The following is a 57,671-nucleotide window of genomic DNA, read 5'->3' on the forward strand; positions in this document are numbered from 1 at the left end:
CGATATTTACAAATTATTAATGAAATGTCAAAAATTAATATTAGTAGGATCAAAAAAACAGAGAAATAAATATGTTTATAAGGATAATTCATTAAATTAATTATATGAAAATAAATTAATAAAAACGTTATCTCTTTTCGCTTTGCGAAAACGAAAATGTTAGGAGGTGTAAAAGTTGAGTATAGATTTATCTTCTATAGATAAAAGGGAATATGCGGTAATTATGAAAGATATAGTAAAGCGTTTCCCGAAAGTTCTGGCAAATGATCATGTTAATTTTCTTGTTAAAAAGGGAGAAGTTCACTCAATTATCGGAGAAAATGGTGCTGGTAAATCAACTTTAATGAATCAATTGTATGGATTATACACACCAACATCCGGAGATATTTACATTCTTGGTGAAAAGAAAGTTTTTAAAGGTCCAGGTGATGCTATAAGGTCAGGTATTGGTATGGTGCATCAGCATTTTATGTTAGTCGATACCTTGACAGTTGCTGAAAATATTGTTTTAGGTTCTGAACCTAAAAGTGGAATGATTTTTGATTTAAAAAAGGCAAGAAAAGAAGTTAAAGAGCTTTCTGAAAAATATGGTTTGTTTGTAGATGTTGATGCAAAAATAGAGGATATACCGGTTGGTATGCAGCAAAGGGTAGAAATATTAAAAACAATATATAGAGGTGCTGAAATACTTATTTTAGATGAACCTACAGCTGTATTAACTCCACAGGAAACAGAGGAATTATTTGGAATAATAAGAAAATTAAAAGAAGATGGAAAAACCATTATATTTATATCACATAAATTACACGAAGTTATGGAAATAAGTGACAATATAACCGTTATGCGATTAGGTAAAGTAACAGGTAACGTTGCTGCAAAAGATACAAATGCCAGAGAGCTTGCCAATATGATGGTTGGTAGAGAAGTTGTGTTGAGAATAGAAAAGCAAGAAAAAGAACCTGGTGAAGTTGCTGTTGAAGTTGAAAACTTATGGGTAAAAGATAACAGAAATTTAGAAGCAGTTAGAGGTATAAGTTTTAAAATAAGAAAAGGTGAAGTGTTAGGAGTTGCAGGTGTTGCTGGTAATGGGCAAACAGAATTAGTTGAGGCATTAACAGGTTTAAGAAAAATAGAAAAAGGAAAATATTTGTATAAAGGTGAAGATGTTTCTAAAAAAACTGTTAGAGAATTAAGAGAAAGAAACATAGGTCATATTCCTGAAGATAGATACAAATATGCTATGGTAAAAGAATTTCCAAACTATTATAATTTAATTTTAGGAAAGCATTATGAAGAACCTTTCGCAAAAAATGGCTTTTTGAATCACGATATAATAAATAAAAATGCGGAAATTTTAATAAAAAGGTTTGATGTTAGACCACCTGATGGAACAATACCAACGGGGAATTTATCAGGAGGTAATCAACAAAAGGTTGTTATTGCAAGGGAAGTTAGTTTTAATCCGGAATTTATTGTTATTGCTCAGCCTACAAGAGGTCTTGATGTTGGTGCCATTGAATATGTTCATAAAGAAATATTAAATTTAAGAGAAAAAGATGTAGCTATACTATTAGTTTCTATGGAACTTGAAGAAGTATTATCTTTATCAGATAGAATAATAGTAATGTATGAAGGAGAAATAATGGGAGAAGTTAAACCAAATGAAGTAACAATAGAAGAACTCGGTTTAATGATGGCAGGACATAAAATTGAAGATATAAAAATTGAAGAAAAGCTGGCACATGGAGGGGATTCAATTGAAAATTAAACTCTCAAAGAAAACAATGAGTATTTTAGTTCCAATAACATCTGTAATAATAGCCTTATTTATAGCAGCAATCGTAATTTTATTAATAGGTAAAAATCCTTTAAGCGCTTATTGGGTTATGTTGCAGGGAGCTTTTGGAGGAAAGGCTGCATGGGCTGCAAATATTTCTAAAATGATGTCGCTTGTATTAACAGGATTAGCGGTTGGCTTTGGTTTCAGGGCCGGTATATTTAATATTGGTGCAGAAGGACAATTGATGATGGGGGCAATATTTGCCACATTTGTGGGTATAAATCTTGGTAATGTTTCTCCAGTTTTTGCAATTCCGATTACTATGTTAGCTGGTATATTGGGGGGAGCATTTTGGGCTTCAATTGCTGGTTATTTGAAAGCAGCTACAGGAGCACATGAAGTTATTACAACTATAATGCTCAACTGGATAGCTGTTTATTTAACAAATTATTTTGTTGTAGGACCATTGGCAGTTGGTCAAGGAGTTCCAAAATCACCAGAAATTGCTCAAAGTGCACAACTTCCACCATTAATGACAGTTCAGGCAAATACTTTACCTTCAGGAATTATTGTTTCTATTATAGCGGCAATATTAGTTTATATCTTATTAGAAAAAACAACAACAGGTTATGAGGTAAAAGCTGTTGGTTTTAATCCTTATGCAGCTGAAGCTGGAGCTATATCTTTAAGTAAAAATATAGTTTTGACTATGGCTATTAGTGGAGCTTTAGCAGGTTTAGCAGGTTCTCTTGAAGTTATGGCAATACATCATAGAATTTTTGGAGATTTTAGTGGAGGTAAAGGGTTTGACGGAATTTCAATTGCATTAATAGGACAAAACAATCCTATTGGAATTATATTCGCAGCATTCTTAATTTCTTCATTAAGGACAGGTTCTAACGCAATGCAATTTGCAAAAGTTCCAGATGATATAGTTACTATAATTCAGGGTATAATTATATTCCTTGTTGCTGCTGATAGAATTGTTAGAACTCTGATAATGAAATTTGCATCTCCTAAAGGTGGTGAATCAAAGTGAATGTTTTTCAAGCTATAATCTATAGTTTATCAACACCTATTTTTTATAAATTGATGTTAATGAGTGCGACTCCTTTAATATTTGCAGGATTGGGTGGAGTTTACAGTGAAATTACTGGTGTTACAAATATTGCATTGGAAGGTATAATGAAAATAGGAGCTTTTACAGCAGTTGTTTTTACATTTTATACTGGTGATCCATGGCTAGGATTGTTGGGAGCTATAATTTCTGGTGTAATGTTAGCCTGGATGCATGCTTACGTTTCAATTAGATGGAGTGCGGATCAAATAGTTAGTGCAACTGCTTTGATACTTATTGCAGGAGGATTATCAGCATTTTTAATGGAACCAATATTTGGCCATTCAGGGCAAACTGATTTTGTTGCAAAAATTCCTAAAATAAAAATACCAGCTATTCAGGATGTTCCTTTTTTCGGACAAATTTTCGATGAAATGAGCATATTTGTATATTTAGCTTTTATAGCAGTTGCTTTGAGCTGGTTTTTAATATATAAGACACCTTTAGGATTAAGAATGCGTGCAGTTGGGGAAAATCCAAAATCTGCAGATACACTTGGTGTAAATGTTTTTGCTATTAGATATTTTGGTGTATTGATGAGTGGTGTTTTAGCAGCATTTGCAGGTGCATATTTGAGTATAGGAGAATTAGGACAATTCCAGGAAAATATGCCAAGTGGTAAAGGATTTATAGCTTTGGCTGCTATGATTCTTGGTAACTGGAATCCAGTTGGAACAATGTGGGCTGCATTGCTGTTTGGTGCATCAGATGCTTTAAATATCCAATTACAATCGATACTTGACATACCACCTGAAATGAAAGCATTGTTAAACTTATTACCATTTGTGATTACTATAATTGTTGTTAGTGGATTTGTTGGTAAAACAAGACCTCCAGCAGCAGATGGTATTCCATATGAAAAAGAATAGTTTTTTAATGTTATTTTTAATGTTAAAGGCCAATCGAATTTGATTGGCCTTTTTTTACATTTATCTTAATAAAACTGTAAATATCAAAAATAGATATTATGAAATTTTTATGATATAATTTGTTCGGAATACTAACAATAAGGAGGAGGAATATGACTTTTACAATCTCTCTTGCTCATTTTTTTGCTGATTTTTTTAATTCTTTTTTTAAACCTTTAGGGCCTTATTTTATTAATAAATTTAATATTGATAGTAGGACTTTTACAACATTAATTACACTAATTGGTGCATTTTCTTCAATTTTACAAATTTTTTTTGGTTTATATTTTGATAGAAGAAAAAGAGATGGAGTTTTTGTTGTACTCCTATTATTTATAGAAATTTTGTTAATTTCTTTAATTGGGTTTGTAAATAGCTTTTATGTATTATTGATTTTAATTTTCTTTATTAGATTATTTAATTCTGCTTTTCATCCGGTTGGTGCAAGTTTTGCTGGGAGGCAAAATAAAGGAACACATGTAGCTTGGTTTTCTGTTTTTGGAACATTTGGAGCAGCTTTAGGACCTGTTTTTATTACTACTTATGTTAAAATATTTGGAATAGACAAATTATATTATGTTGGTATTATTAGTGGAATATTATTGATATTCTTTTATAAAAAATTATGGAAATATGAAAAATTAGAAATTGCAGAAAAAAGGTTCCCTGCTTTGAAAGACGCATTAGTATTAATACCTGTATTTTTGATGGTTGCTTTAAGGGGATTTATTATGAATATTTTTCATACTTTTGTTCCGATTTATCTTAATCAAAAAGGGTCAGGATTAATAATTGGTGGTGCAACATTAACTATTGGTATGATTATTGGTATGTTTACAAATTATTATGGGACTTATTTAAGAGATAAATTTGGAATAAAATTTATTAATCTTATTGGTTTTTTAGGTATGGGAATTTCGGGGATACTTATGGTTCTTATGAACACTGAAATATTAAGAATTGTTTATTTTTCTGCTTTTGATGCTTTTGGTTTTTTGACAATGTCTGCTAATTTGGTTGAAGCACAAATTTTAATGCCTAAAAATAAAAGTTTTGCTTCATCTGTCTCAATGGGATTTGCCTGGTCAATAGGTAATTTTATTTCAAGCGGATATTCTGCAATTTTTGGAAACAATGTTGGTTTTGTACTTTTAAGTATAAGTATATTTTCAATAATTCTTGGTATATCCTATCCAATATTTTATAAAAGAAAAACTAATATATAATAGTTGAAAAATTAAAAAAACTTTGATATAATCATTTTAAGTTGTGTTATTCTCTTGGAAGAGGAGGTTATTATCTTGACAAAAACTAAGAGGCTTGTTTTAAGTTCTTTGTTTATAGTTTTAAGTATTATTTTAACAAGACTATTATCTTTTAGATTTAGTTTATTTGGCGTAGAAAGTATAAGAATTGGTTTTGGAACTTTGCCAATTATGATCTCAGCCTTTACGCTTGGACCGGGGTACGGTTTTTTAGTTGGAGCTCTTGCGGACTTTTTTGGCTATTGGATAAATCCAATGGGTCCATATGTTCCTTATTTTACTATAACTTCAGGATTATATGGGCTTTTACCTGGTTTAGTTTTCTATTATTTGTTTAAAAAAGAAGTGAAATTCTGGAATTTTGCTATATCATATTTAGCTGGAGGAATAGTTGGAATTTCAATAACACCATACCTTATTCATTCCCTTTGGGGAGTTCCGTATGCTGTATTAATACCTCCAAGAATTGCATCTTTAGCTATAAAATTCTTTTTATATCCAATGATTATATCAATGTTATATAAAAGAGTTCCACAACTCGATCAAATAACCCATTCAACCATATAATTTGGAGGTTTTTATGTTTTTTGATGATTTTGATGATTTAGATGGAATAGAAGAGTTTGATGAATTATTTGAAAAAATGAATAAAATAGAACAGCAATGTCCTGTATGTGTTCAATGTGGATACTGCTGTAAGCATACACCATGTTATTATGGAAAATGGAATGAAGAAAAAAACCAATGTGAATATTTAACAGAAGATAATAAGTGTAGTAAATATGAAGAAATTATTGAATATGAAAATAGCATAAATTTGAAAGTTAAAATGTTTGGAAGCGGCTGTTGCTTAAATTATTTAAATCCTGTTAGATTGAATAAGCTTAAAACTCTTAATGAAAACAATGAGTCAATTTAATTGACTCATTGTTTTTTATTTTAATTTTCTTATTAATTTTATTGCGTCCTGAGGACACACCTCATGACAAACATAGCATCTGATACACTTTGAATAATCAATAAATTTATCATTGTCAATATCAATTGCTTCTGCAGGACATCTAGTTTCACATAATTTACATTCTACACATTTATTTTTATTTATTTTAGGAACTCTTTCGAAAATTCTTACTAAATTGGTTACAGTTTCAAAAATTGGTGCTGTCAAAGGTAATTTTATTCGTTCTCCTTCCCAATTTGATTCTATCTCGTAATGAGGGATCAAACCTCTCTTCATGGCTTCTTTTATAATATATACATACTTTTCTTTTATATTTAAAGATTTAATAATAGCATGATCAAGAGCATAAGCATTCTCCGAAACACCTAAAACATTAAAATATTTTTGAACACCATTTGCTGGGCCATTACCTTCCATTCCTAATATACCATCCAGAATATTCAATGTGGGTTTTACTATATTATGTATATCTATTATAACATTAGCAAAATTAGTATTTGTTTTAGCTCTAAAATGCCATGCGGATTTTTCTTTTCCAACAACACAACCAAATGTATTTTTCACTGCTAAAGTCATAATCATTTGTACATGCGTTTTTAATTTTGCTATATTTACAATCTTATCTGCTTCCAAAACTTTTTTAGATATCATAATTCCTTTAAAATTTTCGCCATCAATTTCTACTGGACTATCCAATTCCACAATAGGAACATCTAATTTTTTACAAACGTCATATATTCCATTTGCTTTAACAGCTTCCAGAGCAGTTCCAGTTGCAGGGCTATCTCCCAAATAAGGTTTTGTTCCAATATCAATTAAAAATTTTAATATAACCTCGACTATTTTGGGATGAGTTGTTATACCACTTTCAACACTTTTGGGAGATAACAAATTTGGTTTAACTAAAACTTTATCACCCTCACTAAATCTATCTTCATACTTTTTTAAAATAGGAATTAATACATCTTCTGCATTATCATAACTAACACATTTTTTTAAATATACTTTCATATAATCACCTCTTGAAAAAGTCTAAAGTTTTTCTCAATATATACCTTTTAAATAAATAAGAAGTCAAATGACCACTTGGAATAGAATATAATTTCTTTCTAACATTAATTGCATTATATAAATCCATTGTGGAATTTTTAGGAATAAATATATCAAACAAAGCTTTGAACATGATTGTTGGTGCCTTAACAAATTTTGCAAAAGTTAAAGGATCATATTCAAAACATGCAATTGGTGCCTTATCTAAATCCACTTCAGGATTATCCAATTTTTTTAAATAAATTGGATAATCATTTTGATGATATAACCTACACTTCTCGGGATTACATTCTTTATTTTCTTCATATTGAACTCTCAATACACCAGTTACAAAACTTTTCCATGTAATATGATAAAAATTTCCTCCTGTAACTGCCAGAGATAATCCTTTTATATCTTGTCTTAATGATGAGGCTATTGTTGAGACCATCCCTCCAAAACTAAATCCCATTAAATATAATTCGCTATTAAACTTTTCTTTTAAATAATTTAGTGTTGTAAGTATATCTACTACAGAATGTTCAAATCGAGCTCTTAAAACATAATTATTCGTTGTTGATAAAAACATTTCTCCACTTTTATAACCTGATGGGGTTCTGTCAAAATGATAAGGTAAAATCATTAGTGCACTATTATAACCATTTTTTGCAAAGTTTTCTGGAAACCATTTTAAATATTTTAAATTTTTTGTACCCAAACCATGAATAAAAAGAAGTGTTCTATCAGATTGTGCATTGTAAGTATACACAAATATTTTAGAAGATTCTGAATATTTGCAAGGATAATTTGATTTTAATAACGTTAAATCATTAGTTTCTTTTAATATTATTGGATTATTACTATAGTTTTTTGCAAATATCATATTACACCTCACTATTAATAGTGTTTGTGATTTAAATAACTACTATATGTGGTAATTTTAAAGAAAAATATAAAAAGATTAAATAATTTTCATATATAATGGTACTACTAATATCATATCACAAATAGGGGGAAAAAATGAAAAAAATAGCAGAATATTTTAAAGGAAAATCTGTAAGAATAAATATTGAAGGAAATATTGGAAGTGGAAAAACTACTCTAGCTAATGCTTTATTTTACAAACTCAATGCTGATGAATTAATTTTAGAAGAATTTGAAAATAATCCTTATTTACCGCTATTATATAAAAACGAGGATGTTGGTTTTCAAACAGAAATGTTTTTTTTAGTATCAAGATACAAACAATATCAAAAAAATAATTATTCTAATCTTGTGATCTCTGATTATGATATGTTGAAAAATAAGATATTTGCTGATATCACTATAACGAATAAAAAAGAAAAGGAAAAATTTTTTAAAATTTATGAGATTCTTACTCAAGATATCAGAAAACCAGAAGTTTTAATATATATTGATACTGATGTCGATACTATTGTGGAACGTATAAAAAGAAGAAATAGGGATATGGAAAAAGTCATTGCAAGAGAATATCTTGAATTAGTGGATAATGGCTACAAAAATTATTTTTCAAATGAGAAAGATTTTTTATATATTAATGGAAATACATTTAATGTATTTGATGAAAAACAATTAAAACATTTATTAGAAAGAATAATTGAATATCTGGAGGGGAAATTATGGGTAAAATGATAGTTTTAGCAGGAAATGTAGGAGCGGGCAAATCAACTTTTACCAGAGTATTATCAGAAAGATTAGGATTCACACCCTATTATGAATCTGTAAATGATAATCCTTTTTTGGAAGATTTTTATCAGGATCAAAAAAAATGGTCTTATCACCTACAAACATTTTTTTTATTTCACAGGTTTAATAGTATAAAACAAATAATAGATTCTAAAGATAATGCTATATTAGATAGATCCATATATGAAGATGCTGAGATTTTTGCAAAAAATTTATATAACAATGGAAAAATGAGCGAAAGAGAATATCAAACATATAGACAGATTTTTTATACAATGCTTGAATTTTTAAAAAAGCCTGATTTATTAATATATATAAAAACAAGCGTAGATACTGTTGTTAAAAGAATAAAAAAAAGAGGGCGCGAAATGGAAATGCAAGTACCTATAGAATACTGGAAACAGCTTGATGACCTTTATATGGAATGGATAAATAATTATAATCAGTCAAAAATATATGTTGTTGATGGTGATACGATTGATATCGTCGAAAATCCGGAATATATAGATAAAATCGTTGAAGATATTTCAGAAATATTAGAATTAGAAAATGTAAAATAGCCAAACGGCTATTTTACATTTTAAGTGAAATTGCTTTTATTTATAATTTAAAATTTATCCAAACTTCTCTCTTATAATGGCAGTAAGGTTGTTTTCCGGTTTTATCATAATAATCCTGATGATAATCTTCCGCTAAATAAAATTCTTTTGCTGGTTCAATTGACGTTGCAACAGTAAATTTTTCCGACAAAGTTTTTTTTAATTCTTCTGCTATTTTTTTCTGCTTTTCATTTGTATAAAATATAACACTTCTATATTGAGTTCCAATATCAGGACCTTGCCTATTATATTCTGTGAAATCATGAATTTCAAAAAAATACTTAATTAAATCCTTTTCTGAGATTAAATCTTTATCAAAGATTATTTCGACTGTTTCAGCATGTCCAGTTCTGCCTGTACAAACATCTTCATATGTTGGATTTTCATAATTTCCACCCATATATCCAACATTGGTTTCTAAAACTCCATTTAATTTTTTGAATAAATGTTCAACTCCCCAAAAACATCCAGCTGCAAAATATATTTTATCTACTTTACTCACAAAATCATCTCCTTCTGAAAAAGTATCTAATACTTTTATTATATCATAATAAAAACAAAAATATTAGAATAAATGTCATTCCATAATTGGAACGACATTTATATTTTTAATTTTATATAACTTTTTCAACAATATAATCATCAATATTTCTCTTTTCAGAATTGATATTTACTCCTATTAAATATATTTCATTTTCAAATCCTATCTTTTCTATTCCCTTAAATGTTAAATACCCAGCCTGTGCAAAAAATATATTCGCATTGGCATCTTCTATTTCTCTTGTTGAGAAATCCATTGCATTTACTGTCGTTTTTACGAGTTCCTCATATTCTATTTTTTTTCCTTTTATGTAATTGTATAAGAATGATGGAGATCCGCTTTCAAACCAATAATTTTTAAATCTTTTCTCATCAAAAAATTTCAATACTGAAAAGGGATTATATACGTAATGTTCTCCATCATTTGTAATTCTGTATTCCTATTGGTAATTTTTTCATCTAATCGCCTCCGTATACATATATACATCCATTCTAATTATACTTCTACTTTTTTTCGTATTCATACACCAGTAATACATTAACACACTTCTTTAGGAACTGATGCAATACTGCTCTTTTCCAAAATTTCTTTTTTGTATATTGTAAAACAACATTCTTTTTATTTAACAATTTTCATTAAGGCATCGTAATTATCTACTACATCATACTTGATTTTCTTATCCTCAAAAATACTATTTAAAACTTCAAAATGCTTTTTTGCATATTCTATTTTTAACCTTTCTTTTTCTCTAATCTCCATACTATCCAAACTACCCTTAGTTTCAGCAATAAAATATATATTTTTTTCATCACCGTTTTGTATAACTATTGCCCAGTCAGGATTATAATTTCCAACAGGTGTTTCTATTTTAAAATCACTTGGTAATTTTGCATATACTTTTATTTCCGTTCCAATTTCAAGGCCACTTTCAGCAAATTTTCTCTCTATTCTTGAATCAAATTTCAAATAATTATATATATGCTTTTCCACTTTTATTACATTTTCATCCAATTTCCCCTCAAATTTTTTTATAGTAAAAATACTATTATCATAAGTTTCTTCTGTCAAATTGTATTTTATATTTTCAATTAATGTTGTACCTATTTCATTATTTATCAAATTAGAAACTTTTAATATAAACTCTTCAGGATTTAACTTAAACATATCAAATTTTTCTCTGCTTATTCCTTGTAAAATTTTTATTATGGTTTTCCTGAGTAATTTTGTATTTTTTGAAATTTCACCAATTAAATCATACTTAATTTCACCATAATCAACTGCTAAATTTTCATATTTAACTTTTTCTGTTTTTAAAGTTTCACCTTTTTCTAAGTCATACTTTTCAAATTTATCAATTTGTTCCCCTTCAACAATTTTTACTTTTATAGGAGTTATTTTTAAATTTTTATTTATTGATTCAATGCTCTTTTGTATTAATTCATCAGTGTTAAAGTCAACTTCATAAATAGTCTTTTTATTTATTAAATTCCATAACTCTTTAAATTTTTCAAATTTTTCTTTGTCTGGTTCAAAATTTTCTATTTTAATATTTTTTTCTTTTTCATTTTCAGTAATTTTGAATGTTCTATCTTCATAAACTTTCTTCATAAATTTAGCGATATCTTTTTTTATATCCTTAAATTTCTCAGAAAGATTAAATTTCCCATTTTCAAAATCCTCGATAAATTTATCAGTTATTTCATCTTTGTCATTTAGATAACCATTGTTTACTAAGTCTGCATATAATAATGATGCATCTTGTTTTTTGAGTTTTACTTTTCTCCCATCTTCATTTATAAATTCTCTCTTTTCAAAAACTTCTAATGGTAAAGAGGTTATCCTATCTTTTAGTGATTCCAAAATTTCGTTTTGTAATTGCTTAGCAAAATTTTCATATGACTCATTTGCAATTATAGTTAAATGATTTATATCAAAAAATTCTTCTTCTAACTTTTTACTATCCATTCTTTCCCCATTTTGATTAACACAAATTCTCAAACCTCTACCTATTTCCTGCCTTTTGCTTATTTCTGAATGGGTATGCCTTAAAGTACATATTTGAAATACATTAGGATTATCCCAACCTTCTCTTAATGCAGAATGTGAAAATATAAACCTTGTTGGTTCTTCAAAAGACAGTAATCTTTCTTTATCTTTCATTATTAAATCATAAGCGGATATATCATCACTTTCTTTTTCTTTTCCTTTAGCTTTCGAATCAACAAATCTTCCTTTTTTATCAATTGAAAAATATCCATTATGAACATTTTTTGCATCATGAGTTTCTAAATATTGCCTATATTCTGCATCTAAAAATACATCTTTTAAAATTTCATTTTTTATTTTTTCATACTCTTCTTCAAAAAAAGAAGCATATTCTCCTTTTAATTCATTACCTGTATCACCATATTTCCTGTATTTTGAAACTTCATCTATAAAAAATAAGCTTAAAACTTTTATTCCTTTTTTAAATAATTCTTTTTCTTTTTCAAAATGTCTTTTTATAGTTTCTCTTATTTGCACTCTTCTAATAGCATTTTCATTTGCTTCAGAACCATAGACATCTCCTGTTTTTAGTTCTATTCCATTTAAAAATCTTATTTTATTTTCCAATCCATCTATTGTTTCTACAACAAAACCTTCTTTATACTGTGTTAATTCTCCGCTGAGTTCATATAAATTATCCCCATTTTTTACCTTTATTTCTTTTCTTTTTATTCCACTTTTTCCTTTTGTTTCAATTTCAATATAAGCTTCCGGATAATGTTTTTTACTTATATTTATTCTGTCTAAATATATATAGCTATCAGTTCCTGTAGTTCCAACCTGTTCTATACCGATAACTCCTATTTTTTTTACAAGCTTTTCATTATAAGCATCAATAGCATCGAGTTTATAAATTTTATTGTATTCTTTTTTGTGAGTTGCAGAGTATCTTAATATAAAAAGCGGAGTAAATTCCTTAAATTTCTTCTCGGCATTTCCAAATTTTTGAGGCTCATCTATAATCAAAATAGGATTTGCTCTTTTTATTAAATCTATTGGTTTTTGAGAATTAATACTATCCAATTCTTGATATATTATTCTTGCATTTAAACTATTTTTATTTATGTTAAATGCCTGATGATTCATTATAATAACTTCAATATCTGGAGTGTCTGCAAAATGCTTTATATTGATTAAATTACTTTTATTTTTAGTATCGTATATAAAAAATCTTATTTTCTTTTTATAATCTTCAAAAAAATGATCTTTTGTTATTTCTAATGATTTATATACACCTTCTCTTATGGCAATTGAGGGAACCATAATAATAAACTTATTCCAACCATAATGTTTATTTAGCTCAAACATAGTTTTTGTGTAAACATAAGTTTTACCTGTACCTGTTTCCATTTCTATACTAAAATTTAAAATGTCATCTAATTTTTTAAGTGTTTTATCAACTCTTAATCCATTTTCTTTTTGAATTTCCTGTAAATTTTTTAATATTTCTTCTTCGGTTATCACTAATTTATTATTTGAAAAAATTGATATATCTTCCCATTCTTTTACTTGATTTATTAATTCATTGCTTTTTAAAATTCTATCCACTAATGATTTATTTAATTTATTTGGCTGTCCCTTAAATAAATTAACAACAGACATAGCTGCTTTTTCTTGATAATCAAGATGAGTAAATTTTAATTTCATTATCTATACCTCCGCTATAAGACAATATAATGACTATGATTTTTCATTTTCTTCGTTGTTTTTAATTTTTAAAATATAAAAACTACCTTTTGTCTTTCCTATTTTTTCCAAAACACCTTTTTTAGTTAAATTTTTAAGAATTTCTCTTGCTCTTGCAGATTTTACATTTAATATGTTTTCTACAATTTTCAAGTTAATTTTCTTATTTTTAATCACAAAATTATAAATTTTTTCTTCCTGGTTTGTTAAATCTATTTTTTCGCTGGTTTTTCGCTGGTTTTTCGCTGGTTTTTCGCTGGTTTTTCGCTGGTTTTTCGCTGGTTTTTCGACACTACTTAATATTTTTTTGTTTCCTTCAAATTTTGGCCTATGAAAAACAACATTCACAAAATTACCGCTCTCTTTTATTTCAAATTTAATATTCTTTTCTTTACATAACTTTTTAATTTTCTCAATGCCACTACCCCATGTTTCTACATACTTTAATTCTCTAAAGAGATTTGCCAAAATTTTATTTCTTATTTCACTTCTACCATTCATAACTTCTTCTATTGTTAATCCATTTGGGAACCCACCAGGTGAAGCAATTTCAACAATATCATCATAAACCGCAATTTTAATATCACTATTTCTTAAATAATTTCTATGAATTACTGCATTTATTAAAACCTCTCTAAGAGCTAAAATTGGAATTTCAAGATCTTCTTTTAATTGCAAGCCCTTAACTTCTGCATTTAAATTAAGATGATTCTGTAAAAATTTAATTGAATTTTCTAGATTATAAAATAAACTTTTATCAAACTCTTTTTTATCTATAAAAATTTCTTTTGTAACGCCTTTAAATCTTGCACATTTTATCATTGTATTATCAAATTTACCAAGTGCAATTAAAAGGGCATTTGTTGGCAAATCCTTACCATTTACTTTTTTTATAAGTTTTAAATTTCTTAATTTATCGTAATCACATTTTTTACCTATCTTTTTAAATTCATCATAAATTATATTTAAATCAATATCTTTAATATCAGTTTCAAAATTTATTTCTTCATCAAAACTTTTATTAAATCTCTGTCTTTGAAGTTCGACTATCATTTCTTCATCTGCAACCCTATTTGTTGAACCTATTCTTACATAGGTTCCTTTTAATTTCCCTTTACTCTTAAGATAATAAGGAAGTAATGAACCACGAAAAATTTCTATAACCAAAACAACTTTTCCTTCAATATTTTGAGCATAAATTTCTGGTAAAATTGTCGGATAACATAAATCATTTATAATTGAAGAAATTTTTTCTTCATATTCAAATATTTTATCTTCTTCAATTCCAATTATTTCTTTATTATCCTTAACTCCAATTATTAATTTACCCCCACTCGTATTACTAAAAGCTACAACCGTTTTAGCAATAGTTTCACTTGATGGAATTTTTTCCTTTAATTCAAGTTTTTTGTTTTCACCTTTTCTTATTTCATCTAAAATCATTTTTATCACCATCTATAGAACAACGATATCATTATCATTTATATTTGGCAATGCTTTTTTTAATTGTTCTTCAATATTAAAACGATTAGCATCTTTTTTAAATGCTGTTTCTCTGAATACAATCCTTAATGGATTGCGTTTAATTATTTCATTTATTATTTCTTCATTGATACTTTCACCAAAATATGCTGCTAATAAATTATCTTCTACAAAAAATATTTTCTTTTCCTTTATTTCTTTTTCTTCTATTTTTAAATTTAATTCTAATCCCAAATCAAGTATTACTTGAGTTAATAAATCCTCATCATTTCTATCCTCTTTTATATTTGTTTCGAATAATGTTAATTGCTGTTGTGTTAATTCAGAAGGATTATAATATATTTCTTTCATATTTGAAGTATCTACTTTATATACTCTAAAACCTATATCTAAGTTTTTTATGTGCTCTATTTTTTCTTCTAATTCTTTGATTTTAATTTCAATTTCTTCAACCTTTGTTTGAGTTTCATCACTAAAAAGTTTGTTTTTTAATTTTTCAATTTCCTTTTTTTGCTTTTCAAGTTCTTTTTCATATTTTTCTAAATAGTCTTTTTTTATTTTCTTTCCAGCTCTTCTAATTCTTTCTTTTCCTATTTCAGCAATAGTTGGAGTTTCAATCCCAAGTTCATCTTTTACAAAGTCATAGGCTGTTTTATTTTTTTCTGGATCAATTGGTTCTGGTAATTGAACCATTATAAATTGTCTGTTTCCTCCATCTTCAGCATTTAATTCCATTACTGCATGTGCTGTTGTGGCAGAGCCGGAGAAGAAATCGAGGATTAAATCATTTGTGGAAACAATTGATTTTATATATTTTTTTAGTATAGCAGTATTTTTGGGGTTTTCAAATATTTTCTTATTAAACAATTGATTTAATTCTTTTATTCCAGATGAACTGGCAATATTATCTATAAAACTTTTAAAAGGCTTCTTTTTCATTATTTTTATATAGAATTTATCATCTTTACTATAAATTAATTTTTCGTTTACGAATTCTTTTTTTAAAATAGAATAACCATTTTTTGTTTTTTTTATTAAAATCTTATTTTTTTCAAAATTAAATTTATCCAACGCCCAAGTCCAACACCCAAGTCCAACACCCTTTTTGGGAGGTCTAATTACAATATACCCTTTTTCTATTAGGTCTTGTCTTGTTTTATAAACTTTCTTTTCATCATTACTTACTTTTGCCAATTTTTTATCATAATCATCAATAGCAAAAAAATCTCCATTTTTCTCATTAAAATAAATTGAATATCCTAAATTAGGTCTTGCATTTAATAATCCTCCAGCACCGCCAGTAGTAATTCCAGCACCAATATAATAAAATAGTTCATTTTCATCTTTAAAAACTTCCTTAATTTCATATTCCGTTTTATAAATTAGAACATCATTTGTTTTCTTATATACTAATATGTATTCATGATTTTTTTCTATATTGTCAGCATCGTTTTGTGCATTTTTCTTTAACCAGACTATCTCTCCTACAAAATTCTCTTCCCCAAAAATTTCATCACAAACATGTCTTAAATTATGCACTTCATTATCATCAATACTTATAAATATAACTCCATCATCACGTAATAAATTTCTTGCAATTTTTAATCTTGGATACATCATACTTAACCAATCTGAATGATATCGCCCGTTGCTTTCTGTATTTTTAAATAATTTATTTCCCTCTTCATCTACAGCTCCAATTTCTTCTTCATATTCTTTCCTGCTTTTTTTGAAGTTGTCTTTATAAATAAAATCCTTTCCAGTATTATACGGAGGATCAATATATATCATTTTAATTTTCCCCAGATAACTTTCCTGTATTATTTTTAATGCTTCTAAATTATCCCCTTCTATGTAAATATTTTTTGTATTTTCAAAATTTACACTTTCTTCTTTTTTTGGTCTTAAAGTTTTTGTTATTGGCAGACTTGCATTTAATATAGCTTCTTTTTTGCCAACCCAATTTAAGCCATATCTTTCTCTTGAACCTTCAACTAAAAAATCCGATAATACCTGTTTTAATTTATCAAAATCTATTCCTTTTCTTATATTTCCATTTTCATCCATTATTTCTGTTATAACGTCTGGAAAAATTTCTTGCAATTTTTTTATATTTTCCTGTTGTAAATCTTTTGTTTTCATATCAAGTTTTTTCATTTTAAAACCTCCTGATGATTTTTTCTATTATTTATTATAATATTTTGCTTTTATTTCTTCAATTTTATTTTTTATCTCTTTTATTTTTTTATGTATTTCAGCTTTTCTTTTAAATTGCTTTTCATTAATCATTTTCTTTTCTAATATCGATATTTCTTTTTCAAGTTTTTCCAGTTCATTATCAATTTTAATTATCTTCTCAAAATCTAAAGATGGATTTATATTTCTTTTTATAAATTTTTTTATTATATTTTGATAGCAATTTTTTAAATCAATTCCATAAAATTCAAAATTTATATCTTCATTCCAATTTGAAAAATAGTATTTTTCAATGTTTTTTTTATTTTTTAGTGCAATGGCATAACAGTAATTATTTTCATATATAAAGTTATATAATATCACGTAGGGTATTGATTTATCTATTATTTGTAATGCTTTTTTGGGAATTTCTGCTATTTTTAGTTCAATTTCAAATATTTGAATTTCTTCTACTTCCTTAGTTTTTTTTATCCCCACAGTTTCTTCTGATAATTTATATTTCCAGGTTATTTTTTTTATTTTATCTATAAACTCTGCTTTTATTTTATTATTTATATTTGATTTTTCATAAAATTTATTTTTGGGTATAAATCTGTCAACTTTACAATTTTCTGGTAAGGATATCATTTTTTCACATCCCTTTATTTTATGACAACAAATGCAATTAACTCAAAATCTTCTAATCCCTTTATATTATTTAAAAGAGCTGTTGTTCCTCCTTCTGAAAATAAGCTATCTACTTCCTTTTCTTCTTTTACATTTAATATTGATTCTATACATTTATTAAGTAAATTTGTGTATTTTTCCATGTTCTTTCCATCATTAGTTTCTTCGTTAAATATTTGATAAACTTCTTTTATTGGCTCATCATATCCTTTTGATATAGCTCTTATAATATCAAGCGTTTTTTTCACGTTCAAATGATTTGACAATACTTCTCCATTTTCTTTTATGTATACTAAATAAAATGGGTGTAATTGATTGATTTTATCTATATTTATTTCTGTATTTATATTTTTTAATATAAAAATTACACCTTCTTCTATTCCTTTCGAAATATCTTTTTTACATACTGCATGAATACCTTTTGGTAAATCTTCCAATTTGTTATTTTTTATATAATTGATTAAATCCATCCTGAAATCATTTAATCCAAGATCGGTTATGGATATCCCAGAATTCATTTCTTCTAAATCTATAATTTCATTTTGTAATCTTTCAAGTTGTTTTTTTCTAAAAGATAGATCCACTGATTCATTTGTAAGAATGTTTTCTTCTCCTGTGGCTGACATATCTACAATATACATTCTTGCCTCAACCCTGCTTTTCAATTTGATATATTCATCAAGAGATATTTGTGGCCAGAAGTTTATAAGCTGAATATATTCATTTTTAGATCCAATTCTATCTATACGTCCAAATCTTTGAATTATGCGAGTTGGATTCCAATGTATATCATAATTAATTAAAGTATCACAATCCTGAAGATTTTGTCCTTCACTTATACAATCTGTTGCAATTAAAATATCTATTTCGGGTTTAGTATTATCTCTTCTTCCCTTTGATTTTGGAGAAAAATTTATCAGGATATTGTTGAATTCATTTCTTATAGGTAAAGTACTTCTGTTTTTATTATCTCCACTTATTTTTGCAGTTTCAAGATTATGTTTTTCTTTTACATATTTTGATATATGTTCATACAAATATTCAGCTGTATCTGAAAATGCTGTAAAAATTAATATCTTTTTATTATCTGGATTAATTGGATTTTCAATTTTATTATCTATTATTCTCTTCAGTTCATTTAATTTTGAATCATATTCAGGAGTTATCTTCTCTAACTCTTTTAAAATTTCAGTTGCTATTTTATAATCGTTTAATAAATCTTCTTCCCACTTTTCAAAATCTATATCAATTAAATTAATTTTTATTTTTCCACCAACATTAAATTCTTCATTTAAATATTCTTCATCTTCTTCAAAATCAGTATCTTTTATTTCTTTAATTTCTATTTCTCCATTGTTTTTCCCAGTTTTAAATTCTTCAATTAAATCAAGTTTGCTTTTTATATTTTCACTAAAACGTTTTAATGTAATTCTAAATGAATCTATAGAACTTTCTAAACGTTTTAAAAAAATAATTCTTACAAGTTTTTTTAAACTAATTTCACGCTCTTCTTGCCTGAACTTTAAGTTTTTCGAGATTATTGTATCGTATTTTTTTTCATAATAAGCCTTTTTAGTAGGTAATATATACATAGATGGTGCATATATTGCCAAATTAAAATAACTCAATCTTTTGTAAAGTTCTTTCATTCCCATAAAATCTGGAAGATTTGTAATTTCACTTCTTACATTTACTGGTTTCAATCTTTTTGGGAATTTTCCAAGTTTTTTTACATCATAATATCTTTCTATGTGTTTTCTGCTCCTCGCAATTGTTACTTCATCTAATAATTTGAAAAAATCAAAATGAGAATTTAACATTTTTAGAAGATTATTTCCTGTTCTTTTTTCAATTGGTAATTTACTCCATTCGTTAAATATCTGTTGAGCTCTTCTAAGGATTGTATCAATAGATTTTTCAACACCTAACTTTTCATTTATTTTATTTGTTTCTCCTTCATAAGCTAAAGCTAATTGATTTTTCAAGTCGTTAAATTTATTATTTACGGGTGTCGCTGAAAGCATTAAAACTTTTGTTTTTACTCCTTTTTTTATAACATCTTCAAGTAATTTTGTATATCGAGTTTTCTTCTCTTTTCTCGCATTATTATTTCTAAAATTATGCGATTCATCAATTACAATTAAATCATAATTACTCCAATTTATTCTTGACAAATCTTTTCCATTCGAATATCCACTTTCTCTTAAAAGGTCTGTGTGATAAAGAACATCATAATTAAATCTATCTTTTATCAATGGGTTATCTTCATAATTTCCAGTAAAGGTAAGCCAATTATTACCAAGTTTTTTTGGACATAAAACCAGGATATTTTTATTTCTTTCCTGATAATATTTAATAACTCCAAGTGCAGTAAACGTTTTACCAAGACCTACACTATCTGCCAATATACAACCATTATGTCTTTCTAATTTGTTTATAATACCAAGAACCGCATCTTTTTGAAAATCGTATAGCATATTCCATATAATAGAATCTTTAAATCCCGTTTTTTCATTAGCTAATTCATCTTCTGATACTTCCAATAAGAATTCGTTAAAAATATTATATAAAATAAAATGATATATTTTTTCTGGTGAATTTTCTTTGTATAAATTTGACAAATATTCTAACACATCATTAGTTATATCTTTTAAAATTTTTTCATCATTCCATATTTCTTCAAATTTTTTCAGATATTCTTTTGTTATTTCTTTATTGGTTATTTTATTTATAAATCCAAAAATCGTATTATCATTTTTATATCCAAAACCCGCACTGCTAAATTCATTTATTCCAATATAAAGAATATTTTTATTTTGATTATATATATTGAAATTTGGTTGTATAACTTCTTTTTTTCTATTGCTTTTAAATTTAACTTTTTTCTTTATCCAATTCTTACATTCTTTAGCTAAAGCTTTTCCTTTCATTTCATTTTTTAAATTTATTTCAAAATAAGAACCACCAATTGCTAATTTTCTTTCAATAGCATTTAATTTAAATTGTCTATGTTCTTTTTTATTGTTCTCTTCTTCAACAAAAGTTGGATCTATAAATATAAATCTCATTCTATCTATTTTGTTTAGTTGCTTTTTTAATGTTTCATAACCATAAATTGAAAAAATAGATGCAGCTATATCTATTTTATCTCCTTTTTCTATATTCTTTTTCAAATCCTCTCCAACTTTATTGACTTTATTATCAAATATCATTTGCTCATTCAAAAGAAACACCTCTTTTTTTAATTAGTGTTTTTTGTATTTCAATTTTAAACTTAGACTATATTTTTTAATATCTAACCGATACTATTTTACATAAAATTTTAACATTTACTACATTTAAATTATATCATTTTATTTTAAAAAGTCAAAAAAATTTTATCAATATAAAAACAAAAATATTATAATAAATGTCATTCCATAATTGGAACGACATTTATATTTTTAATTTTATATAACTTTTTCAACAATATAATCATCAATATTTCTCTTTTCAGAATTGATGTTAATTCCTATTAAATATATTTCATTTGCATTATCTATGTATTTTTCATAATACTTCTTTTCTTTTATTTGAGATATTGCATCAGTTGCACTTTTGTCCAGTTTTATTTCAAATATATATATTTTGTCTTCATATTCTAATACTAAATCTATTCTTCCTAAATTTGTTAATTCTTCTGCTTTTACATCTATTCCTGCTGATGCTATTATTGTGAATATTAATGAGTGATAATACTTTTCTTCTTTTTTGTGTAAGTTATACGGTATTGCACTTATTATTTTTTTTATTTCTTCTATTAATCCTTTTATGTCATTTTCTGCTATTTTTATGTATATTTCATTTACTATTTCTAATTCGTCTTCTTTTAGTCCATAGTTCGCTTCTAATATTAGTTTTGAGAATGAGTTTTTTACTTCCAGATTTGGATAGTCAAGTATATATTTTTTCACTAATCCATATCTTTTTATTCCTTTAAATGTTAAATACCCAGCCTGTGTAAAAAAGATGTTTGCATTGGCATCTTCTATTTCTCTTGTTGAGAAATCCATTGCACTTACTGTGTTTTTTACTAAGTCATCATATTCTATTTTTTTCCCTTTTATATATTCATACAAAAAGCTTGGCGATCCGCTTTCAAACCAGTAATTTTGAAATTCTTTTTTTTGAAAGAATTTTAATATTGAAAATGGATTATATACATAATGTTCTCCGTCAAATGAGAATCCATTATAATATTTTTTCATTTCTTTTAGCAATTGTTCCTTTGTGATATTAAACTTTTTTGCTGTTTGTTCTATATATTCAACAAAGTAATATTCTATTTCTTCTTGGGTATATCCAAGCATTTGCGAATAATCTGTATCAAGAGATATATCATTTAAATTATTTAATGCAGAAAATACTCCTGTTTTTGTGAATTTCGTAATCCCGGTTATAAATACAAATTTTATGTATTCATCTTTTGATTTTATTGTTACATAAAAATCTCTTAATATTTCTCTATATCTTTCTGCTTTTTCTTTATTATTTATATTATCCAATATTGGCTTTTCATATTCATCTACTAGTATTACTACTTTTTCTTTTTGGCCTAATTTTATTATTAATTCATTAAATGCAAATTTATAATCTTCTTCTGTTATTTCTATATTATTTCTCATACCTTCTTCTTTTATTATTTTCGTTAAACTTTTTTTGAATCTTTCTTCATTATCTGTTGCAACATCTAATATGTTTATCCTGATTATAGGATATTCTTTAAATTCCCATTTGTCATATATGTATGTATCTTTAAATAATTCTTTTTCTCCTTTGAATAGATAATATAATGTTGATATTGTTAAGCTCTTTCCAAATCTTCTTGGTCGGGATAAAAAATAAAACTTTCCTTCGTTTAGCATTTTATATATATACTTTGTTTTATCTACATATGTATAATTTTCTGTAATTATTTCTTTATAATCTTGTATTCCTATTGGTAATTTTTTCATCTAATCGCCTCCAGACATAAAAAAATAGCTTTTTCTTTTTTTATCATTATTTATATAAATTTTATGTTCTAAAAACAGCCACAATTAACAGTTATTTTACATGCCCTCTTATAATTCTTTAATTTATTCTTCATCTCTTAGTTTTAAAATATAATAACTGCCTTTTGTTTTTCCTCTTTTTTCCAAAATATCTTTTTTAGTTAAATTCTTAAGAATTTCTCTTGCTCTTGCTGATTTTACATTTAATATATATTCTATATTTATTATAACATATATTTATATACGGTTTTTATTTCAATATAATCGCAAAAAATAATTTCACCTTCAATTTAAATATGTTATAATCAAAATGTGGAGGTGAAAGAATGAAGAAATGTGGAAGAGATGTTTTAAAGTCAAATTGGAAAGATTTAGAGGTTGAGATTCCTGATAGAAAAAAAGGGATTCCTATTCCGCCATATATTAAACCTTTTGACGAAAATGGGGAATTTATTGATTTAACCCCTATTGAAAAAATTAATTTAGGTAATGTTGATTTAAAAGAAGTTCTTAATAATAGGATGAGTAGAAGAAATTTTTCTGATATACCATTGTCTTTAGAAGAATTATCATACTTATTATATTATACTCAAGGGATACGAAATATAGTAAAAAATAAGGTTATTTTCAGAACAGTTCCATCCGCTGGTGCTACTCATCCTTTAGAAACATATTTGTTGATTTTTAATGTTGAAGGTATTGAAAAAGGATTATATAGATATATACCAACTATCGATAAATTACAATTATTAAAAAAAGGAGATTTTTCAAAAGAAGTTATTGAAGCAACATTAGGACAAATATTTGTTGGAAATAGTGCTGTAGTTTTTGTTTGGACAGCTATTCCCTACAGAACAGAGTGGAAATACTCATTTGAAGCTCATAAGACTATTGCTATTGATGCTGGGCATGTTTGTCAAAACCTTTATTTAACGGCAGAATCCATAAATTGTGGGACTTGTGCAGTTGCAGCTTATGATCAGGAAAAGATGGATAATTTAATTGGTGTTGATGGTGAAGAAGAATTTGTAGTTTATTTAGCACCAATTGGAAAAGTAAAATAATTTTACTTAAAAAGCTCCAGTAAAACTGGAGCTTTATCTTTTTAAATTAATTCTACTATTTTGTTTATTCTTTCAATGAAAAAATCTCTATCTGGCGGAGTGAATATTTCCTGAGGATATAAATATATGTATGCAAATATTTTATCTATTGGGTCAATAACTAGTTTTATATTTGTTCCGTTTATGTAATCCACAATTTCTTTTAATAATTTAATTGATGTTTTATTATCGGTATTTATCTTAAATTTCCATGTTTCTATTTTTTCGCCTTTTATTTCAAGTGTTTCCATTTCAAATTTTTCCACAAAATCACTCCTTTAATATTTTATATACAGAGTCTATATTATTTTTAAATGTTGCTATTATTTCTCCTTTTGAAAGGTCAAAATCTTTTTGGGATATTCCATATATCTCTAATCCAGCTTCTTCTGCAATTAATACGCCTGCTGCTAAATCCCATGGTCCTAATCCATATTCCCAGTAACCGTCTATTTTTCCTTCAGCTAATAAACATAATTCTCCAGCTGCACTTCCTAAAATTCTTACTTCGTGAATATATTTATGAACTTTTTCTATAGCCTCATATGCATTTTTGAATAACTCAGGTTCATATGGCCATCCAGTAACAAAAATTGATTCTGATAAATCTTTTTCTTCATTTCTATATAACTTCAAACCATTTAGATAAGCCCCTTTTCTTGTTTCAGCATAATATAATTTATCATTTTCAGGCAAATACACTACCCCATAATTTATTTTTCCTTCATCTATCATAGCGATTGATATTGAATAAAAATCCATTCCATGAACATAATTTAATGTTCCATCTAAAGGGTCTATTACAAATACTTTTTTTCCATGTTTAAGTATTCTTTTATCGCCATTCCAATTTTCTTCTGCAAGTATTATGGCTTCTGGTATTTCATTCATTATTGTATCTATTATAAGTTTTTGAGATTCTAAATCAGCTTCGCTTACTAAGTCAGATGATGATTTTTTTGTTCGAATATTTTTTAAATTCTTTTTTTTCATTAATAATATATCCCCAGCATTTTTTGCAGCTTTTATCATTACCTGCAAAATGTCCATTTTTATCACCCCGATATGAATATTTTAGTTTTTATTTTTTGTGAATATATATGAGCTAATCTTGTTGGTTCTGGTATTTTGTATTTTGTTGTATATTGTAAAGTTATATTTTTAGTTTCTTCCAGTGTTATATAATTACCTGGAGAAACAAAAACAGGTTTTACATTATCTCTTGTTCGCAGTACAATTCCTATTTTGCTTTTTTCTTTGTCAAATAAATATGATGAACATCCTTTTTCAAAACATGGTTCAATATAATTTCCAAATAATCTTGATTTTGCTATTCCTATTGTTGGAATATTTATGAAAAACGATGCATGTGTTGCTATTCCCATTTTTCTTGGATGAGCTATTCCCTGACCGTCAAAAAATACTAAATCAGGTTTTGTTTTTAATTTTTTCCATGTTTCTATAAAAATTGGCAATTCTCTAAAAGCTAATAAACCTGGAATATAAGGAAATTCAACTTTCTGATAATGATAAACCAATTCTATTTCTTTAAAATCTCTATTTATTTCTATTATTATAGCTATTCCGTAATCTTTAAAAAAAGACAGATCTACTCCTGCTACAATTTCTGGAGTTTTAGTCAACTTTTTTAAATTTATTTTTTTTGATAGATTTTTTTGAATTTCAATACATTTTTTTATTTCAATGTTTTTAAATCCATGTATATTATTTATTTTCATTTTTCTATTAATGCAACAGCATATGCCTCAATTCCCTCATTTTTTCCGCCAATTCCCAGACCGTTACCAGATTTTCCTTTTATATTAATTTGTGTTTCATCAATATTCATTATTTTTGAAAGTGTTTTCTTTATTATATTTTTATATGGATTTAATTTGATGTGTGATGTAACAATTGTGGTATCGATATTTATAATTTTAATCTTATGTAATTTTTTCATAACTTTTTCCAGTAGTATTTTACTATCGATATTTTTATATTCTTCAATTTCAGGAAATAATTCACCTATGTTTTCCATACCACAAGCTCCTAATAAAGCATCGATAATTGCATGGATAAGGACATCTCCATCAGAATGCCCTTTTAATCCTTTTTCTGATGGAAGTTCAATGCCACCTATATATAATTTTTTATTTTCTTCAAACGGGTGTGCATCATATCCAAATCCAATCCTCATTATTTTAACCTCACAGGCATAACAATATACATATATGAATCGTCGCCAACAGGTTTTATCATTGTTTGAGAACTCTCACTTGTTATATTAAATTCAACTTCGGAAGTACCTATATGGTCAATAGCTTCTCTTAAATATTTAGGTGAATATGCAATTAATATATCTTCTCCTTCTTTATCTATTTCAAGTTCTTCTACTGCCAATCCAACTTCAGGAGATTTGGCTGTTAATTCCATTATGTCATCTTTTATTTCCATTTTTACCTGATCATTTTTTGCAGCTATTGAAACTCTTTTCAAAACCTTTAAAAATAAATCAGTTGAAGTTATTACTTTTGTTTTAAATGCCTGAGGAATTATTCTTACATAATCAGGAAATGTTGCATCTACAACATTTAATATGATTTCTATTTTGTCATCATCTAAGAAGAATAATACACGGGCACCGTCAAAAAACAAATCTACATTTTCTGTTTTAGAACCTCTTAAAACGTTTAATAATTCTTCCATACTTTTTAATGATAATAAAAATGATGGTGGAGTATTAACTATATCCATAGATAATTCTGCTAAAGCCAGTCTATAACCATCTGCTGCAACTAAGGTTAAATAACCGCCTTCTCTGAAATCCCAATATATTCCATTTAAATTTCTCGAAACATTTTCAGAATCTCGTAGAGCACAGAATATTACTTTTTCTATCATCGATAATAATTTTTGCCTTTCAAATGTTATTATCCCTTCTTCTGCTTTATTTGGAACAATTTCTGGAAATTCTTCAGGATCCATTGTTGGTAATAAAAATTCAGATTTACCTGCCATTACTTTTATATTTTTATTTTCGAGATATATATCAACAGTTTCAAAACTTAAATTTTTTATTATATCCATAAAATATGTTGCTTCTACTACAAAATCTGGTTTAATATTATCCTTTGATGAGTCTTCAGATAATTCTGGAAATAATGTTTCTTCATTATTTTCAACGGAATCTTCTGTTTTTTCTTCTTGAATTGTAGTTTCATCATCTATTTCGCTATCAACTTCTTTTTTTTCTGGTTCGAATAAATCATCAGTAATTTTTTCAACCTGTTCAAATATTATATTTTTTATTACGCCATGAAATGCTGTTTGTAAATCAGTAGCATAGAGATGTAAATCATTATTTTTTACTGAAAATTTAAATCCAGAAAGAATAGGATTTGTTGTTTTTTTCGCCACAGCTTTGGATGCCATATCCATTAATGAATTTAATTTGCTTCTTTCTATTTGCAATTTATAAATCATATTAGAACCTCCCTATTTTATATTTTTCTTATTATAATCTATTTTACAACAAAAACGATAGAAAAATCAAGTTTTTAACAAAATTAGAGTATAATATATATGATAAATTATTATCTGGAGTGATTTTATGGATTTTATGAAATTGAGTATTTTATTTTTTATGATGATTGGAACTATATATATTTTTTATTTTAATGATGATATAGATTATAATAAAATTTATAATCAGATAGAGAATTACAAAAAAACACATATAATAAAAGATAACATAAAAAAAGGAGGTATTTTAATGTCTAAAGAACGTCCGGTGATTTTAGGTCATAGGGGATATAGGGCTAAATTCCCTGAAAATACTATATTAGCTTATAAGAAAGCTATAGAGTTTGGTGCTGATGGTGTGGAATTAGATGTACAGCTTTCAAAGGATGGTGCACTAATTATTCATCATGATGATAATTTTGAGAAGATTACCGGTAATACAACGAAAATTAACGATCTAACATCAAAGGAAATAAAAAAAATTAAAATTAATGGAGAAAGTATTCCAACTCTTGAAGAAGTTTTTATAAAACTTCCAGAATACGTGTATATTAATGTTGAAATAAAAGATGTTAAGGCAACTGAAATGGCATATAATACTGTAAAAAGTTTTAATGCTTTAGATAGGGTTTTATTTTCTTCATTTAATATAGAGGCTTTAAGAATTTTAAGAAAACTGGATGAAAATGTTGATCTAGGGCTTTTGATTGAAAAAAAGGAAATGATAGAAAAGATTATACCTTTACATGAAGAATTGAATTTTTATTCTATTAATTTACCAGTAGAAGGTATTGAAATGCTCGGGCTTGAAAAGTATAAAACGCTTATTTCAAAACTCATGGAAATAGGGTTACATATTGTTTTATGGACTTTAAATGATATTGAAACGTTAAAAAAGTTGGAAGGTTATTTTGACGGAATTATTACTGATAATGTTGAAACTATAGTTAATTATTATATAAACAACTGAACCAGAGTTTCATTAAAATGAAACAAATGAGCCAAAGGCTCATTTGTTTATATATGAAAAAGATATTTTTACATTTTTTACCCATAAGTCTGAAGATAATTCTTTTTCGTTAGAGCTACAATAAGTCCAGAAAACAATTCTTAAATATTTAGCTTCTTTATCTTTTATTAAATCATTTATTCTAAATTTTTTTTCAAAAGGCTTGTATATAGATGCATATAGCCTGTTAATCCATTCGTGTTTTTTAAAAGGATATTCATTTGTACCCCAGGCATATGCTATTTTACTTAAATTTTCCTTGTTTTTATCCAGAAATATAAATATTATTCCGGATAATGCGTACTTTTTTTCAGATAATTTTAAGGATTTAGCAGTGAATCCCATAATCTCCGCTGAAAATTCTATATTTGTATTATTGGAATAGGGTAATTCGAAATCCTTATATAAGGTGTTTTCTGTGTATCCATCTTTATGTATTCTCAGCCAATCTTTATTATCAACATTATCGATATATACTAAATTACCATTTTCTCTTCTTCCACCTATTTTCCAATCTGTATAACTTTTTACCATATTATATTCATAATTAAATATTTCTTTAGATATTGATATTTTAACTATATCTTTTTTCGATATTTCTATCGTTTTTTTATCTGTTTGAACTGTAAATATATTATTATTATATTTTATTAGTGTTCCTTTGATTATTTCACCATTTTTTAAATAAAAATCTTCACTGTATAAAAATACTGCTAATAATAGAATAAATATAATATATAATTTTTTCATTTTTCTCCCCCCTTCAATTTAATTATATCATAAATTGAAAAATTCTATATCTTCGTTTAATATATTAACAGCAATTTGCTTATCAATCATTGATAATACACCAATAGGGGCAAAAATATAATTTTTATCATATCCGATTTTTTTGATATTTTTTGGTAATAATTCATTTGGATGTTTTTTATGTTCATTTACTATGGAGCTTAATATTTCTTTGTTGAATTTTGATCTTGTTAATATTCCACCTGTTCCGAATATATATTTTACAGCTGTTAAATCTTTTCCCTGAGCTATGGTTTTGCGTCCAAGTGGTGTGAATATATGTTTTTTCTTTCCGGCATGCCTTCTAATTCCCTCGATAAAACAATATTGTGCCAGTTCAGCCATAAATTTTTCGCTTTCATCATTTTTAGGATAAGGGGATATATTTTTTATTAAATTATCAAAATTTGAAAATTTTTCTTTTAAGAAATTTTCACCAATTAAATCAATTACTGTATGTGCATTTACAAATACTCCCATATCTCCTTCGACAGTTCTTTTGGCAATTGGTTCGGGGCTTATCATAATACTTTGTATTTCAGGATCGCCTTCTGTAACAGAATCAACATCAGTGGTTGCTCCGCCAATATCAACTGTTAATACATGTTCATATATTTCAGATAATAATTGAGTTGTTCTCATTACTGCTGCAGGAGTAGGGATAATTTTTTCATCAACATATTCTTCAATTTTTTCCATTCCCGGAGCATGAATTATATGTTCGGCAAAAACTTCCTGAATTACTTTCCTTGCAGGTTCAACATTTAATTGATCTACTTTTGGATACACATTTTCTGTTATGTAAAGTTTTTTATTTGATAGAATTTCTTTTATTTCATCTACAACAGCTATATTTCCAGCATAAATTATTGGCGCATTAATAGGTAAATCTCTTAATAATTCAGCATTATGTAATACAGTTTCTTCTTCTCCATAATCGACCCCACCAGCTAAAAATATTAAATTGGGATTAATTTCTAAAATTTTTTTTAGATGTGATTTTCTCATTTTTCCTGCAGTAATATATTTTATTACCCCACCGGCTCCAAGTGCAGCTTCTCTTGATGCTTTTACTGTCATATCATATACAAGGCCATGTACAGTCATTTTTAAACCGCCGGCTGCTGATGAGGTTGCTAAAAATTTATTCCATGATACTTTTTCGCCTAATTTTTCCTGAATAATTTTTAAAGCTCTTTCAATTCCTATTGTTATATCTCCTTCATTAATAGTTGTATAATGTTCTCCTTGAGCTAATATAATTGGCTTTTTTGATGTTATTTTATCGAATGCTGTTACTATTGTTGTTGTACTTCCAATTTCTGCTGTTATTAAATCTACTTTCATTATTTCACCTCATCGAGATATTCGAATAATCTGTTTAGCCCCTTTTCTAAAGTCTCTATGGAATTTGCGTATGAAATTCTTATAAAACCCTTCGCTCCAAATCCACTTCCAGGTATTACTGCTAATTTTTTTGTTTTTAATAATTGATTTGAAAAATTTAAATCATTGGTATCGTATTTTGATATATTAATAAATAAATAAAATGCACCATATGGATGTACATATTCTAAATTTGATTCTTTCATTTTTTCCATTACAAAATTTCTTCTTTCATTAAATTTTTTTATATAATAATCTATATCTACATCGAATGCGGCAAGAGCGCCGTATTGTGCAGGTGTATTTATATTTGATGATATATGACTCTGTATTTTCTTGATTTCATCTGAAATCTCTTTTGGAGCAATAGAATATCCTACTCTCCATCCAGTCATAGACCAGGTTTTAGAAAATGCGTTTATTATTATCGTTTTTTCTCTCAATGCTGGAATTTGTGTAGGAGAATAAAATTCACCTTCAAATATTAATTTTTCATATACTTCATCACTTATTAAATATATATTTTTATCTTTTATTAATTCATATATTTCTAAAAATGTTTCTCTTGGATATACTGCGCCAGTTGGATTATTTGGCGAATTTATTATTATAGCTTTAGTTCTTTCACTTAAATAAGGTTCTATATCACATGCTTTTGGAATAAAATTATTTTTGAATTTTAAAGGTACGTGAATTGGAATTCCTCTGGCTAATTTTATTTGAGCTTCATAACTTACCCAAGAAGGATCTAATACTATGACTTCATCACTTGGATTTAAGATTGCTAACAAAGTATTATATAAAGCCTGTTTTCCACCATTTGAAACAACAACATTATCTGGTGTATATTTTGTTTTCCTTGAAGAGTTTATAAAATCTGCTATTTTCTCCCTTAATTCTAATATTCCAGCGGAATTTGTATATTTTGTTTTACCTTCAATCATGGCTTTATAAGCATTTTCTATGATTTCTTTTGGAGTTATAAAATCTGGCTCACCTGCAGTTAACTTTACAACATCATGACCTGCTTTTTCCATTTCTATAGCTTTTGCATTTAATTCTAGAGTAATAGATGGTTGTATGCTTTTTACTATTTTTGATAACAAAATAATCCCTCCATTTTATTTTATTCAACTTTATTTTACTCTGTTATGAAAAAAATTTCAATATCTATTATGGTTTATTTTTGTTAAAATTTAAACAAAATTATAAGAAAGCTCATTTTTGCTTTCTTATAATAAAAAATGAGCAATATATATTGCCCATTTATTCATAATATTCAATTTTCAAACCGACATTTTCAAGTTTTTCGAATAATCTTTCATATCCTCTAAAGATATGATCTACGTTGTTTATTATAGTTTCGCCATCTGCAATTAAAGCTGCTATTAAAAGTGCAGCAGAAGCTCTTAAATCTGTTGCTTCTAATGGAGCCCCTGATAATTTGGTAACTCCTGTTATTATTGCTGTATTGCTTTCAACGAAAATTTTTGCACCCATTCTATTTAATTCATCAACATGATTAAATCTAGTTTTAAAGACGTTTTCTGTAACAGATGATCTTCCTGGAATTAAACTCAGTAAAACCATTAACTGAGGTTGCAAATCTGTTGGAAAACCAGGGAAAGTTGCAGTTTCGACATCCACAGGAGATAATTCCAATTTTGAAATCCCTTTTATTGTCAGAATATTTTTTTTCATTTTGTAATTTATTCCAATTTTTTCAAAAATATCTAGTAATGAAAACAGATGATCTTCTATTACATTTTTTAATGTTATTTCTTTACCAAGAACAGCACCCAGTATTGCGTAAGTACCTGCTTCTATTCTATCTGGGATAATAGTGTATTCAGTTCCATATAATTGTTTAACACCATGTATTTTTATATTTGAAGTTCCGTGACCTTCAATTTTCGCACCCATGGATATCAAAAAATTACATAAATCTACTATTTCTGGCTCTTGAGCACAATTTGTTAATATTGTTTCTGTATTTTCGAGTAAAACAGCAGTTGTTATTAAGTGTTCTGTAGCACCAACACTTGGGAAAGGTAAGGATATATGTATTTTATCTGATGCTCCAATATATTTAGAATGCGTAAAACCATGTTCTATTTGTGATTCAATCCCTAATTTTTTTAAACCTTCAAGATGAAAATTAACAGGTCTTACTCCTATTGAGCAACCTCCTGGAAGTGCAACTTTAGCATATTTATTTCTTATGGTTAATGGTCCTAAAACATTAAAAGATGCTCGCATTCTCCTTACAGGTCCATATGGCAATATAGAATTTATATCTGAAACAGTATCTATTATCAATGTGGAATCCTGCCATGTTACCTTTTTTCCAGCGTTTTCTAATATTTCAATCATTGTATTTACATCTGCTAAATTAGGTATATTGTTTAATATTATTCTTTCATCAGTTAATAGAGTAGCGGCGAGTATTGGTAAAGCAGAATTTTTTGAACCTGAAATTGTTATTTCACCATTAGCCTCTTGAGGTCCAATTACTTTTATTTTACCCATAGTCTCTATCTCCAATCGGTGTTCCATTTTTTATCCTCCAATCTAATTCTAATCAAAATATTTCAAAATATCCTCTGTTGATGTCAAATCTTTAGGTAAATAAAATGAATAGAATTCTAAAGTTTCTGGCTTTTTTACAAAATTACTTAACTGATATTTTATTCTATCCACAACCTTAAATAATACCTCTTCTTCTATATCAGGGATTATCAAAGAGAATACACTTTTAGAGTATCTCATAACGAGATCAAGTGGCAATCGAACATTACTTCTTAAGATTCTTCCGATTTCCATTTCTGGCCCCTTATAGTATTCCCCTTTATATTCTAATGTTTCTAATTCTGGAATTTTTATTATTATAAGACCATAGTTGTTGCCTTTTTCAAATGCTTTTTCCAGTATTAAAAAGAATACTTTATCAAAAAATGCCCTTGAATATACCCTTGTTGAAGGATCTATGAATTTTCTTTCGACAAAACCTTCTACAAAATCGCTATACGCATTTATTTCTTCTTTGGTAAATTCATTATATTCTTCCAATAATCTGTTTGTATTGTTTAACATTTCTTTAACATCTTTTATTTCTACTTCGAGATTTTTTATACTTTCCTTCAATTTATTATTCTCTTTTTCTAAAGCTTTTACCTTATTTTCATAATCCATACTCATGAAAATTCCCCCCTTTTTAATTACCAATCCCAATTCTTTTTTGCAGAGTATATAACAATATTCTTATTTAGAAAGTCTTTAACCCTTTTTTCAACTTTTTTTGAAAAATAAATTATGCTTTTTTCTTTGCTATTTTTTGGTAACTTTCTATAATAAGTTTTATAATTATTTCCTAACCAGCCAGTTATGATTATTGAATTTTCAAAAATTTTTTTTATTGTATTTTCCATGTTTTTATTAGATGGTAATTCCCAAGTTAATTTCGGCATAATTTCTCTATTTAAATATACCTTTTTTTCCATTTTATCATAAAACATATATTTATCAGCATTAAAATCTGATAAATAATTTATTTTACCAGATTTTAATTCAAGAGAATTTTTAACCTCTTTACTAACTTCTTTATCTATGTAAACGATTGGGAAAATTCCTGCAGTTTCAAACCCCCTTAACATTATATATAGTACCTGAGAAGTTATATAAGGAGAGCTTGCTATATAATTCAAAAAATTTTTAGAATCTTTTTTTAATGTTTTTAGATTACCAAATATTATAAAATCATAGCCTTTTTCTAAAAGATAACTTCCCAATTCAATGCTAAATTCGTATATTAAATCATATGAGTTTAATGAACCAAGTATAAAGTAGTCAAGCTCTTCATTTATTTCCTTTAAGTTTAACCAATAGCCATTAATTATTTCTGGATTTGTTGAATCGTTTATTGATGTATTAATATATCCTATAAATCTTTCGTTTTTAAATACAGGAATTTTTGTTGAAAAAGCGATTATGTATATACTAATGATTATGAGTATCAGATAATATTTTTTTAAGAACAATTGCAACACCTTCTTCATTATTTGATGGCGCAATATGATTTGCAGCATCTTTAACATGATTAGAAGCATTACCCATAGCATATGAGTTTTTTGATAATGATAACATAGATATATCATTTTCGCTATCACCAAAAATATAAGCTTTTGATATATCAAAATCATAAATTTTGGAAAGTTTCTTTAATGCTGCTCCTTTAGATGAATTTTTGCTCAAAAAATCAAGGTATATATTAAATGACCTTACTATATTTAAATTCTTACTATATTTAGAAACCATCATTTTTTGTAGTTTATCTAATTTTTCAACTTTTGATATGGCCAGTATTTTTGTTGGACCATGAGTTTTTTTTATATACTCTTCTAAATCATTTACTATTTTATAATTAACTCCAGAATGTTTTGCATAACCTTTTATTTCTGTATTTTCCTGATCTGAAATTAATTCATCATTTAAGTATATTTGTACATGTATATTTTCTTTTTTTATTTCTTTGATTATTTCTATTGCATCATTTTTAGGTATATCTGATTCAAAAATAACTTCCCCAGTGTGAGATGTTACATAAGCGCCGTTATAGGAAATAATTGGTATTTTCTTTAAAAAAGGAAAAAATTTTTCTATTATCATTTTTGTTGATTTGTACATTCTCCCACTTGCTATAATAATAGAATATCCTTTTTCAAAAATAACTTTCATGGCATTTATCGTTCTTAATGTTACTTCTTCTTTTGAATTTAGTAATGTTCCATCCAAATCAAAAACAAATACTTTTTTCTCCATTATTTTCCCTCCACTAAATTATAGCATAAAAAAATGAAAAAGGGAATAAATCCCTTTATTATTTCACTTTTCAATTTCATCTAAAATTTTGAATTTATATATTAATCTCAAAGTTATTATTTTTAATATGGATTTTTCTAAAATACTTCTTACTTTTATTTTGTAATTTTTGAATTTTTGTCGAAAATTTTGGTCTATTTGATGTTATTATAATACCAACATTTTTTTCCTTTTCTGTATTAAAATATTTTTTTGTATTGATTATTTGTTCAAAAGCCGTTTTGATATCTTTCCCCTTCAACTCTAAATAAAAATATGGATCTTCATTTATTGAAAAAAATAAGTAATCACATTTTTTACCTTCAATAGGAGAATTTTTGCTATCAACATGAATTATATAAATTTCTTTTTGTTCTTCATTATTAATAATTAATTTTTTTTGATTCTCTTTTATTTTAATTTTTTTATTAGACGTTCTGTTAAATTCAAAACCTTTAGTATTTATCAATTTCATCATTCCATTCCAACAAAGAATCGAATTTCTCAGATAAAATATCGGAAACATTATCAATAATTTCAGCATCAATTAAATTATCTTTAATTATACTTTCCGATTTTCCATTTTCTATTAAATAAGCAGATATATCATTTAAAGAAAGATGAAATTTTCTATTAATTATTTTATTTATATTTTCTTTATTTAATGCTTTTGAATAAATATAATCAGCCATTATAAGGTTATTAAAGGAAACCAATAAATAGGGGCTATGTGTTGTAATAAAAAACTGCATCTTTTTTAAGTTCATATTATATACGAGAGAAACTAATTCAATTATATCGTTTTGTGTTTCAGGAAATAAATGTGTCTCAGGTTCTTCTATATATACACTTCTACCTGTTGTCGAAGGAGATATTGCAAATTTTTGTAAAAATAAAACCAGTGGTAATATTTCTTGTTGCCCAGAAGACGCTTGAAATATCTTTATCTTTTTCCCATCTTCGAGTTCTATATACTCTTCGTTATTTTTTTTAATAAAATGACCATTTAAAATTTTTTCAATTTTTTTATCAAGAATATTATAAGTTTCTTTATCCTTTATTTTTATCTTTGACAAAAATAGATTATTTTTTAAAGTCTCATATTGCCTTCCGAATCTTATTATAAACTGATCTTTGATATTTTCTACATTTTCAAAAATCGAAAAAATATTTTTTGTTAAAATAGAATAAAAAGCTCTACCTGCGGGAATAAAAATTTGTTCATATAATAACAAATCATTTTTTTCTTTTTTCAATTCACCTACAAAATATGAAATTGTATTGATAATAGGACTTGAATCCAATATAAACATTTCATTATTTCTTAATTCCATATTTTCAAATTCAACAAATTTAGACAAAAGTTTGTTATATGTATCTTCAAAATATTTAGAGAAATAAATATGAAATTCTTTATCATTACTAATGATTATATAAATATTTTTGAATTCATATCTTATTTCAAATATCTGTTTCTCAAAATAACTTTCAGAATAAAAATAAGATAAAAAGATTTTCTCTTGACTTTGAACAAATTCTTCAAAACTTAATTTTTGATCAATAGCTTTAAACATCTCTGAAAAAATATTTTTAAAAAAGAAAATTAATTTTGAAATCAGGCTTTTTCCTGTGCTTTGCTTTCCTATAAATATATTTATTGCTTTTAATTCTATATCAACATCTTCCAAAATAATGAAATTTTTGATCTTTAATCTTTCCATATTCCCATCTCCTGGACTATCTTTACTTTACTCTTATACTAATTATATCATATTCAATTTAAAATTTGTTTATATAACATAAAAAATAAAAAAATGGGGAATTTTAATTCCCCATACTGGTGGAGTCGATGGGACTTGAACCCACGACCTCTACCGTGCCATGGTAGCGCGCTCCCAGCTGCGCCACGACCCCAAACCATACATATTATATAACAAACTTTGTTAAATGTCAATATATCTTATTTTAATTCTACATAATCAATTATTTTATTCACCGGTTTTATGTCTTTCATACTAAAATTTTTTGATTCTCCTACTGCTTTTACAGTTATTTTAATATCTTTATCTGATGCTTCTACTAATACGTACTCTAAAATACCATAGACTATTTTTTTTGTATATGGAACATATTTGTTTTTTGTTCCTTTATCAAAAGGTGCGCCTCCGGCTCCAGTTGTTATATAGATTATATTATTTTTTTCAAATCTTTCATATCCATGAACATGACCGTTAAATATTAACTTAACATTATATTTTTCAAATATAGGTCTCCATGTATCTTCAAGCTTTTTTTCCTGTTTTCTCCATATATATATAGAATTATTCCAGAAAGGATAATGATAGATTACTGATATTATTTTATTTTTATTTTTTTCAAGATCTTTTTTAAGCCATATTGTTTGACTTTTAAAAATTTGGGATTTTGTTGGTATAGTTGAATCCAGGATAATAAAATGATATTTTCCATATGAAAAACTATACCATCTTTTATTATAATCCCCTCCACCTTCTGGTAAGTCAAATGCTTCGTAATAAATCTTCGAATTTTTTTCATGATTACCTAAAACAGGATAATAAAAAGTATTTAAGCCTCTTATTGTATAAAAAAAATTATTCCAGTATTTCATTTCATTTCCATTTTCTACCATATCTCCAACGTTAATTACAAATTCCGGTTTTTCCTTTATAATCTTTTCTATAATCATTCTATGATATTTATAATAATATCTTGTATCACCGTATACTACAAATTTTAATGATTTTTCCTGTTTGTTTTTTGTTTTAAATATTCCTTTATAATAGTCATCATCTGTTATAATTTCATATGCATATTTTGTATTTGGCTTGAGATTTTTAACTTTTAAATTAACAATTCCGTTTTGTATGTTTTTATGTATTTGAATTAAAACATTATTTTCATATAATTTTACTTGAATATTTTTATCTAATGTTTTAAAATTAATAGTGGCATACGTGTCGCCTTGATTTGTTAAATATGGATACCATATAAAATTGGCTGATATATAAAGTGATAATATTAGGAAATAAATAAACAAAATTGTCCTTTTCAAAATCTCACCCCCAAGGAGGAATATATGAAAAAATTATATTTTTTTATTTTTTTGTTTTTACTTTTATGGTTATTTCCTATAGGAATTTTGTTGATTAACTTTTTTGATCTAAATAATTTTTTTTCCATTTTAGTAAAAAATAGAACCATCAGGATTCTTAAATTCACATTATTACAGTCATCTTTATCCGTATTATTTTCATTTATTATTTCTATTTTTCCAGCAATTTATGTAGCAAATAAAAAAAATTATTTAAGCAATTTATTAGAAAACTCTTTTTTTATTCCTTTTTTCTTTCCGGCAATTCCAACCATAATAGCATTTTCATTGTTATATGGTTCAAATAGCATATTGTATAAAATGTTTCATATAAATGTTTTATATTCATTAACAGCTATTATAATGGCACATTCATTTTATAACTCTCCCATATTTGTAAAATATATTTCAGATTCATTAAAATCTATTCCAAAAAATTACATAGAGAATGCCATTATTGATGGTGCAAATACAATAGTTATATTAAAAAAAATTATTTCTCCATTAATATTTCCGGCCATTTTAAAAGGAGCATTTCTTGTATTTACATATTCATTTGTTAGTTTTGCAATTGTATTATCGCTTGGAGGTATAAAATATTCAACATTTGAAGTGGCGATTTTTACCACTTTGAGAAGCTCTCTTGATTTCTCAAAAGCTTTAACTTATGCTATAATTCAATTTTTTATTTTGCTTTTACTAAATTATATCATATCTATTCCAAAAATTCATGAATTAGAAATTGAAGAGAATTATAGATTTAAAACAAATATTATTTTTCTAATTATTTCTTTATTTTATTTAATTTATGAATATTCTATTGTTTTAACAGGAATGATATCTGGTTTTTATGATTTTATAAACAATAAATTTACATTAAAAGGCTTTATGAATTTGTTTTCTGAAAGCTTAAATTCATATTATCCTATTTTAAAATCTTTTTATAATACATTTTTTCTTTCTCTTATTGTAAGTATTATAGTTGTATTTTTTACGTATATTATTTTAAGAAATATAAAAACACATAAAGATATGATAGTTTCAAATGTTTTTATTATTTCATCCTTGGGGATTTCTTCAGCTTTTTTGGCCATGGGACTTTTAAGTTTAAATATTGATTTTTCTTTACCGTATTCCATTCTTTTGTCAATTGGGTATATAATAATAACTTTACCATTGGCTTATACATTTTTACAACAACGTATTCTATCTTTTGATTACTCAATAATAGAAGCTGCAAAAATCGATGGAGCAAATAAAATGAAAAGTTTTTTATTTATAGAATTGCCTCTTTTAAAAAATACTTTGTTATCTGTTTTTTTACAAATTTTTGCTATTATATTTGGTGAATTTACCATTTCATATACAATGCAGTCTTTAGATTATTTTCCACTATTATCAAATGTCAATTATATGCTTTCAAATGCAAGATATTATTTAGAAAGTCAATCTCTAGCATCTATTACAATAATAATAATATTTATAACATTTAATCTATCCATTTTTTTAAACAAAGAAAAACAATAATTTTTTGAAGAAAAAATGAAAATATGATATAATAGCAAAAAAAGAATAGGGAGTGTTTATATGGATATACTATCATTTAAAAAAAAGGTTCTTGAAAAATTAAATGATGTTGAAAAAAAATTAGCTGATACAAATATAACTTCTAATTTAGAGCAATTACAGCATTTAGGAAAAGAACATAATAGATTATCGACTTTAAAAGAGTTATTTGGAAAATTAGAAGAAGCTATTGAAGATAAAGAGACGTTGGAAATATTAAAACATGATGGTGAAATAGAAGATGAAGAATATATTTCTATGCTGGAAGAAGCTGAAAAAAATATTAAAACGTATAATTTAGAAATATTGAGTTTATTAATACCAGGAAATGAAATCAATGAAAGAAATATTATTATGGAAATACGTGCAGGAACAGGTGGCGAAGAAGCAGCACTATTTGCATCAGATCTAATGAGAATGTATTTAAGATATGCAGAAAATAAAGGTTGGAAACATGAAATTATGGAATTAAGCGATACAGGAATCGGAGGAACTAAAAATGCTGTTATAAAGATTAAAGGAAAAGGGGTTTTTGGTAGATTAAAATATGAAAGTGGTGTCCATCGGGTTCAAAGAGTTCCTGTAACAGAATCTGGAGGAAGAATACATACTTCAACGGCGACTGTTGCAGTTTTACCGGAGGCTACAGATGTTGATGTGAAAATTGATGATAAGGATTTAAGAATAGACACTTATAGAGCAGGTGGAGCAGGTGGGCAACACGTGAATAAAACAGAATCTGCTGTTAGAATAGTTCATATTCCAACAGGCATTGTTGTTACCTGTCAGAATGAAAGATCGCAACATCAGAATAAAGAAGCTGCGATGTCCATTTTAAGAGCTAAATTATATGAAGAGGCGCTTAGAAAACAGCAAGAACAATTGGTTTCACAAAGAAGAGCACAAATAGGAACCGGAGAAAGAAGCGAAAAAATAAGAACATATAATTTTCCTCAAAATAGAATAACTGATCACAGAATTGGATTTACTACTTACAGGTTAAATTACGTATTGGAAGGAGATCTTGATGAAATAATAGATAAATTAATGGAATGGGATTTAAGTGAAAAATTAGGAAATCTTGAAATATAAAGGGGGGAATTTATGAAATTATATCTTGATATTTTTTATAAACTATCATGGATTCTAACAGTTATAACAGGTTTTTCTTCTGTAATCACCAATTCAAAAGTAAATGGATTTTTTCTTTTCTTTTTTACAATTACTACATTGACTCAATTGCTTGGGACATATTTATTTTCAAAAGAAAAAGATGGGTTAAAAATTTTCACACACTATTTTAGCATTGTTATAGTTGCAACCGCTTTTTTAATTTCTGTATCTTTGATGAAGTCTAATGTATTTTCATTTATAATATATTATATCTCTTATAATTTGATGTTATCTTTTATTTTAAATAATTATTTCAAATATTTTGAAGATAAAGATAATTTATTAAAACTCATAAAATTTTTAAATTTAAATTACTTTGATTTATTTGATACTCAACTTCATATAAAATTATTTAATAATAAAAAAGGTATTACACCTGATACAGTTTCGCCTGTTGGACCATATTCTCCAGGGCTATTAAAAGATAATGAATTGTATATTTCAGGACAAATACCTGTTAATTATGAAACAAACGAAATACCAGAATCTTTTGTTGAGCAGGTCAAACTTGTAATGGAAAATCTTAAAAAGATTTTAAATACAGCTGGGTTTACATTTAAGGATGTTGTTCAGGTTAGCGTTTTTGTAACAGATATTTCTAAATTCAAAGAATTTAATATTGTTTATGAAACGTATTTTAAAAAACCATATCCAGCAAGATTTGTTGTAGAGGTTTCAAAACTTCCTAAAAATGTTGACATTGAGATTTCCTGCATTGCAAAAAAATAATTTTAAAGGGGTGATATAAATGGATATGATTAAGATTATTTTACCTGATGGTTCAGAAAAAGAATATAAAAAAGGAGTTTCTGCTGCAGATATTGCCAGAGATATATCGGAAGGGTTGTATAGAAAATCTTTAGGGGCACTTGTTAATGGTGAATTATACGATTTAAAAAGACCAATTGAAAAGGATTCTACAGTAAAAATTATCACAGATAAAGACTCAGAAGCTCCTGTTATATTTAGACATACTTTAGCTCATATTATGGCTCAAGCTGTAATGAGATTATATGGAAATGATGTAAAACTGGCTATTGGGCCTGTGATTGAAAATGGATTTTACTATGATTTTGATTTAGAAGAAAAAATTTCCGAGGATGATTTGCCGAAAATTGAAGCTGAGATGAAGAAGATAATAAAAGAGGATTTGCCTATAGAAAGATTTGATATTACCAAAGAAGAAGCTAAAGAACTATTTAAAGATCAACCGTATAAATTAGAACTTTTAGAAGATATTGAAGATGATATAGTGAGTTATTATAAGCAGGGAGAATTTATTGATTTGTGTAGAGGTCCTCATTTACCTTCAACAGGAAAAATTAAACATTTTAAATTATTATCCGTTTCAGGAGCGTATTGGAGAGGAAATGAAAAAAACAAGATGCTTCAAAGAATTTATGCAACAGCTTTTGCTAAAAAGGCTCAATTAGATGAATATTTAAAGATGTTGGAAGAAGCCAAAAAAAGAGATCATAGAAAAATAGGTCCTAAACTGGATTTGTTTATGTTTGAAAACGAATTAGCGCCTGCCATGCCTTTCTTTTTGCCAAGAGGTGCAAAAGTAATAAATGAATTATTGGAATTTTCAAGAGAATTGCATAAAAAATATGGTTACGATGAAGTTATTACTCCGCTAATTATGAATATAAAATTATGGCATCAATCTGGTCATTGGGATCATTATAAAGAAAATATGTATTTTACAGAAAAAGATGATGTTCAATATGCAGTAAAACCAATGAATTGTCCTGGACATATATTAATATATAAATCAAAAGTATATAGTTATAGAGATTTACCAATAAGAATGTCGGAATTTGGTAAAGTTCATAGATATGAAAGAAGTGGTGTGGTACATGGGCTATTCAGAGTTAGATCATTTACTCAAGATGATGCTCATATATACTGTACAAAAGAACAAATTGAAGATGAGATTATTAAGGTAATTGAATTTACTCATGAATTATATAGTGCATTTGGATTTGAATACGAAGCTGATTTGAGCACAATGCCGGAAGATCACATGGGTGATGAAAAAACATGGGAAATTGCTACAGAATCATTGAGAAAGGCTCTGGAAAAATCAAATATTAATTATAAAATAAATGAAGGAGATGGAGCTTTTTATGGCCCGAAAATAGATTTTCATATAAAAGACTCTCTTGGAAGAAAATGGCAATGTGCAACAATTCAGTTGGACTTCCAGATGCCTGAAAGATTTGATATACATTATGTAGATAATAATAATGAATTGCAAAGACCGGTTATGATACATAGAGCAATATATGGATCGATTGAAAGATTTTTTGGTATATTGATTGAAAATTTTGCTGGAGCATTTCCAACATGGTTATCTCCTGAACAAATTGCTATTATTCCTGTTTCCGATAAATATATTGATGCTGCAAAAGAATTATATGAAAGATTGGATTCAGAGGGTTTGAGAATTAAATTAGATGATTCAAATGCTACAGTTGGTTATAAGATAAGAAATGCTCAAATGTTGAAAATACCATATATGATAGTTATTGGTGAAAAAGAAATAGAAACCAAAAAATATAATATTAGGACAAGAGAGGGTAATACAGCAGAAGATATAGAACTTGAAGAATTTATTAAAACAGTAAAAGAAGAAATTAAAAATAGAAGTTTAAAATTGAGTTATTAAAACTGAGATTTTTTTAGAAAATAAGAAAAATACTACTACGGTATATAAAATTTTTAATTTATTTATATTCAAAAAAGCAGCTGTTAGCTGCTTTTTTTTATTTTAGATAATATTATTGAATAGTATATCCAAAAAGTTAAGTAAGCAAAAACTCGAAGATTGTCCTTACACGCTATCGCGGGTATTGGTTAAAATAATTTTGATTTTATAAAAAATTTTTGAGTTATTGCTCGCTTATAGCGAGTAATCGGAATAAATAAATGTAAATGGTAAAATAAAAAATCCCCGAAAAATCGGAGATTTTTTGGTGGCCAGGGACAGAATCGAACTGTCGACACCTGGATTTTCAGTCCAGTGCTCTACCAACTGAGCTACCTGGCCGCTAATAAAATGGTGGGTGCTGCAGGGATCGAACCTACGACCTTCTGCTTGTAAGGCAGACGCTCTCCCAGCTGAGCTAAGCACCCACTCGTTTTTCTCTGGCGCCCCCAACGGGATTTGAACCCGTGCCTTTGGCGTGAAAGGCCAATGTCCTAGGCCGCTAGACGATGGGGGCAATTCAATTACAGCTTCTTTCACAACCGAAATATATAATACCAGAAAAAAGTTTAAATGTCAAGGAAATAATTATTGAATTTATGTAAATTCTAAATGGAGTATAAAATTTAATGAATTCATTTTATTTTAATCTTAAATATATTTCATTTTAATATTTTTTTTGATAGAATCGCGTTGTAAGGAAATAAAAATTGAATATTGTACATCCTCTTCCTGTATAATCCTGAGAATATGGCTCAGGAGTCTCTACCAGGCAGCCGTAAACTGCTTGACTACAGGAAGAGGGGTGTGGGTTTTATATTAATCACGCCTCTCTTCCTGAGAGGCGTTTTTGTTTTTTAAAAAAAAATTCATTTTTACCAAAGGAGGAATATTATGCCAAAGGTATTGGTAATTGCTGGTAGTAAATCAGATGAAAATTTTGTAAAACAGGCGTTAGAACTTTTTGAGGAATGGAATGTAGAATATGAATTTAAAGTTTATAGTGCTCATAGAAATCTCATTGAATTAACAAATTATATGAAAAATTTATCTCCAGACTTTAAAGTAATTATTGCTGTTGCAGGCCTTTCAGCTGCTCTTCCTGGTGTTGTCTCTTCTTTAACCTCTCTTCCTGTAATTGGGGTTCCTCGCGATGTTGGTCCATTAAATGGTGTTGATGCTCTTCTTTCAATTGTTCAAATGCCAAAAGGTATTCCTGTTGGAACAATGGGTATTGGTAATCATGGAATGAAAAATGCAGCTTATTTTGCAAAAAGAATTTTGGAATTGGAGGGTAAATAATGAATATACAAAATTTAAATTTATTATACGAAGGAAAGGCAAAGAAAGTATATGAAAATGGTGAAAATGAAGTTATTATTTATTTTAAAGATGATGTCACAGCATTTAATGGAGAGAAAAAAGATTCTATTCTTGGAAAAGGTAAAATAAATAAAAAAATATCAACATATTTCTTTAAGATGCTTGAAGAAAAAGGTCTTCCCACACAATATATTTCAGATTTAAATGAAAATGCATTTATTGCAAGAAAACTGAATATTATTCCCCTTGAAATTATTATAAGAAACTATACTGCAGGAAGTTTTTGCAAAAGATATGGAATTAAAAAAGGTATAAAATTAGAAAAACCAATTGTTGAATTTTCACTAAAAAATGATGATTTAGGAGATCCGATGATTTGTAGAAATGTTATATTATCTTTAAAATTGGTTGAGGAGTATATTTTAAATAAATTAGAATATTATTCTTTAAAAATAAATACAATATTATCAGATTTTTTGATTTCAAAAAATATTATTCTTGTTGATTATAAACTTGAATTCGGAATTAATAATGGAAAGATATATCTGGGAGATGAAATTTCTCCAGATACGTGTAGATTCTGGGATAAAGAAACTTTAGAGTCACTTGATAAAGATGTTTATAGAGAAGAAAAAGGAGATATTATTGATAAATATTCCGAATTTTTAAGGAGGATAGATTTATGAAAAAGTTTTTCTTTGAAGTATTGATTATATTAAAAGATGGAATTCTGGATCCTCAGGGTAGTGCGACACAAAAAGTATTGAAAAGATTGGAATATCCTATTGATAATATTAGATTTGGAAAATTAATTACATTTGAAATAACAGCAAAAGACAAGGATAATGCAGAGAAAATTGCAAAAGAAATAACTTATAATTCTTTAATAAACCCTGTTTTAGAAAATTTTGAATTAAAATTGTTAAAGGAGATAGAAATATGATAAAAGCTGGAATTATAGTCTTTCCTGGTAGTAATTGTGATAGAGATGCAGAATTTGCCCTTAACATGGCTGGATTCAAAACAGAATATATATGGCATGATTATGAAAATATAAAAGATTATAATCTGATATTTATCCCTGGCGGTTTTTCATATGGAGATTACTTGAGAGCTGGAGCATTGGCTAAATTTTCTCCAGTTATGAAACAAATAGAAAAATATATCTTAAACGAAAATGGTTTTGTTCTTGGAGTTTGTAATGGTTTTCAAATATTAACAGAAGCTGAAATATTATCAGGTGCTTTAACAAAAAATAATTCATTAAAATTTATATGCAAAGATGTTGATATTAAACCAATTAATAGAGAAACGGCATTTTCAAGATATATAACAAAAGATAGTCTAACCATTCCTATAGCTCACTCAGAAGGAAACTATTATATAGAAAATTACGAAGAACTAAAAAATAAAAACTTAATAGCTTTTGAGTATATTAAAAATCCAAATGGCTCCATTGGAAATATAGCAGGAATATATAATGAAACTTTTAATGTACTTGGAATGATGCCACATCCTGAAAGAAATTCATTAAAAATCTTAGGGAATGGTGATGGATTAGAAATTTTACTTTCAATCAGGAGGTCTTTAGAAAATGAATAATTTTTATGTTGAAGTTGGTTTAAAGGAATTTGAATATGAAAAAATAAAAAGGACTTTAAACAAAGAACCTAATGAACTGGAAATATACATGTTTTCTGCTCAATGGTCTGAGCATTGTGGTTATAAGCATTCAAAAGAATTATTAAAAAAATTACCCAAGAACATTGAAAATGAAAATGCAGGATATGTTTTAATAGACGATTATGCGGTTGTTTTTAAAGTGGAAAGCCATAATCATCCCAGTGCTGTAGAACCTTATCAAGGAGCTGCGACAGGTATTGGTGGAATAGTTAGAGATGTCTTGGCAATGGGCGCAAGACCTGTAGCCTTACTTGATTCATTAAGGTTTGGAACTAGTGTAAAATCAAAAAATATTTTTGAGGGTGTTATTTCTGGAATAAGTGGATATGGCAATTCAATAGGTGTTCCTACAATCGCAGGTGAAACATTTTTTGATGAGAGTTATGATTCAAATCCACTTGTAAATGTTATGTGTGTGGGTTTGGTGAAAAAAGACAAATTAGCATCATCAAAAGCTAATTCATCAGAAAAATTATATGTTTATGTTGGTTCAAAAACAGGAAGAGATGGTATTCACGGAGCGTCATTTGCATCTAAAGAACTTTCAGGAAAAGACGAAAGACCTTCTGTTCAGGTAGGAGATCCATTCTCTGAAAAAAATTTAATCGAGGCAACTCTTGAAATATTAAGTTTAAGAGGGGTCTTGGCATGTCAGGATATGGGAGCTGCTGGTATTTTGAGTTCTTCATCAGAAATGTCTTTTAAAGGAAATCTTGGTTGTGAATTATATATGGAAAAGGTTCCTTTGAGAGAAAAGAACATGAAACCATGGGAAATATTGTTATCAGAATCTCAGGAAAGAATGCTATTTTTAGTTGAACCCGGGGAAGAAAAAGAAATAGAAAAAATTGCAAAAAAATACTTTTTGGATTATTCAGTAATAGGCAAAACTATAGAAGGAAAGAATATAAGAATTTTAAAAAATGGAAATTTATTATCAGAAATGCCTATTTCTGCCCTTGTTGATGCACCATCAATGTATAGAAAAACAAAAGAACCCGAGTATATATCAAAAATAAAAAATAAAAGTGTAAAAATAGATATTGATTTAAAAGAAGCTTTATTTAAGATGTTAGGTAATCTGAATATAGCGAATAAATCCTGGATATTCGAACAATATGATTATAAAGTAGGAACAAATACTTTAATTATTCCAGGGAAAGCAGATGCTTCTGTAATATGGATAAAAAATACAAAAAAAGGAATAGCAGTTACAATCGATGGAAATGGTTTATATACATATATTAATCCATTTGAAGGAAGTAAAAATATCGTTTTTGAAGCGGCAAGGAATCTCGTCTCTATTGGATCAAAACCGTTAGGAATTACTGATAATATGAATTTTGGTAATCCTGAAGATGATATAGTTATGTGGCAATTTGAAAAAAGTATAGATGGGATATCACATGCATGTAAAGTTCTCGATATTCCTGTAACTGGTGGTAATGTTAGTTTTTATAATGAATCAGAAAATAAATCAATATTGCCAACACCTGTAATTGGTATGGTTGGAGAAGTGAATGTGGATAATATTATTGACATGACGTTTAAAGACAATCTTGATAAAGTTTATTTAATAGGAAAAGTTGAACTGGATAAAAGAAAGTTAGGCGGTAGTTTATATCAGAAAATTTTAAAAAATTTTGTTGGTGGAGAGATAGACATTATAGATGAAAGATTAGAATTAAATTTATATGAAACAATATTAGAGTTAATAAAGAATAAAATTGTTAAATCTGTTCATGATGTATCAAAAGGCGGTATAGCAATTGCTATATTGGAATCAGCTTTAAATGGTGGAAAAGGATTTAATGGTTATATAGGTAACAGTATTGAGGAATTATTTGGAGAAAACCAATCAAGATTTATTGTTTCAATATCTCCTGAAAAAGAAAAAATCTTTGAAAAATATTTGAAAGATTACAATATTGATTATAAAAAAATTGGAGAAGTTATGCCGGCTGATTATGGAATTAATTTAGGTTTTGAAAAATTTAGTTTTAAGGAATTATACAATACATATTTTAAATCTATTGAATCATATATGGAGGAATGATTATGCTAATGGAAGAATGTGGTATTTTTGGTGTTTTTTTGGAAAATAAAAGTAATACGATTCCATATATAGTTGAAGGATTAATATCTCTTCAGCATAGAGGTCAAGAATCTGCAGGCATAGCTTATGAAAAGAATAATGAGATTAAAGTCTATAAAAAGATGGGAATGGTTGCGGATATTTTTAGTAATGGGATAGTAAAAAAAATAAATAGTCATATAGCAATTGGTCATGTTAGATATTCTACCAGAGGGAAATCAGAAATTCAAAATTCTCAGCCATTTCATGTTAGGTTTAGAAACGAACATTTTGCAATTGCGCATAATGGGCAGATAGAAAATTCGGAAAAATTAAGAAATGAATTAGAAGAAAAGGGTACGATATTCTTAACTGAAAGCGATACTGAATTAATATTACATATATTAATAAAAAATCTAAGTAAAAATATTTTAGAATGGACTTTAAAAGATATAGCCAGAACAATATTTAAATATGTATCTCCTTCATATTCCTTGTTATTATTATTTAAAGATAGAATTATAGCGATACGTGATAAATATGGATATAGACCATTATATTATTACGAATCAGAAAATGGATATTTTATTTCATCGGAAGATAGTGGATTTAATTTTTTGAATCCAGATTATAAAAACATAAAAGAAATATTACCCGGAGAAGCAATAGAATTTTCCGCTTACGGGATAAAAAAATACAAAATTGAGAGTAATAAAAAAAGATTTTGTTTCTTTGAACATATATACTTTGCAAGGCCAGACTCTAATATTTTTGGGAGAAATGTACATTTAATGAGAGAAGAATTAGGGAAATTATGTGCCATGGAAAATCCAATTGATGCAGATATTGTTGTTCCTGTGCTTGATAGTGGTTTTTCTGCAGCTATAGGATATTCAAAAGAAAGCAAAATACCTATAGAAATGGGATTAATGAGAAATAGATATGTTGGCAGAACATTTATAAATCCAAATCAAAAAGATAGAGAAATTGGTGTTAGAAGAAAGCTGCCTCCAATTTCTCCTGTTATAAAAGGGAAAAGAGTAATTTTAGTTGATGATTCAATTGTAAGAGGAACCACAATGAAAAAAATTATAACTATGTTAAAAGATGCGGGCGCAAAAGAAATTTATGTAAGAATCGCAAGTCCAAAAGTTGTTAATACCTGTCATTGGGGTGTGGATATACCAGAAAAAAAAGAATTAATAGCATTTGGTAAAAAAGTGAAAGAAATAAAAGAGGAAATAGGTGCGAATACTTTAGGATACACTTCCCTTGAAGGAATAAGAAAGATTTTAAAAGAAGACTATAACAATTATTGTTTTCATTGTTTTATGGAGGTGCATGATGAATTATAAAAATAGTGGCGTAAATATAGATGAAGCAAATAAAATGATCAATAATATAAAAGATAAATTAAAAGAGAATGCTGAAATGTATGCTGGTCTTTTTCCAATTAAGTATATTTTAAAGAATTATGATAATCCCATATTAGTCGCAAGTACAGATGGAGTAGGAACAAAAATGATTTTGCTTGAAGAAAGAAAAAAATGGGATATTATAGCTAAAGATCTCGTAGCGATGGTATTAAATGATCTTGTTTGTGTTGGAGCGAAACCTTTATTTTTCCTTGATTATTATGCAACAGGAAAGCTAAACAATATTGATGGTTCGGAATTTTTGAATTCATTAATTGATGTATTAGAAAGCGTTAACTGCAGACTAATTGGTGGCGAAACGGCTGAATTACCTGGATTATTGATAAACAATAGAGTAGATGTTGCAGGTTTTGGAGTTGGTATAGTTGATAAAAATGAAATTTTAGGAAAAAAAAATGTAAAAGAAGGTGACATATTAATAGGAATAAAATCTAGTGGTATACACTCAAATGGTTTTTCATTAATCAGAAAATTATTAAATGACGGAGTTTTAGAATTTTCAGAAAGATTAATCACTCCAACGAAGTTAATGGTTAATCAAACCTTATCAATAAAGGAATTTATAAATGCTGCAGCACATATAACAGGTGGAGGTATAGAAGAAAATTTATCTCGAGTAATTCCAGAAGAATTAAGTGCCAAAGTGTATGTTAACTGGACTTTAGATAAAGTTTTTTTTGATATATTGAATGCAGGAGTTTCTATAAAAGAGGCATTTAAAGTATTTAATATGGGAATAGGAATGATTTATGTTGTAAGTCCAGATAAATTAAATATGGTTAAAAATAAACTTTCTGAATATAAAGAAGAAATTATAGAACTTGGTAAAATAACAAAAGGAAAAAGAAAGGTAGAATTAATATTTTAGGAAGGCGATAATATGAAGAAAAAAATAGTTGTTCTTGCATCTGGTAATGGTTCGAATTTTGAAGCAATAGTAAAAAAATTAAGGAATAGATATGAAATAAAATTAATAAGTGACAATAAAAAAGCTTTTGTTTTACAAAGAGCCATAAATTTATATATAGATTATGAAATAGTAAATTTTAAAGATTTTAAAAAAAGAGAAGATTTTGAAAGAAAATTATTTGAATATTTGAAAAAAGAACATCCAGATTTAATAGTATTAGCTGGATTTATGAAAATATTACCTGAATATATAGTAGAATATTTTAACAATAAAATAATAAATATACACCCTTCTTTACTTCCTGCATTTAAAGGGTTGAATGCAATAAAAAAAGCTTTAGATTATGGTGTTAAATATACTGGAATTACCGTGCATTATGTAAATAATGAGTTAGATGGAGGTAAGATTATAGCTCAGGAAGTGGTAAAAGTGGAATACAACGATTCCTTAGAAAGTCTTGAAGAAAAAATTCATAAAATAGAACATAGATTATATCCTAAGGTAATAGATAAAATTCTAAGAAAAATATAGGAGGAGAAAATGAAAAGAGCACTTATTTCTGTTTATTATAAAGAAAATATAGAAAAATTAGCTGAAGTTTTAATTGAAAATGAATATGAAATAATTTCAACTGGAAATACTGCAAAATATTTAGAAAATCACGGATTTAAAGTTATTCGCGTTGAAGATATAACAGATTTTCCAGAAATATTAAATGGCAGAGTGAAAACTTTGCATCCTAAAATTCATGGAGGAATATTAGCCAGAAATACAAAAGAAGACAAAAAGACCCTTGAAAATTTAAATATAAAAAAGATAGATTTTGTTTATGTAAACCTTTATCCTTTTAAAGAAAAAATGGAAGAAAATTTAAACACAGCACAATTAATAGAATATATAGATATAGGCGGTCCAACATTAATTCGTGCAGCTGCCAAAAACTTTGAAAACACAATAATTTTAGTTGATCCAGACGATATAGATCTAATAATAAAAAGTATTAAAAATCCCGATTATAAAACAAGGTTATACCTTGCATCAAAAGCATTTAATTTAACTGCTTATTATGACTCTATTATATCTTCTTATTTCAATAAAATACTAAATATAGATTTCCCTGAATATATGACATTGCCATTAAAAAAGAAAAGTGAATTGAGATATGGAGAAAATTCTCATCAAAAGGCTATGTTTTATGAAAATGTTATAGAAAACGGTTTTTTCAAAAATTTTGAACAATTAAATGGAAAAGAATTATCTTATAATAATTTTAAAGATATAGATATTGCATGGAAAATTGTTAATGAATTTGATGAAAAGGTTTGTTGTGCTGTAAAACATCAAACTCCATGTGGTGTTGCTGTTGGAAAAACAAATTATGAAGCATATAAAAAAGCATATGAATGTGACCCCATTTCAATATTTGGAGGTATTGTTGCATTTAATAATAAAGTTACAGAGGATACAGCAAAAGAAATAAAAAAAATATTTTTAGAGGTTATTATAGCACCTGATTTTGATAATAAAGCACTTGAAATTTTAAAAAAGAAAAAAAATTTAAGGATAATAAAAGCTAACATTCCACCTATTGAAAAACTTGAATATTCATCAATAGATGGAGGTATATTGGTTCAAGAAAGAGATGTAAAATTATTTGAAAAATTTGAAATTGTAACAAATAATAAAATTGAAAAGGAATTAATGGAAGAATTAATTTTTGCATTCAAAATAGTAAAATATGCAAAATCAAATGCTATAGTTGTTTCAAAAAATAAAATGGCAAAAGGGATAGGTTCGGGACAACCAAATAGGATATGGGCTGCAATTGATGCTTTGGATAGAGCTAAAGATGGAATAGTATTAGCTTCAGATGCTTTTTTTCCATTTGATGATGTTGTAAAAAAAGCTGGAGAATATAAAATAAAAGCTATAATTCAACCAGGAGGATCAATAAGAGATGAAGATTCAATAAAGGTAGCAGAAAAACTTGGAATTTCTATGGTATTTACATATATGAGACATTTTAAACATTAATGAGGTGAAAAAATGAGAGTGGCTATAATTGGAAATGGTGGAAGAGAGCATGCAATTGCGTGGAAATTATCAAAAAGCGAAAAAATAGAAAAAATATTTTGTATTCCCGGAAATGTTGGGACAAATATCGAAAATAAATGCGAAAATATAAAAATTGATTCAATTGAAGAAATAATTAAATTTGTGAAAAATAATAAAATAGATTTTACAATAGTAGGACCAGAAAAATATTTTATTGATGGCATTGTTGATGAATTTCAAAAAGAAAATTTAAAAATTATAGGTCCTGATAAAAGAGCTTCTTTACTGGAAGGAAGTAAAATATATGCTAAAAAATTTGCTAAAAAATATAACATTCAAACTGCGAAATATAAAGATTTTAATAATATTGACAATGCTCTATTATATTTAAAAAACAAGAAATTTCCAGTGGTAATAAAAGCTGATGGACTTGCAGCGGGTAAAGGAGTCATTATAGTAAACGATTATAATGAAGCAAAAGTTGCTCTTAAGAGTTTTATGATTGATGGAATATTTTCTGAGGCAGGAAAAAAAGTTGTTATTGAAGAATACTTGAAAGGTTATGAGATGTCTGTATTTGTGTTATTTGATGGTGAAAATTATAAACTATTTCAAACAGCTATGGATCATAAAAAAATATACGAAAGAGAAAAAGGACCAAATACTGGTGGCATGGGTGCAATATCACCCCATCCAAAATTAAATGAAGATTTATTGAAAAAAATAGAAAATAAGATTATAAAACCTACAATAAATGGAATAAAAGAAGAGAAATTAAATTATAACGGTATATTGTTTATAGGTCTAATTATTCAAAATAATGAACCTTATCTTTTAGAATATAACGTAAGATTTGGTGATCCAGAAACTCAAGCTATATTACCATTACTTGAAAACGATTTAATGGAAATATTTGAAAAAACATATAATAAAGAATTAAATAAAATAGACATAAAATGGAAGAATAAAATATCTTGCTGCGTAGTAGCAGTATCAAAAGGTTATCCTTTTAATTATGAAAAGGGATTTGAAATTACAATTGATACTAATTCTCAGATTTTTTATGCTGGTACAACATTGAAAAATGGGAAACTTTTAACAGATGGTGGAAGAGTTCTTTCTGTGGTGGAATATGATGATAATATTAAAAAAGCACGAGAAAAAGCATATAAATCTTTACAAAAGATAAAATTTAAAAATATGTATTATAGAAAAGATATAGGAAATATGTTATAATATAATTTCATTGGAGTGATAATTGATGAAGTGCAAATGGTAAAAATTTAGTTTTTTATTTTAAGTAGGGGGGAGATAAGATGAATATATATGAATTGGCGAAAAAAAGAAAAACTGTAAGAAAATTTAAAACAGATATACCGTCTTTAGAGGATATTAAATATGCTTTAAATGTTGCAAAAGAAGCGCCGTCTGGCAAAAATGATCAACCATGGAAATTTTTATTAATTGATGAAATAGATAAAAAAGCTAAAATTAGAGAAATTTGTGAAAAGGGAGAAAAAGCTTTCTATGAAAAATCGAAAGGGAATTTAAGAAAATGGCTTGAAGAAAAAGGCTTTTCCTGGAAAAAAGAATTTTTAACTCAAGCACCATATTTATTATTATCCTTTTCTTATATTAAATCTCCTTTTGCCAGCGAGTCATTATGGCTTTCAATAGGGTATTTATTACTGGCTTTAGAGGAAAAAGGATTGTCAACGGTAACTTATACACCAACAAATTTTAATGAAGTTTCTAAATTTGTAAACATTCCAAAAAATTATAAGCTTGAAGTTATATTACCAATAGGATATTCTGATGATAGTAAACCAAAATATGAAAGAAAGAAATTGAATGAAATTTTGTATTATAATAATTTTTAATTATTAGACATTACCTGAGGTGTGTTCGCTTATCTTGCTTTTTTAATATGCAGTATTATGATAATATATAATATATTGTAAGAAATATAATAAGAAAAAACGGAATAGAAATTTTGTGAAATTCTTTAAACCCTTTATCTATTTTAGATAATCTTAGACCAATTATATTAGCAAGAGAACCTAAAATAAAACCTATACCGCCAATGTTTACTCCATAACTTATTATCCTCCAGTTATCTGAAAAATTTGAAATAAAAATTGTAGCAGGTACATTACTGATAAATTGCGATAGCAGAACGCTAAAAGAAAAAAGATTCAAATTTTGATTTAAATTTATTTTTTCTATTAAAAAATTTATAAACTCAACTTCTGAAATAATTCCAAAATTTATAAAGAACAAAATAAAAACTAATATAAGGTTCCAATCAGTTTTATAAATACTGAATTTGTCAAAAATAAGATAATAAATAAATATAAGGATAAAAAATGGAAAAAGGAAATGAGTTTTTGATATTATAATAAAAGTAATTAGTAAAAAAATAGAAAAGTAAAACTTTCTTTTATTATATGTTTCTTCTTTTAGATGTATTTCTAATTTCTCATCTCTAATCATAAAAAAAGAAAATATAGTGATTAAAGCTATTTGTAAGAAAACAATTGGCATCATTTTAACAACAAATTCTATAAAACTTATATCAAAATAATGCCATAGAAATATATTTTGCGGATTTCCGATGGGAGTAAGTGATGAACCTATATTTACGCTCAAAATTTCCAGAATAATAACTCTGGGAAAATCAAAATTCACTATTTTTTTCAATTCAATTGTAAATGGTATTATCAAAAATAAAGCAATATCATTCGTTAAAATCATAGATAATAATGCAGACATATATACAAGAAAAATAGAAAGAATTCTTTTTGAATGTATTTTATTGGATAAATGTTCAGCAATATAAAAAAAGTAATTACTGTTTTTCATAGATGTAGTAATTATCAAAAGTCCAGATAAAAAAAATATAGTATTCCAATCTATGAAATTTAGAATTTTTTCATAAGACGGTTTGGTAATTATTATCAAGACCATAAAAAGAAAAATTAAAAAAAATAATAGTTTTTCTTTTTTTAAAAAATATATTAAATTATTTTCAATCAAAAAAAATCCTCCAATCCTGTATTTTCTATTTGATTCTTAATTATATCATAATACGATGTCTAAAAAGTCAAATTCACTCAGGCAGCTCGATTGCTAATCCTTAAAATTATTCATTCTCAGCCGTCGCTCAAACAATACATCGTGTATTGTTTCGCTCAAAATTACTTCCATGTAATTTTGACGGCTTACATTCATAATTTTAAGGGCAATCTTCGAGCCTTCGTTTCATTTGAGACTTTTTAGACAGCCTAATATCATAATAATACTAATATATTTTAAAATCAAATCCCCGGATTTTTAATATTCCGGGGATTTTTTTGTCACACTATTTATTTTTTATCTTTGTCATATCCAGTTAAATAAAAATCAATACCTTGAGCAGCCCTATGTCCATCGGCAACACCGTGTATAATATCAGGACCGTGAACTATATCTCCACCTGCAAATAACCACGGAACACCTATAACATGGTTATATTCATCAGTTTTGAGTCTTCCTCTTACTATTTCAACTTTTTCTTTTATTTCCTCTGGCAAGTATGAATAGTCTGGCATTTGCCCAATTGACTCAACGACTAAATCTGCATCTAATTCAAGAATCTGCGATTCATCATATTTTGGGTTAAATCTTCTATTTTCATCAAATATTGATAAGACCTTTTTAAATCTGACTTTTTTAACTTTATCTCCATCTGTTATTATTTCTATTGGTCCCCAACCTGGATGGAAAATTACACCTTCTTCTCCGCCTTCTTCAATTTCATCCCAATCTGCAGGCATTTCTTCTAATGTTCTTTCCAGACTTACTACATGAACTTCGGACTTTCCATATTCTATATTTTGCAATCTAACCATAGTTCTTGCAACATCCATAGCCACATTACCGCCACCAATAACGACCAATTTTTTTGG

General features: G+C 26.8%; 51 protein-coding genes, 4 tRNA genes, 1 pseudogene and 1 riboswitch (1 of these 57 running past the window's edge). Of the genes and pseudogenes, 25 read left to right on the forward strand and 31 right to left on the reverse strand.

The window, feature by feature from the left end; genetic code table 11:
* The first annotated feature begins 223 nt into the window (after positions 1-223).
* From X274_RS00005 to X274_RS00030, 6 genes are all read left to right on the forward strand, one after another.
* The gene (locus tag X274_RS00005; protein WP_047264955.1) at positions 224-1,768 is read left to right on the forward strand and encodes an ABC transporter ATP-binding protein; all 1,545 of its coding nucleotides are present in this window, start codon (positions 224-226) and stop codon (positions 1,766-1,768) included.
* Positions 1,743-2,819 (forward strand): ABC transporter permease, encoded by a 1,077-nt coding sequence (locus X274_RS00010; RefSeq protein ID WP_047264748.1) that lies wholly within the window; start codon positions 1,743-1,745, stop codon positions 2,817-2,819. Before X274_RS00005 ends, X274_RS00010 begins: the two co-directional genes overlap by 26 nt.
* Positions 2,816-3,766: an ABC transporter permease gene (locus X274_RS00015; RefSeq protein WP_047264749.1), complete on the forward strand. Its 951-nt coding sequence runs from the start codon at positions 2,816-2,818 to the stop codon at positions 3,764-3,766. The genes X274_RS00010 and X274_RS00015 overlap by 4 nt, the downstream gene beginning before the upstream one ends.
* A gap of 152 nt (positions 3,767-3,918) precedes the next feature.
* Complete coding sequence (locus X274_RS00020) at positions 3,919-5,031, forward strand: MFS transporter (protein WP_047264750.1); 1,113 nt, start codon at positions 3,919-3,921, stop codon at positions 5,029-5,031.
* A gap of 75 nt (positions 5,032-5,106) precedes the next feature.
* Positions 5,107-5,637, forward strand: a complete 531-nt coding sequence (locus tag X274_RS00025; RefSeq protein ID WP_047264751.1) for a folate family ECF transporter S component — start codon at positions 5,107-5,109, stop codon at positions 5,635-5,637.
* Positions 5,638-5,650: 13 nt separating this feature from the next.
* A complete protein-coding gene (locus X274_RS00030) occupies positions 5,651-5,989 on the forward strand; it encodes a hypothetical protein (RefSeq protein WP_047264752.1) in 339 nt (112 codons plus the stop codon).
* 15 nt (positions 5,990-6,004) lie between these two features.
* Here the strand turns inward: X274_RS00030 and X274_RS00035 are convergent, their stop codons facing one another.
* Entirely contained in the window at positions 6,005-7,042 is a 1,038-nt protein-coding gene (locus tag X274_RS00035) for a DUF362 domain-containing protein (RefSeq protein ID WP_084822569.1), read from the reverse strand.
* Between the two features lie 4 nt (positions 7,043-7,046).
* The gene (locus X274_RS00040) at positions 7,047-7,943 is read right to left on the reverse strand and encodes an alpha/beta hydrolase (RefSeq protein WP_047264753.1); all 897 of its coding nucleotides are present in this window, start codon (positions 7,941-7,943) and stop codon (positions 7,047-7,049) included.
* A gap of 137 nt (positions 7,944-8,080) precedes the next feature.
* Between X274_RS00040 and X274_RS00045 the strand changes: the two genes are divergently transcribed.
* Together X274_RS00045 and X274_RS00050 are read left to right on the forward strand one after the other, a co-directional pair.
* A complete protein-coding gene (locus X274_RS00045; protein ID WP_047264754.1) occupies positions 8,081-8,713 on the forward strand; it encodes a deoxynucleoside kinase in 633 nt (210 codons plus the stop codon).
* The gene (locus tag X274_RS00050; RefSeq protein ID WP_047264755.1) at positions 8,701-9,327 is read left to right on the forward strand and encodes a deoxynucleoside kinase; all 627 of its coding nucleotides are present in this window, start codon (positions 8,701-8,703) and stop codon (positions 9,325-9,327) included. Before X274_RS00045 ends, X274_RS00050 begins: the two co-directional genes overlap by 13 nt.
* A gap of 40 nt (positions 9,328-9,367) precedes the next feature.
* On the opposite strand, the gene msrA is transcribed toward X274_RS00050, so the two are convergent.
* The 8 genes and pseudogenes from msrA to X274_RS00090 form a co-directional block, all read right to left on the reverse strand.
* Positions 9,368-9,868 carry a peptide-methionine (S)-S-oxide reductase MsrA gene (gene msrA / locus X274_RS00055; RefSeq protein ID WP_047264756.1) on the reverse strand — a complete coding sequence of 167 codons (501 nt, stop codon included), beginning with the start codon at positions 9,866-9,868 and terminating at the stop codon, positions 9,368-9,370.
* A 178-nt stretch (positions 9,869-10,046) separates the two neighbouring features.
* Positions 10,047-10,328, reverse strand: a pseudogene (locus X274_RS00060) (ATP-binding protein); the annotation flags it as partial.
* A 197-nt stretch (positions 10,329-10,525) separates the two neighbouring features.
* A complete protein-coding gene (locus X274_RS00065; protein WP_047264758.1) occupies positions 10,526-13,600 on the reverse strand; it encodes a restriction endonuclease in 3,075 nt (1,024 codons plus the stop codon).
* Positions 13,601-13,633: 33 nt separating this feature from the next.
* On the reverse strand, positions 13,634-15,082 hold the full coding sequence (locus tag X274_RS00070; protein WP_047264759.1) for an RNA-binding domain-containing protein: 1,449 nt from the start codon (positions 15,080-15,082) through the stop codon (positions 13,634-13,636).
* A gap of 12 nt (positions 15,083-15,094) precedes the next feature.
* Positions 15,095-17,278 (reverse strand): site-specific DNA-methyltransferase, encoded by a 2,184-nt coding sequence (locus X274_RS00075; protein ID WP_047264760.1) that lies wholly within the window; start codon positions 17,276-17,278, stop codon positions 15,095-15,097.
* Between the two features lie 27 nt (positions 17,279-17,305).
* Entirely contained in the window at positions 17,306-17,944 is a 639-nt protein-coding gene (locus tag X274_RS00080) for a DUF4391 domain-containing protein (protein ID WP_047264761.1), read from the reverse strand.
* 14 nt (positions 17,945-17,958) lie between these two features.
* The gene (locus tag X274_RS00085; protein WP_197073292.1) at positions 17,959-21,207 is read right to left on the reverse strand and encodes a helicase-related protein; all 3,249 of its coding nucleotides are present in this window, start codon (positions 21,205-21,207) and stop codon (positions 17,959-17,961) included.
* A gap of 225 nt (positions 21,208-21,432) precedes the next feature.
* Positions 21,433-22,977, reverse strand: a complete 1,545-nt coding sequence (locus X274_RS00090; protein ID WP_047264762.1) for an ATP-binding protein — start codon at positions 22,975-22,977, stop codon at positions 21,433-21,435.
* 365 nt (positions 22,978-23,342) lie between these two features.
* On the opposite strand from X274_RS00090, the gene X274_RS00095 reads away from it, so the two are divergent.
* Positions 23,343-24,080 (forward strand): SagB/ThcOx family dehydrogenase, encoded by a 738-nt coding sequence (locus X274_RS00095; RefSeq protein ID WP_047264763.1) that lies wholly within the window; start codon positions 23,343-23,345, stop codon positions 24,078-24,080.
* Positions 24,081-24,121: 41 nt separating this feature from the next.
* Here X274_RS00095 and X274_RS00100 read toward each other — a convergent pair whose 3' ends face one another.
* The 5 genes from X274_RS00100 to dnaN are packed head-to-tail and all read right to left on the reverse strand — an operon-like array spanning position 24,122 to position 27,602.
* On the reverse strand, positions 24,122-24,385 hold the full coding sequence (locus X274_RS00100; protein WP_047264764.1) for a hypothetical protein: 264 nt from the start codon (positions 24,383-24,385) through the stop codon (positions 24,122-24,124).
* A 4-nt stretch (positions 24,386-24,389) separates the two neighbouring features.
* Positions 24,390-25,169 (reverse strand): inositol monophosphatase family protein, encoded by a 780-nt coding sequence (locus tag X274_RS00105; RefSeq protein ID WP_052913088.1) that lies wholly within the window; start codon positions 25,167-25,169, stop codon positions 24,390-24,392.
* Positions 25,170-25,174: 5 nt separating this feature from the next.
* Positions 25,175-25,858 (reverse strand): endonuclease V, encoded by a 684-nt coding sequence (gene nfi / locus X274_RS00110; protein WP_047264765.1) that lies wholly within the window; start codon positions 25,856-25,858, stop codon positions 25,175-25,177.
* Positions 25,855-26,319, reverse strand: coding sequence for a 2-C-methyl-D-erythritol 2,4-cyclodiphosphate synthase (ispF, locus tag X274_RS00115; RefSeq protein ID WP_084822570.1), 465 nt, complete (start codon positions 26,317-26,319; stop codon positions 25,855-25,857). The genes nfi and ispF overlap by 4 nt, the downstream gene beginning before the upstream one ends.
* Complete coding sequence (dnaN, locus tag X274_RS00120) at positions 26,316-27,602, reverse strand: DNA polymerase III subunit beta (RefSeq protein ID WP_052913089.1); 1,287 nt, start codon at positions 27,600-27,602, stop codon at positions 26,316-26,318. Before dnaN ends, ispF begins: the two co-directional genes overlap by 4 nt.
* Before the next feature lie 127 nt (positions 27,603-27,729).
* On the opposite strand from dnaN, the gene X274_RS00125 reads away from it, so the two are divergent.
* Entirely contained in the window at positions 27,730-28,611 is an 882-nt protein-coding gene (locus X274_RS00125) for a glycerophosphodiester phosphodiesterase family protein (protein ID WP_197073293.1), read from the forward strand.
* A 39-nt stretch (positions 28,612-28,650) separates the two neighbouring features.
* On the opposite strand, the gene X274_RS00130 is transcribed toward X274_RS00125, so the two are convergent.
* The 11 genes from X274_RS00130 to X274_RS00180 all read right to left on the reverse strand — a co-directional run bounded on the left by X274_RS00130 (position 28,651) and on the right by X274_RS00180 (position 38,755).
* Positions 28,651-29,400, reverse strand: coding sequence for a hypothetical protein (locus tag X274_RS00130; protein WP_047264767.1), 750 nt, complete (start codon positions 29,398-29,400; stop codon positions 28,651-28,653).
* A gap of 27 nt (positions 29,401-29,427) precedes the next feature.
* On the reverse strand, positions 29,428-30,786 hold the full coding sequence (locus X274_RS00135) for a GlmL-related ornithine degradation protein (protein ID WP_047264768.1): 1,359 nt from the start codon (positions 30,784-30,786) through the stop codon (positions 29,428-29,430).
* Positions 30,786-31,931: an aspartate aminotransferase gene (gene aspC / locus X274_RS00140; protein WP_175420285.1), complete on the reverse strand. Its 1,146-nt coding sequence runs from the start codon at positions 31,929-31,931 to the stop codon at positions 30,786-30,788. Before aspC ends, X274_RS00135 begins: the two co-directional genes overlap by 1 nt.
* A 160-nt stretch (positions 31,932-32,091) precedes the next feature.
* Positions 32,092-33,354 carry a UDP-N-acetylglucosamine 1-carboxyvinyltransferase gene (gene murA, locus X274_RS00145; protein WP_047264770.1) on the reverse strand — a complete coding sequence of 421 codons (1,263 nt, stop codon included), beginning with the start codon at positions 33,352-33,354 and terminating at the stop codon, positions 32,092-32,094.
* A 48-nt stretch (positions 33,355-33,402) separates the two neighbouring features.
* Complete coding sequence (locus X274_RS00150) at positions 33,403-34,023, reverse strand: diguanylate cyclase domain-containing protein (RefSeq protein ID WP_047264771.1); 621 nt, start codon at positions 34,021-34,023, stop codon at positions 33,403-33,405.
* 20 nt (positions 34,024-34,043) lie between these two features.
* Positions 34,044-34,880 (reverse strand): hypothetical protein, encoded by an 837-nt coding sequence (locus X274_RS00155; RefSeq protein ID WP_175419542.1) that lies wholly within the window; start codon positions 34,878-34,880, stop codon positions 34,044-34,046.
* Positions 34,822-35,643: an HAD family hydrolase gene (locus X274_RS00160; protein ID WP_047264773.1), complete on the reverse strand. Its 822-nt coding sequence runs from the start codon at positions 35,641-35,643 to the stop codon at positions 34,822-34,824. The genes X274_RS00155 and X274_RS00160 overlap by 59 nt, the downstream gene beginning before the upstream one ends.
* 94 nt (positions 35,644-35,737) lie before the next feature.
* On the reverse strand, positions 35,738-36,160 hold the full coding sequence (locus X274_RS11355) for a hypothetical protein (RefSeq protein ID WP_197073294.1): 423 nt from the start codon (positions 36,158-36,160) through the stop codon (positions 35,738-35,740).
* Positions 36,138-37,403 (reverse strand): AAA family ATPase, encoded by a 1,266-nt coding sequence (locus X274_RS00170; protein WP_047264774.1) that lies wholly within the window; start codon positions 37,401-37,403, stop codon positions 36,138-36,140. The genes X274_RS11355 and X274_RS00170 overlap by 23 nt, the downstream gene beginning before the upstream one ends.
* 117 nt (positions 37,404-37,520) lie before the next feature.
* Positions 37,521-37,596, reverse strand: a tRNA-Ala gene (locus tag X274_RS00175).
* A 46-nt stretch (positions 37,597-37,642) separates the two neighbouring features.
* Positions 37,643-38,755 (reverse strand): metallophosphoesterase family protein, encoded by a 1,113-nt coding sequence (locus X274_RS00180; RefSeq protein WP_047264775.1) that lies wholly within the window; start codon positions 38,753-38,755, stop codon positions 37,643-37,645.
* Between the two features lie 24 nt (positions 38,756-38,779).
* On the opposite strand from X274_RS00180, the gene X274_RS00185 reads away from it, so the two are divergent.
* From X274_RS00185 to thrS, 4 genes are read left to right on the forward strand one after another with little or no spacing between them, the layout of a single operon-like run.
* On the forward strand, positions 38,780-40,321 hold the full coding sequence (locus X274_RS00185) for an ABC transporter permease (RefSeq protein ID WP_047264776.1): 1,542 nt from the start codon (positions 38,780-38,782) through the stop codon (positions 40,319-40,321).
* Between the two features lie 60 nt (positions 40,322-40,381).
* A complete protein-coding gene (gene prfA / locus X274_RS00190; RefSeq protein ID WP_047264777.1) occupies positions 40,382-41,452 on the forward strand; it encodes a peptide chain release factor 1 in 1,071 nt (356 codons plus the stop codon).
* Positions 41,453-41,464: 12 nt separating this feature from the next.
* Positions 41,465-42,262: a RidA family protein gene (locus tag X274_RS12115; protein WP_197073295.1), complete on the forward strand. Its 798-nt coding sequence runs from the start codon at positions 41,465-41,467 to the stop codon at positions 42,260-42,262.
* A gap of 25 nt (positions 42,263-42,287) precedes the next feature.
* Complete coding sequence (gene thrS / locus X274_RS00200) at positions 42,288-44,204, forward strand: threonine--tRNA ligase (RefSeq protein WP_047264963.1); 1,917 nt, start codon at positions 42,288-42,290, stop codon at positions 44,202-44,204.
* 305 nt (positions 44,205-44,509) lie between these two features.
* Here thrS and X274_RS00205 read toward each other — a convergent pair.
* The 3 genes from X274_RS00205 to X274_RS00215 all read right to left on the reverse strand — a co-directional run bounded on the left by X274_RS00205 (position 44,510) and on the right by X274_RS00215 (position 44,760).
* Positions 44,510-44,585: transfer RNA gene (locus tag X274_RS00205), tRNA-Phe, on the reverse strand.
* Positions 44,586-44,595: 10 nt separating this feature from the next.
* Positions 44,596-44,671, reverse strand: a tRNA-Val gene (locus tag X274_RS00210).
* A 13-nt stretch (positions 44,672-44,684) separates the two neighbouring features.
* Positions 44,685-44,760 (reverse strand) — tRNA-Glu (locus X274_RS00215).
* A 195-nt stretch (positions 44,761-44,955) separates the two neighbouring features.
* Positions 44,956-45,057, forward strand: a riboswitch (purine riboswitch).
* A gap of 80 nt (positions 45,058-45,137) precedes the next feature.
* Here X274_RS00215 and X274_RS00220 point away from each other — a divergent pair.
* The 11 genes from X274_RS00220 to X274_RS00270 all read left to right on the forward strand — a co-directional run bounded on the left by X274_RS00220 (position 45,138) and on the right by X274_RS00270 (position 55,604).
* Complete coding sequence (locus tag X274_RS00220; RefSeq protein WP_047264778.1) at positions 45,138-45,545, forward strand: 5-(carboxyamino)imidazole ribonucleotide mutase; 408 nt, start codon at positions 45,138-45,140, stop codon at positions 45,543-45,545.
* A gap of 5 nt (positions 45,546-45,550) precedes the next feature.
* On the forward strand, positions 45,551-46,252 hold the full coding sequence (gene purC, locus X274_RS00225) for a phosphoribosylaminoimidazolesuccinocarboxamide synthase (protein WP_047264964.1): 702 nt from the start codon (positions 45,551-45,553) through the stop codon (positions 46,250-46,252).
* Positions 46,249-46,509 carry a phosphoribosylformylglycinamidine synthase subunit PurS gene (purS, locus tag X274_RS00230; protein ID WP_047264779.1) on the forward strand — a complete coding sequence of 87 codons (261 nt, stop codon included), beginning with the start codon at positions 46,249-46,251 and terminating at the stop codon, positions 46,507-46,509. Before purC ends, purS begins: the two co-directional genes overlap by 4 nt.
* Positions 46,509-47,168: a phosphoribosylformylglycinamidine synthase subunit PurQ gene (gene purQ, locus X274_RS00235; protein ID WP_047264965.1), complete on the forward strand. Its 660-nt coding sequence runs from the start codon at positions 46,509-46,511 to the stop codon at positions 47,166-47,168. The genes purS and purQ overlap by 1 nt, the downstream gene beginning before the upstream one ends.
* Positions 47,161-49,305, forward strand: coding sequence for a phosphoribosylformylglycinamidine synthase subunit PurL (gene purL, locus X274_RS00240; RefSeq protein ID WP_047264780.1), 2,145 nt, complete (start codon positions 47,161-47,163; stop codon positions 49,303-49,305). Before purQ ends, purL begins: the two co-directional genes overlap by 8 nt.
* A 2-nt stretch (positions 49,306-49,307) precedes the next feature.
* Positions 49,308-50,678 (forward strand): amidophosphoribosyltransferase, encoded by a 1,371-nt coding sequence (purF, locus tag X274_RS00245; protein ID WP_052913091.1) that lies wholly within the window; start codon positions 49,308-49,310, stop codon positions 50,676-50,678.
* Positions 50,668-51,627, forward strand: coding sequence for a phosphoribosylformylglycinamidine cyclo-ligase (gene purM, locus X274_RS00250; protein WP_047264782.1), 960 nt, complete (start codon positions 50,668-50,670; stop codon positions 51,625-51,627). The genes purF and purM overlap by 11 nt, the downstream gene beginning before the upstream one ends.
* A gap of 12 nt (positions 51,628-51,639) precedes the next feature.
* Positions 51,640-52,200 (forward strand): phosphoribosylglycinamide formyltransferase, encoded by a 561-nt coding sequence (gene purN / locus X274_RS00255; RefSeq protein ID WP_047264783.1) that lies wholly within the window; start codon positions 51,640-51,642, stop codon positions 52,198-52,200.
* A 9-nt stretch (positions 52,201-52,209) separates the two neighbouring features.
* A complete protein-coding gene (gene purH, locus X274_RS00260; protein ID WP_047264784.1) occupies positions 52,210-53,703 on the forward strand; it encodes a bifunctional phosphoribosylaminoimidazolecarboxamide formyltransferase/IMP cyclohydrolase in 1,494 nt (497 codons plus the stop codon).
* Between the two features lie 12 nt (positions 53,704-53,715).
* A complete protein-coding gene (gene purD, locus X274_RS00265; RefSeq protein WP_047264785.1) occupies positions 53,716-54,960 on the forward strand; it encodes a phosphoribosylamine--glycine ligase in 1,245 nt (414 codons plus the stop codon).
* 80 nt (positions 54,961-55,040) lie between these two features.
* Positions 55,041-55,604 (forward strand): nitroreductase family protein, encoded by a 564-nt coding sequence (locus X274_RS00270; protein ID WP_047264786.1) that lies wholly within the window; start codon positions 55,041-55,043, stop codon positions 55,602-55,604.
* A gap of 55 nt (positions 55,605-55,659) precedes the next feature.
* Here X274_RS00270 and X274_RS00275 read toward each other — a convergent pair whose 3' ends face one another.
* The gene (locus X274_RS00275) at positions 55,660-56,760 is read right to left on the reverse strand and encodes an SLC13 family permease (protein WP_047264787.1); all 1,101 of its coding nucleotides are present in this window, start codon (positions 56,758-56,760) and stop codon (positions 55,660-55,662) included.
* A 329-nt stretch (positions 56,761-57,089) separates the two neighbouring features.
* On the reverse strand, positions 57,090-57,671 hold the end of the coding sequence (locus X274_RS00280; RefSeq protein WP_047264788.1) for an FAD-dependent oxidoreductase. Its footprint extends 1,266 nt past the window's final position; only the last 582 of its 1,848 coding nucleotides appear in the window; its start codon lies off the right edge, out of view — the gene reads right to left on this strand; it ends in the stop codon at positions 57,090-57,092.

It is taken from the genome of Marinitoga sp. 1155 (assembly GCF_001021175.1).
Taxonomy (GTDB): Bacteria; Thermotogota; Thermotogae; order Petrotogales; family Petrotogaceae; genus Marinitoga.

Bases quoted from the DNA above. Each gene is read 5' to 3' on its own strand.
- X274_RS00005 (WP_047264955.1), top strand. From the start codon at position 224: ATGAAAGATATAGTAAAGCGTTTCCCGAAAGTTCTGGCAAATGATCAT.
- X274_RS00010 (WP_047264748.1), top strand. From the start codon at position 1,743: ATGGAGGGGATTCAATTGAAAATTAAACTCTCAAAGAAAACAATGAGT.
- X274_RS00020 (WP_047264750.1), top strand. From the start codon at position 3,919: ATGACTTTTACAATCTCTCTTGCTCATTTTTTTGCTGATTTTTTTAAT.
- X274_RS00030 (WP_047264752.1), top strand. From the start codon at position 5,651: ATGTTTTTTGATGATTTTGATGATTTAGATGGAATAGAAGAGTTTGAT.
- X274_RS00035 (WP_084822569.1), bottom strand. From the start codon at position 7,042: ATGAAAGTATATTTAAAAAAATGTGTTAGTTATGATAATGCAGAAGAT.
- X274_RS00040 (WP_047264753.1), bottom strand. From the start codon at position 7,943: ATGATATTTGCAAAAAACTATAGTAATAATCCAATAATATTAAAAGAA.
- X274_RS00045 (WP_047264754.1), top strand. From the start codon at position 8,081: ATGAAAAAAATAGCAGAATATTTTAAAGGAAAATCTGTAAGAATAAAT.
- X274_RS00050 (WP_047264755.1), top strand. From the start codon at position 8,701: ATGGGTAAAATGATAGTTTTAGCAGGAAATGTAGGAGCGGGCAAATCA.
- X274_RS00065 (WP_047264758.1), bottom strand. From the start codon at position 13,600: ATGAAATTAAAATTTACTCATCTTGATTATCAAGAAAAAGCAGCTATG.
- X274_RS00070 (WP_047264759.1), bottom strand. From the start codon at position 15,082: ATGATTTTAGATGAAATAAGAAAAGGTGAAAACAAAAAACTTGAATTA.
- X274_RS00075 (WP_047264760.1), bottom strand. From the start codon at position 17,278: ATGAAAAAACTTGATATGAAAACAAAAGATTTACAACAGGAAAATATA.
- X274_RS00080 (WP_047264761.1), bottom strand. From the start codon at position 17,944: ATGATATCCTTACCAGAAAATTGTAAAGTTGACAGATTTATACCCAAA.
- X274_RS00090 (WP_047264762.1), bottom strand. From the start codon at position 22,977: ATGAAAAAATTACCAATAGGAATACAAGATTATAAAGAAATAATTACA.
- X274_RS00095 (WP_047264763.1), top strand. From the start codon at position 23,343: ATGAAGAAATGTGGAAGAGATGTTTTAAAGTCAAATTGGAAAGATTTA.
- X274_RS00105 (WP_052913088.1), bottom strand. From the start codon at position 25,169: ATGGACATTTTGCAGGTAATGATAAAAGCTGCAAAAAATGCTGGGGAT.
- nfi (WP_047264765.1), bottom strand. From the start codon at position 25,858: ATGAAAATAAATAATATACATGGATTTAAAAACATTGAAATAAAAAAA.
- dnaN (WP_052913089.1), bottom strand. From the start codon at position 27,602: ATGATTTATAAATTGCAAATAGAAAGAAGCAAATTAAATTCATTAATG.
- X274_RS00125 (WP_197073293.1), top strand. From the start codon at position 27,730: ATGGATTTTATGAAATTGAGTATTTTATTTTTTATGATGATTGGAACT.
- X274_RS00130 (WP_047264767.1), bottom strand. From the start codon at position 29,400: ATGAAAAAATTATATATTATATTTATTCTATTATTAGCAGTATTTTTA.
- X274_RS00135 (WP_047264768.1), bottom strand. From the start codon at position 30,786: ATGAAAGTAGATTTAATAACAGCAGAAATTGGAAGTACAACAACAATA.
- murA (WP_047264770.1), bottom strand. From the start codon at position 33,354: ATGGGTAAAATAAAAGTAATTGGACCTCAAGAGGCTAATGGTGAAATA.
- X274_RS00150 (WP_047264771.1), bottom strand. From the start codon at position 34,023: ATGAGTATGGATTATGAAAATAAGGTAAAAGCTTTAGAAAAAGAGAAT.
- X274_RS00155 (WP_175419542.1), bottom strand. From the start codon at position 34,880: ATGAAGAAGGTGTTGCAATTGTTCTTAAAAAAATATTATCTGATACTC.
- X274_RS00160 (WP_047264773.1), bottom strand. From the start codon at position 35,643: ATGGAGAAAAAAGTATTTGTTTTTGATTTGGATGGAACATTACTAAAT.
- X274_RS11355 (WP_197073294.1), bottom strand. From the start codon at position 36,160: ATGATGAAATTGATAAATACTAAAGGTTTTGAATTTAACAGAACGTCT.
- X274_RS00170 (WP_047264774.1), bottom strand. From the start codon at position 37,403: ATGGAAAGATTAAAGATCAAAAATTTCATTATTTTGGAAGATGTTGAT.
- X274_RS00185 (WP_047264776.1), top strand. From the start codon at position 38,780: ATGAAAAAATTATATTTTTTTATTTTTTTGTTTTTACTTTTATGGTTA.
- prfA (WP_047264777.1), top strand. From the start codon at position 40,382: ATGGATATACTATCATTTAAAAAAAAGGTTCTTGAAAAATTAAATGAT.
- X274_RS12115 (WP_197073295.1), top strand. From the start codon at position 41,465: ATGAAATTATATCTTGATATTTTTTATAAACTATCATGGATTCTAACA.
- thrS (WP_047264963.1), top strand. From the start codon at position 42,288: ATGATTAAGATTATTTTACCTGATGGTTCAGAAAAAGAATATAAAAAA.
- X274_RS00220 (WP_047264778.1), top strand. From the start codon at position 45,138: ATGCCAAAGGTATTGGTAATTGCTGGTAGTAAATCAGATGAAAATTTT.
- purS (WP_047264779.1), top strand. From the start codon at position 46,249: ATGAAAAAGTTTTTCTTTGAAGTATTGATTATATTAAAAGATGGAATT.
- purL (WP_047264780.1), top strand. From the start codon at position 47,161: ATGAATAATTTTTATGTTGAAGTTGGTTTAAAGGAATTTGAATATGAA.
- purF (WP_052913091.1), top strand. From the start codon at position 49,308: ATGCTAATGGAAGAATGTGGTATTTTTGGTGTTTTTTTGGAAAATAAA.
- purM (WP_047264782.1), top strand. From the start codon at position 50,668: ATGAATTATAAAAATAGTGGCGTAAATATAGATGAAGCAAATAAAATG.
- purN (WP_047264783.1), top strand. From the start codon at position 51,640: ATGAAGAAAAAAATAGTTGTTCTTGCATCTGGTAATGGTTCGAATTTT.
- purH (WP_047264784.1), top strand. From the start codon at position 52,210: ATGAAAAGAGCACTTATTTCTGTTTATTATAAAGAAAATATAGAAAAA.
- purD (WP_047264785.1), top strand. From the start codon at position 53,716: ATGAGAGTGGCTATAATTGGAAATGGTGGAAGAGAGCATGCAATTGCG.
- X274_RS00270 (WP_047264786.1), top strand. From the start codon at position 55,041: ATGAATATATATGAATTGGCGAAAAAAAGAAAAACTGTAAGAAAATTT.